Genomic DNA, 57,538 nt, shown 5'->3' with positions numbered 1-57,538 from the left:
CAGCTGGCGCGTCAGCTACAAGAACCTCAAAGACGGCAGCAAGACCGAAACCGACGCCAAGTTCGTGTTCATCGGCGCCGGCGGCGGTGCCCTGCACCTGCTGCAGAAGTCCGGCATTCCTGAAGCCCGTGAATACGCAGGCTTCCCGGTAGGCGGCTCGTTCCTGGTAACCGATAACCCGACCATCGCCGAACAACACTTGGCCAAGGCCTACGGCAAGGCTTCGGTGGGCGCACCGCCGATGTCGGTTCCACACCTGGACACCCGCGTGCTGGACGGCAAGCGCGTGATCCTGTTTGGCCCATTCGCGACCTTCAGCACCAAGTTCCTCAAGGAAGGTTCGTACCTGGACCTGCTGACCACCACGACCACGCACAACGTGTGGCCAATGACCAAGGTCGGCATCAAGGAATACCCGCTGGTCGAGTACCTGGCAGGCCAGTTGATGCTGTCTGACGAAGACCGCATGAACGCCCTGAAAGAATACTTCCCGAACGCCAAGGCCGAAGACTGGCGCCTGTGGCAAGCCGGCCAGCGCGTGCAGATCATCAAGCGTGACGAAGCCGCCGGTGGCGTGCTGAAACTGGGCACCGAAATCGTCGCTTCGCAAGACGGCAGCATCGCCGGCCTGCTGGGCGCTTCGCCAGGTGCTTCGACCGCCGCACCGATCATGCTGACCGTGCTGCAGAAAGTGTTCAAGGACAAGGTCGCGACCCCTGAGTGGCAGGCCAAACTGCACCAGATCGTACCGAGCTACGGCACCCAGCTGAACAACAGCCCTGAGAAAGTGGCTGAAGAGTGGGCCTACACCGCCAAGGTGTTGCAGCTGACTCCGCCACCAGCGGTGATCGCACCGGCTGTGAAGCCAGTGACTGTCGACACTGCTGTAAAAGCGCCGAAGGCGAATGCTGCGAGTGATATGGCTCTGTAATCAGAGACCGGATCAAAAAAAGCCCACTGAACCGGCGACGGTCAGTGGGCTTTTTTTGTATTTGGTGTCAGTGAAGAGTGTTTGCGAGAAGCTAGGCTAGCGCTTTGCTATGCGTCTTTAGCGGCTAACTAGGGTTGCACTTCACAACCCGCCTCGCTAACCTTCGCCCCGTCGCTGCCAATTCAGCGAACGGGTGTGGTAGCCCGGTTTCTTCATAGACCCAGAACGCCTCAGGGCGTTTTTTTGTGCTGGCTGCTTTGTGGCGGCTGTGCATGGGAGGCTTCGGCCTGCCGGGTTTCTATGACCGGTCTACCACCCTGTGTACAGCCGTCTCCCTATTTTGCGTGGTAGCGAATGGAGAGATGCTCACTTCATAGGAGCTTCACAATGATAAAACCAACTCCGAATCCTCCTGATACGGACGCGCAGATAGACGTCGATTCCGAGTCCACATCTCGCAAGCCCCAAATGGCCAAGCGCCGTCCCAACCCCATCTTCACCATCGCCCCCAACGTCAACAACGAAACCCTCCTGGCTCATGCCTGCGAAACCCTTGCCTCGGCCAGTGTCATGGCCAGTGAACTGGCGTTTATCCTCTCTGGCCCAAAATGCAATTTGGCGCTGGGGATTCAGCAGATGATTGCCTTGGCGGAGCTATCGGTGAACCGCGTGCTGGATCAGGTAGATCCGCAGTAGCAGGCGAGGGCGGTTTTGGCCTGATGTGACAAAGCCCACTGAGCCGGCGATGGTCAGTGGGCTTTTTGTAGGCGACAACAAAGACATCGTTTCGAACAAGGCCTCTCTATGCCGTAATGCTGTTCACTTATATGCGTGTCTTCAGTCTGAGAGAAACCCGTGGCGAGGGAGCTTGCTCCCGCTTGAGTGCGTAGCACTCACAAAAACGGCATTGTTGTCACATTTTTGGGGCCGCTACGCAGCCCAGCGGGAGCAAGCTCCCTCGCCACAAAAGCAGGTGTGCCTGAAGCACCGCGCTTAAGTGAACAGCATTATCTCTATGCCGCACGTTTCGGCAGCCCCTGTCATCAATTGCCAAGTCACTGTCGCTCAATGTGAAGCAACCCGCTTGCACGTGACGATACTGGTTTGCTTTCCGAAGTCGAACCGTATAGCGAAACCGCATTGGCACATGAAGTCCTGCCCCACTATTCTGAAGAGGGACTGTCAGTTGCATCTCAATAAAACAATCAGAGAGAGCGCAAAATGAAGTTCAGTTTTCTAGACACCAGCCAGCCGAGCCGCCGGCGGGTTTTACGCGATGCCTTCACTCTGGCTGTGGCGGCCTCGCCGTTGGCAAGCCTCGCCAGGGCGGCCGACGAAAACGCCGAAGAAGTGACCTTTGCCGCTGGCCCGCGACCGCTGGTGCAATTCCCGCAAAAACGCCCGTTGACTCTGGTGACCACGCGCCCGCCGCATCTGGAGACGCCGTTCTCGGTGTTCAACGAAGGGCCGATCACCCCCAATGACGCGTTTTTCGTGCGTTATCACCTGGCCGATTTCCCGACCAGCATCGATCCCGACAGCTACCGCCTGACGATCAAGGGCACGGTCGACACGCCGCTGTCGCTTTCCCTCGCCGAGCTCAAGGCCCTTGCCGCACCGGTAGAGGTGGTGGCCGTCAATCAGTGTTCGGGCAACAGCCGTGGTTTTTCGATGCCGCGGGTGTTCGGCGCCCAGTTGGGCAATGGCTCGATGGGCAATGCGCGCTGGGTGGGGGTGCCGCTCAAGGCGGTATTGGAAAAGGCCGGTGTGAAAGCGAGCGCCGCGCAAGTGACCTTCCGTGGGCTGGATAAACCGGTGTTGCCGAGCACGCCGGCGTTCATCAAGGCGCTGGACATCAGCCACGCCATGGACGGTGAGCCGATGATTGCCTGGTCGATGAATGGCACCGACCTGCCATTTCTCAACGGCTACCCGATTCGTCTGGTGGTGCCGGGCTATTTCGGCACGTATTGGGTCAAGCACCTGAGTGAGATCGAGGTCATCGACCATACCTACGACGGTTTCTTCATGGCCAAGGCGTACCGGGTTCCGGATAACGATTGCTCCTGCATTGCCCCCGGCACCACGGCGGCGAAAACCCGGCCGATTTCCAGGCTGGCGGTGCGCAGTTTCATCACCAGCGTTAAACACGGCGATGTATTGCCGCTGAACAAAAGCGTGGTGCTCAAGGGCATTGCGTTCGACGGTGGTGTTGGGGTCAACAAGGTGGAGGTGTCGATCGACGGCGGAAAAACCTGGCGCGAAGCTGCGCTTGGGCAGGACCTTGGCCGTTTCTCCTTCCGTGAGTGGACACTGCCGATCAGCTTTACCAGCAAGGGCGCCACGCCGTTGATGGTGCGTGCCAGCAACAGTGCGGGCGAGACGCAGCCGCCGCAGGCCGACTGGAACCCTGGTGGTTATCGCCGCCATGTCGTCGAAACCACCCACGTGACTGTCGCCTGAGGAGGACCGCATGAAACTTGTGAAACTCATGAGCGCCGTGCTGTGTGCGGTTCAGGTTGGTCTGGTCAGCATGGCTGGTGCAGCGCCACTGTCGATCACCTTGCCGCCCGAAACGGTGGCGCTCAAGCCCAGTACGCTGCCGGGCTACCCATTGGCGCAGCAGAAGTGTTCGATCTGCCATTCGGCCGATTACATCAACTTCCAGCCGCCTGGCATGAGCCTGGCGCAATGGACGGCTGAAGCCGGCAAGATGCAGCAGGTGTACGGTGCGCCGATCAGCGACCAGGAGGTGAAAGTGATCGGCGCCTATCTGGCGGTGACCTACGGCAGTGCCCAGGCGAGCGATGCCGATGTTCAGGCAGCCTCGAACCCGCTGGCGGGCCAGCCACCGACGGTGTCGGTAGCGAAAGTCGCCTCGGCCTTGCTCCAGGACAACGCCTGCCTGTCCTGTCACGCGGTCGACCGCAAGGTCGTCGGCCCGGCCTATCGCGATGTGGCGGTCAAGTATGCCAATGACCCGCAGGCACTGGCCCGGGTAATGTCGAGCATTCAGCACGGCGGTAGCGGCAAGTGGGGGGATGTGCCCATGCCACCGTTCGCGCAGTTGAGTTCGGACGACCTGAAGAGCCTGGCGACGTTCATCATGAAGCAGTGAATCAGCGTTAGCCTGATGCGAAAAAGCCCACTGAACCGGTAACGGTCAGTGGGCTTTTTTGGAAGCGCAGGATTGTCTAAGAGTTGGTTGCACTGAAGCGCTTGAGAATGTCCTGGTACATCTTGGTCCGCCGGTGATTCACGCCATATCCGCCTGCGGCAGCGACGGTGCCGGCCTGGACGTGGTCCAGGTACTTGAAGATTTTGCCGGGCGACAGAAACACGACCTTGTAGCCGAGCCCGATTACCCGGTCTTGCAGCTCATAACCGGGCACACGGTCGTCGATCTGAAAATGCAGACCCTGTTGCTTCATCAGCCTGCAATTCCATAGCGTGCAAAAGCTTTTCAAGTAAGTTTCTCTGTAGGGTTTCGGCTCTTTTGAGCGCAGGCCCAAAGACAGCTTCAAACGTCGGTAATGATGCTTGAGCAGGCGTGAAGTGAAGCGCCACAGGGTCCTTGGCAATCCGCGATTGAGTTGTTCCGTGCAGCCGACCGCGATGACTTCTCGATCTTTTGTGCAGTGGTCCATCATCATCGCGAAGACGTCTGCATCGAAGACGAACGTGTCGGTGTGCATCAGCAACAGAAAGTCGGTATCAACCCTGGCCAGTGCCATGTCCAGCGCCTTGCCATGGGCGATGTGGCCCGGCTCTTTGGTGGGCGCCTCCCGCTCGATCAGATTGATCCAGTCGAGTGTGCGCAAATACTCGATGCTGGCGTCCGCCGAACCGTTATCGACCACCCAGACCGGGATTGCGGCTTTGCGGGCAGGCTCGCGCAAAAGGTCCAGGCAGATCCTGGTCAAATCAAGGGTTTTGTAATTGACCAGAACGATGCTGAACGGTGGTTTGGCGTTTGTATCGACACTACCCATCTTCGAAATGCTCGACGACTTAAAAACGTCGAAGATTAACAGAGGCAACCTTAGCCCAAGCTTAATTTCACCAGGGCTATTGCTCGAATGTGCCTGTGCGCACCTCGCCACTGCGGATGTAACGGGCGATCAGCACCCCTCCGGGTGAGCTGACCGAGTTCAGCAAGGTGAAGGCCGACGCTTGTGCGGTGTCGTCGAACAAACGCTTGCCGCGCCCCAGCAGGACCGGATGAACCATCAGCCGCAACTCGTCCACCAGGCCGGCGGCAAGCAGTTGACGCACCAGTTCGCCGCTGCCTTGAGTCAGTAGCTGAGGACCGTCCTGGCGCTTGAGCGCGCTGATCGCGTCGACCAGGTTGCCCTGCAGCGCATGACTGTTCTGCCAGGCCAGCGAATCGGCGCGATGGGTGGCCACGTGCTTGGGTACGCCGTTGAACAGATCAGCAATAGTGTGGTGGGCAGAGTCGGCCTGAATGTGTGGCCAATAGGCGGCGAAGATGTCGTAGGTACGACGTCCCAGCAGCAACTCGAACGGCTGGGAGAACAAGTCCTGTACGGCCTGACCGGTGGTTTTGTCGGCGTAGGGGACGATCCAGCCACCGAAGCGGAATCCGCCACTGGTGTCCTCCTCAGGCCCGCCGGGCGCTTGCATGACGCCGTCCAGGCTCACGAACGCGGCAACGGTGAGAGTGCGCATGTTCTTCTCCTGATTCATCCGGGTGAAAGAGTTCGGGCAGGCAAGTCTGCAATCCCTTGAGACCATTGCCTGAAAGATAGTCGAACCGGACGCTGGGAAATCGACAACAGTGGGCGCGAATCTGACCGCGCAAGCCGTGTCGGGTACCCGCCGAAGAGGCGCGGGTTACCCGCTGCACACGCTCTGAGTGCCAGGTGTTCGTGTGTACCAGGGGCTCTGTAAGCGCAGCACCAACCCGTCGATCTGCGGCACCAGCAGATTGGCGGCCAGCACGGCGAAGCACAGACCATCGGCATAAAGCCCGAATTCGCGAATCAATTCAGTCACCGCTCCAATGGTCACGCCGAAGAGGATGCGACCGGCGCGTGTATCGGGACTGGTGACCGGATCGGTGGCGATGAAGAAGGCCGTGAAGAGATAGCCACCGAGACTGAGGTTGTACAGGCTTTCCTGCAGGTTATGACCGGCCGCCATGCACAGCAATACTGTGCTCGCGAGCATCGCCAGCGGAATCTCGATCCGGATTACCCGCAGGACTGCCAGCATCAAACCGCCGGCAATGTAGCCGTACCCCGACAGATTGGGGGTGATCAGTGTGAACTGGTTCTTGGCCAACTGGGTGGCGCCGGCGAACGCATCGAGGTTAAGGCGTGGCGCCAGTTGCAACTGTTGCAGAAGAACCGCCTTGGCATCCAGGGCGAGAGTCCAGGGGGCATAGTTCGAAGGTGCAGGGTACAGTTGCTGGTAGAAGCAGATAGCGATGATCCCCAGGCCAACCATGGCGGGGTTGAGGCGGTTGCGACCCAGGCCTCCACTGCCGTGTTTACACAGTGCGAGCGCGGCAAAACTGGCCAGGGCGATCATCCATAGCGGCACCAGCAGCGGCAATGCCCGAGCCAGTATCAGGCCCAGCACCAGCCAGCTCAGGTCGCTCAAGCCCTCGCGGACATTACGTCCGCGCAGGCGTAGCAGGCCGGCTTCGAAGCCCAGGGCGAGCAGCACGCACCAGAAGGTCTGCAACCAGACCACGATGCCAAATTGCCAGGCGTACAGGGCGGTGCCCGGCAGCAGACACAGGCTGACCAGCAGCATTATTGTGCGCAGTTGTCGGTGCGCGGTAGAACGGAATATCAGGCTCATGCACGTAGCTCCGTCTTGCTCTGGCGGAAACGTTCGCGCAGCGGCAGGTTGCTCGGGCAGGTGCTGCTGCAGCTGCCGCATTCGATACAGGCATCCAATCGCAGTTCCTGCAGGCTGGCCTTGTCATGGCGTTCGGCCGCAGCGTAGAGATCCAGCGGTCTGAGCGACATCGGGCAGACATCCACGCAGCGCGTACAGCGAATGCAGCTGCTTGCGGGCTGAGGTGCCGGCAAGTAGCGCTCGGCGCCGAATATCAGGCAACTACTGGTCTTGCTGATGACGGCAGTGGGGTCCGGTAACGGCTGTCCCATCATCGGCCCGCCGACCTGGGTCAACTGGCCTTCGGGGGCTGCGCCGGCAAGTGCGCGCAGTGCGCTGACCGGGTAACCCACCGGCACCAGGACATTCCCGGGGCGCTTGCAGTCCCCGGTCAGCGTCAGCACGCGTCTTACCAGTGGTTCGCCGTGGAAGACGGCCCGGCCCAGTGCGTAGAGCGTCGCGACATTCAGCGCCAGTACGCCGATATCGGCGGGCAGGGTCCCTGGCGCCAGATTGCGGCCACTAAGGGCCTTGATCATCAACGGCTGCCCTCCTGCCGGGTAACGCGCCGGTAGCGGCCATATATCGACCCGGGTGCGCGCCTGGCGAGCGGCGGCGCGCAACGCGGTAATCGCCTCAGGTTTGTTGGTTTCGATACCGAAGCGGGTCAGTGTTGTTCCCATCAGGGTGGCGACATAGTCGGCGTACTCGATCAGCGCCTCGGCACGTTCACGCATGAGACGGTCATCGCAGGTCAGGAAGGGCTCGCATTCGGCACCGTTGATCAGCAGAAGATCGGGCTGCCGGGCGCCGGCCAGCTTGAGGGCCGTCGGGAAACCCGCCCCGCCAAGACCGACGATGCCCATCTGCAATGCCCGTTCGACCAGCGCCTCGGGCGTTTGCGGTAGCCCCAACACCGGGCGTTCGATCCACTCATCCAGACCATCTGCGTTCAGAATGACGGCCATGACCGGCTCGGCCGAGTCGGCCGCGAAGGCGAGATCAATCCGTTCCACGATGCCGGAGGTGCTGGCATGCACCCAAGGGGTGTTGTCATCGCCAATACCGATCACCTCGCCCTTGCGCACATGCTGTCCCGGCTGCACGCAAGGCTGGACGGACCGGCGACCGCGCTCGAGCGGAATCGCCAGCTGTAGGTTTGCAATCGGGACCGAGGCAACCGGCGTGGCGTTGGATAATTCTTTGTAGCCCCTGAGCTCGATCCCTCCCTGCCAACTAAGCTGTGAGGGTGAGGCGATGGCCAGCAGGTTACGCCAGAAGGGTTTCTGTTGCGGCTGGCGCTGGGCGCGGACGCGGCTCTGCATGCGCTCGACGCTCTGCAACGAATGGTTAGACATTTTCTGTCCTCCAATTTTGGGGCAAAAAATACCCCTGTGCGCTAATGCACATAATGGTTTTTTTGCTTCCAGGACGTTGAGCGAAAAGGGAGGGGGACAATTGATCACCCCGCAACTCAGAGTGCCGTATGAAGGTTTTGTTCATTTATTGATCAGATTTGCTGATGAGCGGTAGGTCATCCCACGGGGGATCAGAGAGGTGTTGATTGATGCGCGTAAGCCTGCTGGTGATGCTGTTGACGTTGCTGTATGGCTGTGGCGAACGGATCGAGCGCATTTCCGGACCCACCATGGGGAGCACTTATTCGATCCAGTACGTACCCGCCGCGCAGACGCCCGACTCGCAGCGAGTAAAGGCCGAAGTCGAGACGATACTCGCGGCGCTCGACCAGCAGTTTTCCAACTGGCGCGGCGATTCGGTGGTTTCCCGCTTCAACGAACTACCGGCCGGCGCCTGTCAGGCGTTGCCGGAAGATATGCGTCGCTTGCTGGCGTACGGTGAGTATCTGTTCCGCGAGAGTGGCGGGGCTTTCGACCTGACGGTGCAGCCATTGATGAACCTCTGGGGATTCGGTCCGCAGTCACGGGGGGAGCGCATGCCGGATGCTGGCGCGCTGGCACGGGAGCGGGCACGGGTAGGGCATCAGCACTTGCACCTGGAGGGCGAAAAGCTGTGCAAGGATGTGGCGGCGCAACTGGATTTCGACAGCATTGTCGCCGGCTATGCAGTGGATCAGGTCGGCGATAGGCTTTCGGCCCTGGGCGTCCAGGCCTATCTGGTGGAGATCACCGGCGAACTCAAGGCGGTCGGCCGCAAGCCGGATGGCTCGCCCTGGCGCATCGCCCTGGAGGTGCCGAGCGGCGCAAGCGAGCGGCAAGTGGAGCGCACCATTGCACTGGATGGCTACAGCGTTTCCACCTCCGGCGATTATCGCAATTATTTCGAGGAAGGTGGCCAGCGCTATTCGCACACCTTCGATCCACGTGTCGGCACGCCGGTCAAGCACGCGCTGGCGGCAGTGACGGTGGTCGACCCTTTGGCGCTGCATGCCGATGGCTTGTCTACGCTGTTGATGGTGCTCGGCCCGGAGGAAGGCTATGCCTTCGCCGAGCGGCATGACCTCGCTGCCTATTTCATCATGCGCCAGGGGCAGGGTTTCGTTGCCCGGGCGACGCCGCGATTCGAGTCGTTGTTTCCCGAGCAGGGCAAGACGAAACAGTAGTTGAAGGAAGCCTTGCCTGGCGGTCGACCAGGCGCTAATGACAGCTCAATTGTGTTGCACACAAGTCAGCGTCCAATAAATGGAAGATTCTCTTCTCGAATGGCGCGAGCGGCATCGTCGTATAGAAACGGGAGAAACATATAGCGGCGACCGTGGGTTACAGTCGTGGCTTCGTGCAAAAGTGAACATGAAAACACCACGGCCCCTCCTGTTGGAGCGCTGTAAAGCATTTTTCCAAACTCTGGAAACTGCAGAAAACCACCTTCGTACTCTCCCGTATTAAGAAACAGGGAAACTGCAAAACGGCGATGCGCTGTACCCTTGGTGGTGTTGTCCCTATGGGGCCGGAAATGCCCGCCTTCGTCGCTGTTGTAGCAGGCCACCAGATAGCGCTCCATTCGAGTGGCATTGAACTGGAACGCTTTGTGTAGCTCTGGAAGCAAACGGTTGGCTATACGCAACGAGCATGCCTTGGACAGAGCCTTGTCTTCAATAACGCAGTCACGACGTTGCTTGTGGCCATGGTCGGTGACCTGGACGGTTTTGCCCGACTGCTCCGTCATGAATCCGGATTCCTCCCCGCCATGTTCGTCGTAATAACGGATGAGTGCTTTACACAGCCTGGGCTCAAATATACGGGGAAGCACCAGGACGGGGGCGTGAGGAGTGGCGGCATGTGGCGTGGCCAGTGCGGGTAATCTATCCAGAAAACGCATTAACGAGGGTATATGGTTATCGACCGGCTCCTCTATCGGGACGATGGCCAGGACACGCAGCGCGGGATCGAGCACATAGGTCATTTGCCTGATGCTGCCGTCTGGCTGCAATGTACCGTAGAGCTGACTGACTGAGCGATCGAAGTCCCAGATGAAGCGCATGCCGGGTATCGCACTTTCTACCCGTTTGAGCCTTTCGTCCTCGGGATCTACGGAAACGCCAAAGAAGCAGACGTGATCGTCATTGAACCGCTGGCGATGGGCCCGAACACCTTCCAGAACTTTGATTGATGCAGGATCAGCCGCGGAACCAAAAAAACAGAGCACGACATACCGACCGGCGATAGTGTCGAAACAAAAGCGCTCTCTTTGTTGAGTGCGGCAATGGAACCAAGGGGCAGGTCCACCGATTGAAAAGGCTGTGGCGCGCATCACAACTCCTTGCCGGCAGGCAGTGGATCGCTATTGTGGGCCTCTGTAGGAGCAGCCGGTCGACGCTCGATTGCTCGCGATGGTCGTTAACGATAACGCGTATTTACTGGCTATACGCGGCGCTCTTTAGTCCATCGCGAGCAAGCTCGCTCCTACAGTTTCCTCAACTGAACAGCGTTACGCGTACAAATGGGCTTACGCAGCGCTCACTGCGATGCCGATGCAGGAAAAACTTCAGGCACTCGAAGCCTGCAGGTAAAACTAGTTCAGTCTTGTTGAAGCTGCCCGGATTGCGATTGCTCGGCTGCCTGACCAAACGCTGGCAAATTTCATGTAGCAACGCAGACGTTAAAACCGCGCATGTGTTTTCACGCAGCCTGGACCTGAACAGGGAACTGGCCAGACCCTTTAAGCTGATATCATTCAGGCACTTGCAAAAGGAGCAGGAAAATATGAATCGTCGTAAAAAAATAAACCAGTTGTTAAAGGCTAACGCCAAAAAGGCCAGTGCCAAATTGGCACCGAAAAGCAAGTCAAAATACATCAGTAAAGCGGATCGACTGAAACTGGCCGCTGAGTCCAGTCAGGACTCCAGCACCTGCGCTGAGAGCTGATCCCTGTCGTCGTTCGCCACGAGAAGGGCGGGTATGGCGTTTGAGAGAACCCTGCACGGTTACTCAAGGCTATAGAGGCGCGGGGCGGGTGGCGGTCTTTCCGACAGGTTGGCGAAGGCAGTCCGTAAATTGGGGGCAGGTAACAGTGGGTTGGGCAGCGATGACACAAATTGCGCACCAGGTGATAAACGGCTGCACCTGATTGCGCCAATCGGATAATGTCTTGCGCTACACCAAGTGCTGATCGAGTGCTTTTGCAGCTTTGTCAGCCATGCCTTATCCGCTGGGTTGCCGATCACTATCCGTTAAGTGGGCACCGACGATTCATGGCGTGGAAATTGCTCCTTTCCAGACTGGTACGCGCCATCAGAGCGCGCCGAAAATATTGCCTGTGAGTGCACCCTGATGAGCAGCAAAGTCGATCCTCAGTTTCGCGACATTCGTGTCGACAGCGATGATCTGGAGGCCGCCAGAAGCTGGATGTCCGGTATCTGCGGGCCCCATCGACTGGTGAGCGCGACCCCCGAACGGATTCGCTTTCATCACAATGCCAACATGTTCAAATCGATGGCCACCACCCTGGGCACAATCGAATACGGCACCGATGTCACCATCGATATCGAAGACGCCGAGCACTTCAGCAGCTACAGCCTGAGTTTGCCGCTGGTCGGCCAACAGGAGCTGAGCAAGGATGGCAGCGTGGTCAGGTCCGACCGCGATCAAGGGGTCATCGTGTCGCCCAATGAAAACCAGCTGCTGGCGATCTCCGGTGACTGTCGCAAGGTTCAGGTGGTGATCACGCGTATCGCGATGAGCGAAGCGCTGGAGGGGATGTTGCAACGGCCTCTGGACGCGCCGCTGCGTTTCGAGCCGGTGATGGATGCAATCGATGGCGCATCGGCGTCCTGGTGGCGCATGGCGCGTTACTTCATCGACGAGCTTGCGCGCAGCAGCGAACTCTTCGAACAGGTGGCCTTCACCCGGGACATTGAAAGCTCGCTGATCAAAGGCTTGATCCTGGCGCAGCCCAACAACTATTCGCAGGCGCTGCGGGACGTGCTGGGGGTGAAGTTGCCGCACTACCTGATCAGGGCTCGACAGTACATCCACGACAACGCCCGCGAAGCGTTGCATCTGGAGGACATCGAGGCCGCTGCCGGCGTTTCGCGCTTCAAGTTGTTCGATGCGTTCAAGAAGTACTTCGCCATGTCGCCGATGGTCTACCTGAAAAAATACCGCTTGAACGCCGTGCGCCAGGAGATTCTTGAGCACGGTTCGGCACGCAATATCTCCGGGATCGCCATGGGCTGGGGCTTCATGCACCTGGGGCGGTTTTCCACCGAGTACCGCAAGCTGTTCGACGAAACCCCGAGCATGACCTTGCAGCGCAACGAAGCCCGGCGCCTGCACGGGCTTTGACGGTCGGGTCCTTACTTGCGCTGCACCAGATCCAGCAATTGCTCGCGCTCCTTGATTTTTTGCAGGACGATTTCCGAGCGGATATCGGTGACGCCGACGGTGCGGTTGAGGTGGTTGACGATGAAGTCGGAGAAGTGTTTGAGGTTGCGGGTCTGGACCCGCAACACATAGTTGCTCGCCCCGGTAACGACATACGCGGTGACCACCTCCGGCCACTGCTGAACCTTCTTGATAAAGGTTTCGTGCCAGTCCTCGACGTCCTGTCGCAGCGACACATGAACGATGGCTTCCAGCTCGATGCCCAGCCGTTCGGCATTCAAAACCGCGCGATAGCCGGTGATGATTCCTTCGCTTTCCAGCAGGCGCAAACGACGCAGGCAAGCGGAGGGTGACAAGGCGACTTTCTCCGCCAACTCCTGATTGCTGATACGGCCATCCTGTTGCAATTGATGCAGGATTCGCAGGTCTGTCGAGTCAAGATTCATGGTTTGAATAAATCCGCGTTTATTGGGCGTTTAATCGAATTTTCTGCGAAATAACTACTACATGGCTGGTTACTTTGCACGAAAATTCTTCAAATATTCGTTCATTATCTCTCCATCGAAAGGCAAGCGAATCACCTGGTTCCGGTCAGTCAGGTTTCTGAACACTGCAGTCCTTGTGGGAGCGAGCTTGCTCGCGATGGGGGCCGAATGTTCAACATCAATGTTGACTGACCTGTCGCAATCGCGAGCAAGCTCGCTCCCACAGGTTTCGAGTGTTAACTGATCAGTATCAGGTGAATTGCCTTTATTCAGGGCGCCGGAACCGGCTGATGCAAGCTGCCCGAAGGGCGCCGCATAACAAAAAACAGGACACCCAATGACGACAAGAAACGATTGTCTGGCGCTTGATGCCCAGGACGCTCTGGCGCCTCTGCGCCGGCAGTTTGCGCTCCCTGAGGGCGTTATCTATCTCGATGGCAACTCCCTGGGCGCGCGGCCGGTGGCTGCTTTGGCGCGGGCGCAAGCGGTGGTCGCCGAGGAGTGGGGCAATGGTTTGATTCGCAGTTGGAACAGCGCCGGCTGGCGCGAGCTGTCCGAGCGTTTGGGCAACCGTCTGGCGGGCTTGATCGGTGCGGGGGAGGGTGAAGTGGTGGTGACCGATACCACTTCGATCAACCTGTTCAAAGTGCTGAGCGCGGCCCTGCGCGTTCAGGCCACCAGGTCGCCGCAGCGGCGAGTGATCGTCAGCGAATCGAGCAATTTCCCCACCGACCTGTACATCGCCGAAGGCCTCGCGCAGATGCTGCAACAGGGTTACACCCTGCGTCTGGTCGACAGTCCTGAAGCGTTGCCGCAAGCGATTGACCAGGACACGGCGGTGGTCATGCTCACCCACGTCAATTACAAGACCGGCTACATGCACGACATGCAGGCCCTGACCGCGCTGACCCATGAATGTGGCGCGCTGGCCATCTGGGACCTGGCTCATTCCGCGGGCGCGGTACCGGTCGACCTGCATCAGGCGGGTGCCGATTACGCGATTGGCTGCACCTACAAGTACCTCAATGGCGGGCCGGGTTCGCAGGCCTTTGTCTGGGTTTCGCCACAGTTGTGCGATCTGGTGCCGCAGCCGTTGTCCGGCTGGTTCGGCCATTCGCGGCAGTTCGCCATGGAGCCGCATTACCAGCCGAGCAGCGGCATCGCGCGCTACCTGTGCGGTACCCAGCCGATTACCTCTCTGGCGATGGTCGAGTGTGGCCTGGATGTGTTCGCCCAGACCGACATGGCCAGCTTGCGCCGCAAATCCCTGGCCCTGACGGACCTGTTCATCGAACTGGTCGAGCAGCGTTGCGCGGCTCACGATCTGAAGCTGATCACGCCCCGTGAACACGCCAGGCGTGGCAGCCACGTCAGCTTCGAACACCCTGAAGGTTATGCCGTGATCCAGGCCCTGATCGAGCAGGGCGTGATTGGTGACTACCGCGAGCCGCGCATCATGCGTTTCGGCTTCACCCCGCTGTACACGACCTTCACTGAAGTCTGGGATGCGGTGCAGATCCTCGGCGAAATCCTCGACCGGAACACCTGGTCGCAAGCGCAATTCCAGGTTCGCCACAGCGTGACCTGACCCCCCCGATGTCCGTGTCCTGCTGCGGGATATTCCCCCGCGGCAGGGCTTCGGCCGCCGGCAATAACCAGTTCTGCAATCACAATAATAAGGAGCACGCAGAATGAAGCTGTCCCTCTGGCCTGCCTTGCCGCTCGCCATCTCCAGTTGCCTTGGCCAAATGGCCTGCGCCGCCTCTGACAACGGATTTGTCGAAGACGGTAGCCTGATCCTGACCAACCGTAACTTCTATTTCTACCGCAATAACCTCAACAACCCGGGCGGACAGAACTATCGGGACGAGTGGGCCCACGGGATCATGCTCGATTACCGCTCCGGCTACACCCAGGGAACGGTAGGGTTCGGGATCGATGCCTATGCGCAGTTGGGCCTCAAGCTCGACAGCGGCAAAGGTCGCACGGGCACGGGTCTGCTGCCGGTCGATGCCGATGGTCGTCCCGCGGATGAGTATTCCGAAGCGGGCGGTGCGGTGAAGGCGCGGATCTCGCAGACCGAGCTCAAGTACGGCAACCTCACTCCGCTCAACCCCGTGTTTGGCACCGGCAACGCGCGATTGTTCTCCAACAGTGCCACCGGCTTTCAACTGACCAGCAATGAACTCAAGGCATTGCAACTGGACATCGGTCACTTCACCGCCGGTAACGACAGTAATTCGACCAATGCCAATGGCGCGCTCAAAGCGCTGTATGCCGGCGTGGAAACCCGCAGCGTCGATTATCTGGGCGGCAGTTATGCCCTGAGCGATCAACTGAGTGTCAGCCTGTACGGTTCGCAGTTCACCGACATCTGGCGCCAGTACTACGGCAATGCCAACTACACCTATGCCTTTGGTGAAGGCCAGTCGCTGAACCTGGATTTCAATCTCTATCGCACCAACGACAGCGGCCAGAGCCTGGCCGGCAGGATCGACAACACCACCTGGTCGCTGTCCACCGCGTACAGGTTCGGCGCCCATCGGTTGACCCTGGCGTACCAGCGGGTCGATGGCGACGAGCCGTTCGATTACCTGGGCTTCGACCAGCAGCCAGGCACGTCGATCTTCCTCGCCAACTCGATTCAGGTCCTCGACTTCAACGCCCCCAACGAACGCTCCTGGCAACTGCGTTATGACCTGGACATGGCGCCTTTCGGCGTGCCGGGCCTGAGCTTCATGTCGCGTTACGTCAGTGGCGATCACATCGATGACAGCCATTACGACGGCGGACCCAATGGCGCCTATGGACGTTACGGCGATGATGGCAAGCGCTGGGAGCGCGACATCGAGGCACGCTATGTCGTGCAGTCGGGCAAGGCCAGGGATCTTTCAATACGCGTACGTCAGGCCAGTGTGCGCTCCACTGCGCAGGTCGCCCGTGCCGACACCACGGACAACAACGAAGTCCGGGTGATCATCGAGTATCCACTGAGTATTTTCTGATCCGTGTCCTGCTGTGCGTGGCTGATCCCCACCGTTAAATCCACGACGTGCTCTTCAAGAAAGACAAAATTCAGAGGACATAAAAATGACCGATAACTCCGGTTTCGAAACGATATCCAACCGTGAGCATGGCCTGCGGCGTCAGCTGACGTCGGGGCAGATGAGCATGATCGCCATTGGCGGTGCAATCGGCACCGGGCTGTTCATGGGCAGCGCCTATGCCATCGGGTATGCCGGGCCGAGCGTACTGCTCAGCTATGCCATTGGCGCAATCATCACCTTGCTGCTGATGGGTTGCCTGGCGGAAATGACCGTGGCCCATTCGACCTCGGGTTCATTCGGTGCCTACGCCGAATTTTATGTCAGCCCGTTGGCCGGGTTCCTGGTGCGTTATGCCTATTGGGCGGCGATCGTGCTCGCGGTCGGCACGGAAGTGACGGCGGTGGCGATGTACATGAAGTACTGGTTTGCCAACGTGCCGGAGTGGATCTGGATCGTCTCGTTCTCCAGTGTGTTGATCGTGCTCAACGCCATCAGCGTGAAGACCTTCGGCACCTTCGAGTACTGGTTCTCGACCATCAAGATCGGCGCGATTGTCGGCTTCATTATCCTGGCGGTGTATGTGGTGTTCGGGTCCGGCAATCCAGACTACGGCGTGCACAATTACACCGCTCACGGGGGCTTCTTCCCCAATGGTCTGCAAGGGATGTGGATTGCGGTGATCGTGTCGATCTTCAGCTACCTGAGCGTGGAGATGATCGCGGTGGCTGCCGGTGAGGCGAAAGACCCGGAGCAAGCGGTGAAGAAAGCCTTTCGCGGGACTATCGTGCGCCTGGTGGTGTTCTACCTGCTGACCCTGGCGTTGATGCTGGCGATCGTGCCTTGGGTCCAGGCCGGCCATGCCCAGAGTCCGTTCGTCACGGTCATGCAAGCCATCGGCATTCCCGGCGCCACCGGTGTGATGAACTTCGTGATCCTGATTGCGGCGTTGTCGGCGATGAACAGCCAGTTGTACATCACCACGCGCATGATGTTCAGCCTGTCCCGTGCCGGCTATGCGCCAAAATCCATGGGCGTGTTGAGCAAGACCGGGATTCCGTTGAACGCGCTGTTACTCTCAAGTTCGGGGATTGCCCTGGCAACGCTGCTCAACATCCTGTACCCGGAAAGTTCGTTCACCCTGATGATGGCGATCTCGATGTTCGGCGCGATCTTTACCTGGTTCATGATCTTCCTCACGCACTACTGTTTCCGTCGTTTTCACGAACGCAATGGCAACCGCAAACTGTCGTTCCGCATGCGTCTGTTTCCCTACAGCACATTGCTGGGGCTAGTCCTGATGGGGGCGGTGATGATCACCACCTACTTCACTGAGGCCTTCAAGATGACCCTGGTGTTCGGTGTGCCGTTTCTGCTGGTGCTGTCGATTGTCTACGGTATCTTCTTCAGGAAACCCAGGGCGGTCACGCCTCAAGAGCGAAAAATACTGGCCCCATAAAAAAATGCCCGTATCTCACGATACGGGCAGTCTTCAACCACGGCACTTTTGTGTAAGCGGGATTTCGGTTAAACAAGCAAAAGCAGCACCTTGGGTGCTGCTTTTGAGGGGAGGCTGCACATTTCTGCCAGCCCGGGGACGCGCTACACCGATCAGCTGTTGGTGCGATAGGCGGCCTTGGCCTTGCTTTGAGCGACAGCGGCTTCAGCCTTCTGTTTCTGGGCAACCTGGAAGGCTTTCATCGAGACTGTCCGGGCCGACTCCATGCGTGCGACGGTCCGGTCACCGCCACCTGTGGCCATCGCCAGAGAAGAAACGGACAGCGTGGCGACTACGAAGAGAACTTTCATGGATTTCATTTGGGTATCCTCAAGTGAGATTTTTTAACAGTTAAAGCGCAATTCATGGGCTGGCGCTGAACGTCCTTGTTCAACCCGGATTTACCAGCCAGCCAGGGCGGCGTTGCCTGGTGTCCCGGGGCCTTGCTCCAGGCGGGCTTCGGTGTCTTTGTCTTTTGCCCAGGCAGTGAGCAGTACCATCATCCCGAAACCGCCGACAATGAGCACCGGATAGGCTGCCAGCAACTCCAGCAGGGAGTACTTCCAGGCCAGTGGACGACCCACACCCAGCATGGCGGCATAGAACCAGGACACCCCAGAGAACGCCCCCGAGAACAGCGCCAGCATGCGCAGGCTGAAGGAGAGTTTCAGTAACGAGCCGGCTTTTTTCAGCGCCGGCAATACAGCGCGATGCAACACGAAGCCGTTAACGGTCAACAGCACAACGATGCCGATCTTGGCCTGTATTTTTGGATTGAGGAAATACTCCATTCCCTTGCCGGCATAATCGATCCCGACAATGGCAACGCCCGTAATCCAGAGCACGACAAGTGCAAGCGATACGGTTTTTTGAAGACTGTCCATGTGCGCGTCATCATGCTGACTCGACACATCGCCTTTCAGGAGTTGCTTGACCATTGCAATGTCACTGGTCAACACCAGCCCGATTGCCACGCAGCAGGCGATAAGATGGAAATATACAACGCCCAAGCGCAAATATTCCACGGTGGACGAAGAAAACATACTAAGTTCCATGGTTACCTCTTGGATTCAATAGTGAATCGACCTGGCTCTCGGCACGGCATAATTGTCGTTTACCGTTGCTGATTGCAGTTAAGACTCAGCCATGACGATTAGTTAATCTTGCGGCATTACGCTGCCAAGATAAAAGTGACGCTCGCGAATGAACTTTTAATCATTCGAATGTGTTCATTTTCAAGTAACAACAAACATCATCCGCACGGGGTGCCTATGAAGTTTGACTTCCGCTTGTGGGGCGCAGGCGAGGCCCGGAACCCTATCGGCGGGTGGATCAGGCAATGCTGGTGGGGTCGGCAGGGCTTCCACCCCATTCGAGGAAACGAAGCTTGTGAATCTCGCCCTCGCTGTCTTCGTAGACCAGGGTCACCGGCACCATGCCGGTCTTGTCGGATGTATCGGTGCGCTGCAGTACCCGTTTCACATCGATGTCCATCCCGTAGTGGTATTCAACGGCCGAGACATGCGCGCCGGGTTCCTGCAGGCTGTTCTGGTCGAAGACACTGGGTGCGAGACTGGAAATCACGGCACTGACAATTGTGGCGATGCTCATAAGGCTGTACCTCTTCTGTTGTAGTTGGCTTGACAAGGACCTGTTGTAGTTCGCTTGACAGGGACCTAATGTGACACATGGTGAGAGTGAAGTTCACCGCACCGCGACGAACGTGCCCGCCTGAAAAGCCTGTAGTGGCTGTAAACTCCCGGCAATTCCCCACGCTTGACGCCTCTCGACCGTTCGTCCTTTAACCCCCGTATTTGCTGGGCAAAGTCCGATTTTTAAGGAGGTCATGACATGTCATGACGGATTTTTCGCGCGGTGGTTGTGACAGTATCTGGACCGAAAATGCCAGCTGTCGAGCCAGGGGGAAAGGTCGGGCATTGGCCGTTTTCAGCCGGTCACGACCGGCTGAAAACGACCCGATATAGGTAGTCGACCCAGGGACATAATTTGGATGGTGTGTACCAGTGGACTGCGGAGTCGACATGAACGTGTTTTTGCTTTTGAGGCATGAAGGGCGTGTCGAGCGTGCCCAGTGCTATCGAAACCCAGTCGGCAAATTCGCCTTGAGCTCGTGACCAAAACAGCGTCGAGCCACAGTGCGCGCAGAACTCGCGTAACACCGTCCCTGAGGACGCATAGGTTTTGATGCTGGTGGCTCCGCCAAGTATCCGTAGCGCGTTGCGGGGAACGCTGCCGTACGAAGCGAATGCTGCCCCGTGACCTTTGCGACATCATCGATTTTTTGAAATCACACCACTCATGTATTGATTCAAATCGCGCAGATCTTGAATGCTCCATGAGTGCGGCGATAGCTTTACACCATTCTCTCGCAAAGTTTTTGGAATCAAGTCTCCATTTGGACGAAGTATTATCGATGAGACAATCACGCCCGGATAATCATTCAAGCGTTTTTTGAAATCGGATGTTGTTAGATCAGGTGCAGGAGGATTGCTTTTATTAGCCAATGGTCCCGTTGCTTTGAGATCTGTTCCGTGGCACATGGTGCATCGCTGTAAATAGAGATTTTTTCCATTAATATTATCCGCGAAGGATAGTGATGTTTGAGCTAGCGATAAAATTCCTAGCGAAGCGATGAATAATATATTCATTGTTTTTTATCTTCCTTGATGGATCGGCGTCGATTGGACGCTGATTGGTGCGCGGGAAAGATATCAGCCATCGTATCGGCACACACAGTCATTTCTGATGCCCATTGAAGCAACCCGTTTTCCAGGCGCATCCCGGTGACTGCTTCTGGCCACTCGATAACGGTCCCATCATGTTGTGTGATCCGCCGTCGGCCAATGCTGAGATTTTGCCGAAGGCCACACCGGGGGCGCCACTTTTTCAATAGAGTCGGCCAGAAGCAGCCAGTCGGAAATGTCCACGAAACCATGGGCGATTCACTCTGAGGCACACAGGCATTCAGCTTCCCTGCGCCCTCGGTTTCCGACTGGGGGCGCGGCGCCTACAAAGTTGCCATTATCATTTGTCGTCCATCTTTGTTGACGATTGTGGCCGGCGCTCAGTGCTCTCTTCGGCGTTGGGCGCTTCTGGAAAACTCCCTGGCGTGAACACATGGGTCTGCAAGTCGCTGGCATCGACGTCGGCGACACCATGAACCGAACGGGCCAGATCAATGGCCTGTTCACGCTGTCTGTGAGTGTTGACGCGGCCGCTTAACCCCACTATGCCCGCATGGGTTTTGACATTGATATGCAGGCTAAGGGTCGGATCGGAAAATGCCAGGGCCGACTTCACCTTGGTGGTAATCCATGCATCGTGAACGGCCATTTCCATTCCATGAGAGTAATGCCGGAAGGAGTGAATTTTCATGGCTGAACCCTCTCTCGCGTAATCAGACGTACTGTCCATCCCATTTGCTGCGCCGCCCTTTGTCTGTCAGGTGAACGCTATGGATACCTGATTCGTTTTGGAGCGCTCGTCACGCAAACATTGACAGATATTAATTATAGTACGGCCGTTGCCTGCGGTCAGCGCGCTGTCCCCGTGAACGTCCGCCCTGATCAACCCATGGATGCCGATCTCGACCGACAGAAAACGGCCGATTCTGTCTTCCACGACCGACTGAAATCGACCAGTAGCAGGCTTTTGGATTAAAAAATAAATCCATCCCAAAAGCTTGTTGCAAAGCTAGACTCAAAGTCCTGTCTTTGCTTCTGCGGAGAAGAACGATGCTGGCACTCCATCAACATGTCCGATTGCTCTCGTTTGGCCTGTTGATCGGCCTGTGTGCAGCGCCAATGCAGGCGGCAGAAAAACCCACCACTGCTCCTGCGCTTGCGGTTCAACTGGAACCCAAGGCACTGGCAGTTCTGCAGGCGATGAGCGCGAAGTTGGCTGGCGCACAGGGTATGAGCTTCACCGCCATCACGACCTACGAGAAGCCTAGTCGGCTTGGGCCGCCCTTGGCCTATAGCACGGTGGCGCAAGTCGACGTGCAACGGCCTGATCACCTGCGCGTAATGACTTCGGGTGATGGCCCGGCGACCGAGTTTTACTATGACGGCAAGCGTGCCTATGCCTTTGCTCCGACGGAAAACCTGCTGGCGCAAGCGGATGCGCCACCCACCATTGATGCGACCCTTGAGGCTGCGTACCAGCGTGCCGCAATCTACTTTCCTTTTACCGATGTGATCGTCGCCAATCCTTATCAGGATTTGACCAGGGATATGCGTTTGGCGTTTTTCATCGGACAGTCCACTGTGATCGGGGATACCACGACTGATGTAATCGCTTACGCTAATGACATCGTATTCGTCCAAGCCTGGATCGGCGCGCAAGACAAGCTTCCTCGCATGCTGCGCGCAGTGTTTCGCGATGATCCCACCCAATCCCGGCATCAGGTCGCGTTCAGCGATTGGAAGCTTGCCTCGGCGTTGTCAGCGGACAACTTCAAACCAGAACACATCGACAAGGCTCGGCAGATCGAGTTTGCCCCGCCACCAGACATGCGCGCCCCGGTTGGGGCTAAACCGCCGCAAGCAAAACCCTGAGTGAGGAGGATGAACCATGACCCGATCAACCTTGAGGCTTGCCGGTCTGTTGGTTGTGGCATTCACCTGTGATCAGGCTGCGGCCTGGTCGCACGCTTCCAGTTTTGGGCGTACATGGGGAGGCGGTGGCTCGTGGAGCCACTCCGGTGAATTCGGCTCGGCTTCAGGAGGGGGGGGCAGTTGGAGTGGCTCGGGCTATCGCGGCGGCTCGGCTTCCGGGGGGGATGGCAGTTGGAGCGCCAGAGACGAGAATGGCGGGACCGCATCCGGGGGCGAGGGCTCCTGGCATGGCACTGGGGCCGAAGGCGGAACGGCCTATGGCGGCGAAGGCTCATGGCACGCCCAAGGTGAAAGTGGGGGCAGTGCCAGTGGCTATCATGCGGACGGTTATGGCACGACGGTCTACCATCCATCGACCTACGGAACCACCTACTACCACCCGCCAACTGCTGTCTATGCCAGCAGTGGTTGTTATAACTGTGGCTACAACGACAGCGTAAGTCCTGCCGCCGCAGCAACTGCTGGCGTGGTTACCGGTGCCGCCATCGCTGATGCTGCCAATACGAATGCCAGCAACAATGCCTATGGTGCAGGCTACAACGCCGCAATGATGGCCGCGGCACCGCCTGCCATGCCCATGGGGTCGACATTTGTCAGCTTGCCAACGGGATGCGGGCTGAGGACTGTCTCCAGTCGCACGTACTATCAGTGCGGGAACTCCTGGGTGCAACCGGCCTACGGGGCCAATGGAGTTTATTACACGGTTGTACCAATGCCGGAATAAAACCTCGACGCGTCAATCTGCCGATATCGAGAAAGGCAGCTTTTGGCCGATTCTGTCTTTCACCATCTGTTGAATCCCCAGGCGAAAGCAGCCTGCCATTCAGGCAATAGTTGAAGGGTATTCGGGGTGATGGTGGTCGGTGGCTACGCCATTTTCGATAGCAGCGTTTGCAGGCATTTGGCGGTGATGCCAGATGTGGCACGGGTGATCCGGTTAATGCGTGTGAGGGCGTTCATAGGGGCGCTTTCAAAAAGCGCTGTTCATGATCAGGCTCCGGCAACAGGCACGTGTCGTATTTCCCGAAGAGTCGATAACGATTGAGCGCAATGCGGTCGTATGCCCAGTTTCGAAGTGTGCGAGGGATGATGCGCAACAGGTTCACGGGGCGCCAGAGTGCGGAAAACTGCGCGATGACTTCGAAAAATGCATCCGAACGGTCCCAGTAGTGTCGGTCGCGGATCACCGCCATGGTGTCGAATTGATCCATGGGCAAACCTGCCCACGCGAGCAGAGCCTGCCCCTCGGGTGACTGAACCGCCGCCAAGCGCACTCGCCGCTGGCGGTCATGGCGAATCAAGAACCTCACCCAGCCATTGCACAGCTTGCAGACGCCGTCGAACAGGACCACCGTCTCTCCTGGCTTGAGCAGTGGCGCGGCTGAGGGGCGGATTTTCGAGGCTGGCATGAGCGTGGGTCCAAGGGCGCCTGGTTATTCCGGATCATAACCGCGTGCCCGCGTTAAAGTCTGCATTTGGCTGTGGATCCAACCGGTCGATGCAACACAGCTGGACTCTGTGTCAGCAGAAGGCGTATTGCCGCAGTCCTTATTCGCCTGCGAAAAGCCCATGCTTGTGTGCGTAGGCGTACAGATCCACGCGGTTCGTAAGGCCCAGCTTACTGTAGATCGATGTCAAATGGTTGCGCAGCGTGTGCTCGCTGATGTGCAGTTTCTCGGCCACCAACTTGCCAGGGGCTGAAGGGTCGCTGGCCAGTGATGCAATGGTTTGCTGCTCGCGGCGCGTCAGCTTGGCGATTTTGTGGTGCTCCGGGTCTATATCGCGCTCGGCTTTCTTGCGCGCCAGTTCAAGGAAGATACGGCTGGTCGCATTGCGGTCAATCCAGAGTTCGCCGTCATGCACTTTTTCTATGGCTTTGAGCAATGTCGATGCAGAAGCCGACTCCCGCTTATCCACCACGCCACGTGCGCCCGCCAGCACCGCACTGTCATGCAGCGCCACGTCGCTCGACCCTGTCACTACCAGAATCCTGGCTTTGGTCTGGCTGTGCAAGTCGGCCAGTGACTCGATACAGTCCTCGCTGTCCAGGTCCAGTACCACCACATCAGGCGCGTATAGGTGCAGTGAAAGCAGGTACTCCGCCACCGACGACACCGAACCCACCAGCATCAATCTCGGTTGAGCGCTTTCCACCAGACGCTCAAGACCCCAGGCCACGAGCGGTAGTGCTACTAACAGGACTTGAATTGGCATGCAGGTCGCTGCCCCTTTAGACGGGTTGTGTTAGCTGATCATGATAGCAATCGTTGCAGCTTGTAGCTTTTTTCTATGGCGCTTCAGGCACCGCCTCCCATGACATTTGTCCTGTAAAGCCCTGTTTTCATGGCTGATTGACTCCCAGAAAAAAAGGGATAGCGCGCTCATGCAGGAAACAGCGGCCGTTTTTAGACTGCAGCCATGAAAGGCACATACCGAGTTGAGCCCCGTGAACAAGTCACCCTGTCGCTGAAACTGACCGGCGGGAGCCACGGTGTCACCCGTGACATCAGCGCCTCCGGTTTGTATTTCGAAACCGATAGCGAGCAGCAGGTGGGTAGTTTTATTGAATTCGAGATCGAACTCGACACTCCCGGCGGCCCCATGCAGTTCAAGGCGCAAGGACAAATCGTGCGCATTGAACCGCTGGGCGGCAGGACCGGGGCGGGCGTGAAGCTGCTGGCCAGCCGGCTGGTACCGGTGGAATGAGGTTTTCGTGGGTTGAGGAAGAAGCGGCTTGTGGCTGTTGGCGGCCCACGGCGGTTTTTTGCTCAGGGTGACATTCTTGGGAGAAAGACATGGCTAGCACTACAACTACAAGCGGCGGAACCATTACCTCGTTTTCCAACACGCCGCAGGGGAAGGATGACCTCTTCACCACCACTGAAAATCTGTTGGGGGTCGTGTATTGGGACGTCATGTCCAATGACCTCGGCGGCAACGCGAAGACACTCTGGTCACTGGACAACGCGGACAGTCTTTCTACTGTCACCAAGGTTTATGCTCCGGCCGACCTCCTGACCCAGGATACGGCGAGGGCCGAGGCGACGAGTGCCGACACCAGCGAGAATGGTGCAAAAATCTGGATCACCTCGGACGGCAAGGTCGGCTACGACGCCGCTACTTTTTCAGATGCTTTCAAGGCACAACTCCAGGCGCTGGCTACTGGCGAGCTCCTGACGGACAGCTTTACCTATGCGATTCGTCTCGGTAACGGAACGCTCAGTTGGGCCACTGCGACGGTGCAGTTTTCCGGCGTGAATGATGGTATGACGATCAGCATGGCCGCGCAGGCCGGCACGGTGACCGAAGACGCCGACACCACGGCGAGCATGACCGATTCGCTGACGGCCAGCGGCACGATTGTCTTTAACGACGTCGACCTGAGTGACACGCACATGGCGACGTTCGCGCCGGCGGCGGGCAACGCTACTCATCTTGGTACGTTCGTGCTCTCGCCGGTAAGCGAAGCTGCGAACGCGGCCAACGGTTCGGTGCAATGGACGTACAACCTGAGCAATGTGGCGGCGCAGTACCTGGCCCAGGGACAGACAGTCACCGAAACTTACCTGGTTACCGTCAGCGATGGTCATGGTTCGTCGGTAACGCAGAATGTGACTATCACCATTACCGGCACCAATGACGCGCCGACAGTGACGGCGGCCGAAATCGAAAGCGGAGCGCTGACCGAAGACGGTACTACGGTGGCCAGCGGCAGCTTCGCCTTCGGCGACGTGGACCTGGCCGATCACGCCCATGTGGCCAGCGTCAGCGCGCCGGCTGGTGCGCTGGGGACGCTGGTGGCCAGTGTCAGCGACGAGAGCACGGGCGACGCGGCGGGCAGCGTGGACTGGACCTATACGCTGAACAACAGCGCGACGCAGTACCTGGCTGAAGGTCAGACCAAGACCGAAGTGTTCACGGTGACGCTGACCGACGACTTCGGGGCGGCGGTGACCAAGAGTGTGACCATCACCCTGACCGGCAGCAACGACGCGCCAACGGTGACGGCGGCCGAGGTCGAAAGCGGGGCGCTGACCGAAGACGGCACTACGGTGGCCAGCGGCAGCTTCGCCTTTGGCGACGTGGACCTGGCCGATCACGCCCATGTGGCCAGCGTGAGCGCGCCGGCCGGTGCGCTGGGGACGCTGGTGGCCAGTGTCAGCGACGAGAGTGCCGGTGACGCGGCGGGCAGTGTGGGCTGGAGCTATACGCTGAACAACAGCGCGGCGCAGTACCTGGCCGAAGGTCAGACCAAGACCGAAGTGTTCACGGTGACGCTGACCGACGACTTCGGGGCGGCGGTGAGCAAGAGTGTGACCATCACCCTGACCGGCAGCAATGATGCGCCGACAGTGACGGTGGCCGAGGTCGAAAGCGGGGCGGTGAGCGAAGACGGCACTACGGTGGCCAGCGGCAGCTTCGCCTTCGGCGACGTGGACCTGGCCGATCACGCCCATGTGGCCAGCGTCAGTGCGCCGGCCGGTGCGCTGGGGACGCTGGTGGCCAGTGTCAGCGACGAGAGTGCCGGTGACGCGGCGGGCAGTGTGGGCTGGAGCTATACGCTGAACAACAGCGCGGCGCAGTACCTCGCCGCGGGCCAGACCAAGACTGAAGTGTTCACGGTGACGCTGACTGACGACGTCGGGGCGGCGGTGAGCAAGGACGTGACGATCACCCTGACCGGCAGCAACGACCGGCCAACACTGACCATCACCGACCCGACCGGGGCGATGAACGAAGGCAATGGTGCCGCCCCCCTGAGCGACAGCGGGGCGCTGAGCTTCGCCGACCTGGACGTCAACGACGTCGTGACGGTCAGCCAGACCGCCAACCACGACCTCGTCTGGAGCGGCGGCACCCTCGGGGCGGCGCAGGCCGCCGCGCTGGTGGCCGGTTTCGCGGTCGATCAGGCCGGCTGGACCTACAGCAGCAGCGAGAACCTCGACTTCCTGAGTGCCGGTGAAACCATCAGCTTCTCCTACACAGTGGTGGCCACCGACAACAGCGGCGCGGGCAACGCGGTCTCGGCGCCGCAGACGGTGGCGATCACCCTCACCGGCAGCAACGACGCGCCGGTGCTCAGTTTCGCGACGGGCAATGCGGCCGGCGCGGTGCAGGAAGACATCAAACTCAGCGTGAACGGTCAGTTCGGTTCGGCCGACATCGATCACGACGCCACGGCGACCTGGAGCATTGCGGGTACGAATACGGGCACCTACGGTTCGATCGCCGTCGACACCACCGGCCAATGGACCTACACCCTGGCCAACGGCAGCGACGGGGTTGCCAGTGCGGTGCAATCACTGAAGGCGGGCGAGAGTCACGATGACGTGTTTACGGTGCAGGTCAGCGACGGCCTGGGCGGCGTCGCCACCCAGCTGGTGACCGTCACCGTCACCGGCAGCAACGACGCGCCGGTGCTCAGCTTCGCGACGGGCAATGCGGCCGGCGCGGTGCAGGAAGACATCAAACTCAGCGTCAATGGCCAGTTCAGTTCGACCGACATCGATCACGACGCCACGGCGACCTGGAGCATTGCGGGTACGAATACGGGCACCTACGGTTCGATCGCCGTCGACACCACCGGCCAATGGACCTACACCCTGGCCAATGGCACCGACGGGGTTGCCAGTGCCGTGCAGGCGCTGAAGGCGGGCGAGAGCCACAATGACGTGTTCAGCGTGCAGGTCAGCGACGGCCTGGGTGGCGTCGCCACCCAGCTGGTGACGATCACCGTCACCGGCAGCAACGACGCACCGGTGCTCAGCTTCGCGACCGGCAACGCGGCGGGCGCGGTGCAGGAAGACACCACGCTCAGCGTCAGCGGCCAGTTCAGTTCGGCCGACATCGATCATGATGCCACCGCCAGTTGGACCATCAATGGTTCGCCAACTGGAACCTATGGCTCGATCGCCGTGGACAGTAGCGGCCAATGGACCTACACGCTGGCCAATGGCACCGACGGGGTCGCCAGTGCGGTGCAGTCTCTGCAGGCAGGCGAGAGTCACAACGACGTGTTCAGCGTGCAGGTCAGCGACGGTCTGGGCGGCGTCGCCACCCAGCTGGTGACCGTCACCGTCACCGGCAGCAACGACGCCGCCGTGCTGTCCTCGGCCAGCGTTACGCTGAGCGAAACCAATGCTCCGCTGACCACCGGCGGCACTCTCACCGTCAGCGACGTCGACAGCGCCGCAACCTTCGTCGCGCAAACCAACGCCGCCGGCAGCTACGGCCAGTTCTCCATCGGCACCGGCGGTGCCTGGACCTACGTCGCCGACTCCGCCCACAACGAGTTCGCTGCCGGTACCACCTACACCGACACCTTCGCGGTGAGCAGCGCCGACGGCACCCTCACTTCGGTCACCGTGCATATCCTCGGTAGCAACGATGCGGCCGTGCTGTCCGCCGACATCGCCAACCTCACCGAGACCAATGCCGCTACCGACATCTCCACCAGCGGCACCCTGAGCATCAGCGACGTCGACAGCGCGGCAACCTTCGTCGCGCAAACCAACGCCGCCGGCAGCTATGGCCAGTTCTCCATCGGCACCGACGGTGCCTGGACCTACGTCGCCAACTCCGCCCACAACGAGTTCGCCGCCGGCACCACCTACACCGACACCTTCGCGGTGAGCAGCGCCGACGGCACCCTCACTTCGGTCGCCGTGCATATCCTCGGCACCAACGATGCCGCGGTGCTGTCCGCCGACATCGCCAACCTCACCGAGACCAATGCCGCTACCGACATCTCCACCAGCGGCACCCTGAGCATCAGCGACGTCGACAGCGCCGCAACCTTCGTCGCGCAAACCAACGCCGCCGGCAGCTACGGCCAGTTCTCCATCGGCAACGACGGTGCCTGGACCTACGTCGCCGACTCCGCCCACAACGAGTTCGCCGCCGGCACCACCTACACCGACACCTTCGCGGTCAGCAGTGCCGATGGCACCCTCACTTCGGTCACCGTGCATATCGCCGGCAGCAACGACTCACCGACGATCACTTCCAACGGTGGCGGTGCGACGGCTTCGATCAATGTGGCGGAGAACACCACGGCGGTCACGACGGTGGCGGCGACCGATGTTGATCTGCCGGCACAAACGCTGAGCTACAACATCGTCGGCGGAGCGGATGCCGCGAAGTTCTCGATCGTTTCAGGCACCGGCGTGCTGAGCTTTATCTCTGCACCCAACTTTGAAGCACCGACTGATTCGGGAACGAACAACGTTTATGACGTGATTGTGCGGGCGTCGGACGGCACGCTGTTTGACGACCAGGCGATCGCGGTAACCGTGACGGGCGTCAACGACAACTCCCCGGTGATCACCTCCAACGGTGGCGGTGCGACGGCTTCGATCAATGTGGCGGAGAACACCACGGCGGTCACGACGGTGGCGGCGACCGATGCTGATCTGCCGGTGCAAACGCTGGGCTACAGCATCGTCGGCGGAGCGGATGCCGCGAAGTTCTCGATCGTTTCAGGCACCGGCGTGCTGAGCTTTATCTCTGCACCCAACTTTGAAGCACCGACTGATTCGGGAACGAACAACGTTTATGACGTGATTGTGCGGGCGTCGGACGGCACGCTGTTTGACGACCAGGCAATCGCGGTAACCGTGACGGGCGTCAACGACAACTCCCCGGTGATCACCTCCAACGGTGGCGGTGCAACGGCTTCGGTCAACATGGCGGAGAACACCACGGCGGTCACGACAGTGCTGGCGACCGATGCAGATCTACCAGCGCAGACGCTGAGCTACACGATCCTGAATACGGCCGGGACGGACTTCAGCAAGTTCTCGATCAGTTCGAGTGGGGTGCTGACGTTCAATTCGGCGCCCGATTACGAGAATCCCCAGGATGTCGGTGGTACCGACGGCGACAACGCCTATGTTGTGGACGTTCAGGTGGCCGACGGCAATGGCGGAACCGACACGCAGACCATTACGGTAAACGTGCAGAACGTCGTTGAGACGCCAGTTGATACCGTAGCGCCAACGGTGACTTCCATTACTGCGTCCCCAATGTTAGGGAACAATGGCAGCGGCAAAATAACCATCACGTTCAGTGAAGCTGTGATTAACTTCGATATCAGTGATTTCAGTGTCACCACAGGCCGCGGAACCCTCAGCAACTTCTCCGGTAGCGGCACTACTTATACAGTGGACTTCACCAGATTCGACAATAACAGTGGCAATGGATCTGTAAAAGCCATCGTTACAAACACCTACACGGACTTGGCTGGTAATACGGGTGTTGCGTTCACCTCTAGCGCAAATCTCCCGGCAGGTGTGGCTGGCGACCCCATCAATCTAGCCCTCAACATCCCGTCAGCCGATATCAGCGGCCCAATAACGGTGGCCATCAGCGGTGTTCCCTCGGGATGGACGTTCAATGCAGGTACCGACAACGGCGACGGCACATGGACCGTGCAAACCAGCGATCCCGCCGCATTGACTGTGACAACTCCAAGCGACTTCGCCGGTGCGTTGGTGCTCGGCGTCAGCATGACCTGGACCAACGCCGACGGCAGCATTGGCAATGCCTTTGTGTCCGACAACGTCGAAGCCTACGCCCCCGGCTCGCCGATCTTCGCCTTGTCGGCGGACGACAACCTGACCGGCTCCAGCGGCGCCGACCTGTTCGTGTTCGCCCAGCCAATCGGCAACAACGTCATTTACAGCTTCGACGCGGCGGCGGACAAAATCGACTTGATCGGCTTCACGGGCGTCAACGATTTTGCCGATGTGAGTATCGCCAACGACGCGAACGGCAATGCCGTGCTCAGCATCAGCGCCGACCAGACGATAACTGTCGACGGCGTGGATGCAGCGGCGTTGAGCGGGGCCAATCTGCTGTTCGATGTGGACCCGGTCACGACTAATAAGGGCACCATCACCATTGCCGACGGTGCGATCATGCCGTTCGGTGGCAGCATCGACAACAGCGGCACCATAGCGCTCGGCTCCACCGGCAGCGGGACCGATCTCGAGATTCTGTTCCGTGGCGCGACGTTGAGCGGTGGCGGGCAAGTGGTTCTGTCCGACAGCGCGCAGAACGTGATCTTTGGTGGCAGCGCGGACACGCTGCTCACCAATGCCGACAACACCATCTCGGGTGCCGGCCAGTTGGGAGCAGGGCAGATGATGCTGGTCAACTCGGGCCTGATCCTTGCCAGTGGCGTCAATGCGCTCGTGATCGATACCGGTAGCAGCGCCGTCACCAACACTGGCGTGCTGCAAGCCACCGGCAGCGGCGGATTGGTGATTGAAAGTGGGCTCGTCAACAGCGGTAGCCTGTGGGCGAACGATGGCAACATCACCGTCCACGCAGATGCCAGTGGCGCGGGAAGCGCGACTATCAGCGGTTCGGCGATCCTGCAATTCGCTGCTGCCTCCGATCAGCATGTGACGTTCGACAGCGGTGCGGCAGGCACGCTCAAGCTCGATGTGTCGGCGGCGTTCAGCGGCAGCGTCAGCGGTTTTGCCGCGGGTGACACGCTGGACTTTGGCGATGTTGCATTCGGCACCAATACACAGATCACCTATGCCGCGAATGACACAGGCACCGGCGGGATGCTGAGCGTGAACGACGGCACACATGTGGCGCAGGTCGCGCTGAATGGCCAATACGCGGCGGCGGGTTTGCAGGCGAACGCCGAGGGCAGCGGCAGTGAGCTGGCCTACGATGCCGCGGCGGCAAACCACAGGATGCTGGGCGGCCTGGCCAACGACATTCTGGTCGGCGGTGCGGGTGACGATCTGTTCTTCGGCGGGCTGGGCGACGACACGCTCAACGGCGGCCTCGGCAACGATACTTTCGCGTTTGCTGCCGCAGGCTTCGGCAACGACTCGATCCAGGGCTTCGACGTCAACCCGGCCGGAGGGCAGGACTTGCTCAATATCGCGGGGCTGGGGATCAGCAGCGAGACGTTCGCTGCCAGCGTGAGCATTGCGGCTGACGGGGCGGACACGGTGATCGGGATCGGAGTGGACTCTATTCGCCTTGTCGGTGTTAACAGTGCAGGCATCGACCAGACGGACTTTATCCTGACGACGTGATGCTTTTGCTGCTGGCCGTAGGTTGCTACGCGGTTGCAGTCCCCGTCGCGGGTAAATCCGCGGTGGGGACTGTGCGGGGTGTTTTCTCCTCACTCCACCCGGAGCGAGGGGGCACCCCCCCAGGAATCAACAAGAAACGGGTGGTGGACTTTATTACCACCTGACTGAATTTTCCTCCCGGGTATCTACGAAACATAAGCGCCCCGTTCATGGCTTGAAGGTCGCCTGTTGCTCATTCCCCCAGGGTCTGATCCGCGCTTTTTCGCCCCACCTGCCACTTTCGCCACAATCGGTGTGGATCTAAAGTCAGGGGCGCACCTTCAGGGGACTTCCAGTCATGTACAGCTCGCTTGCCATACCGAGCACCGCTCGCCAATTGCATGACCGGATCTATGCTGGCGAGATCATTCGCTTCACTGACCTGCAACCCATGACGGCGCTGGTGGAATATGCGCGTGCGTTCCTCGAAGACGCGCTGCATCCCTGGTCGCCGCAACAGATCCATCGCCATTTGAGCCACCCTGAGCAGATTGAGCGCTTTGCGAAAATCCAGAACGACTTCGCAGGCTCGGCTGAGGTCCGGCAACGCTGGCAGGACGTCGTGCAAAGCCTTGGCATCGCCCCCGATACCCTGGCGTGCGATCGCCTGCATTTGCGTTTTCAGCCGCATTGCGAGCCAGGGCAGTCGACGCCGCGTGCCCGCACGACGGCCACCATCGCGTTTCACCGCGATACCTGGGGGTCGAATATCTATGCACAAACCAATTGGTGGGCGCCCATCTATCCCATCGCGGCAGGGCGTACCGTCGCCTTGTATCCAGGCCTCTGGCAGCGACCGCTAGGTAATTCGAGCGCAGATTTCGATATGCGCGCCATTTTGCAGCGATCCCATCGAGAAGGCCGCAATGCCGTGGATGCCGACGAAGCCATTCCGCATCTGCTGGAAGCGATCGGCCCGCAGGACGGGATTGCCGTCGATATCGCTCCGGGGAGCCTGATCGCCTTTTCCGGGGCTCATGCCCATGCCGGCGTCGGCAATAGCACCGGGCTGACACGCATCTCTTTCGAGACCCGATCAATACTGATCGCCGACCTGTTGGCCGGATTGGGAGCGCCCAATGTCGATGGTCACGCGCCGTGGAAGACGATTGGACTGTTTCGCCGAATGAACGATGCGCAACGCCTGAACGAGATCCTTGGCTGCGGCTTTATCGAGCCCTATCTGCGGCCAGCAGAGCCCTGACGCTGGCATTGGTAGTCGCTTGGGGAAAGACCGGTGTGCTTGCGAAATACATGGGCGAAGTGACTGGGGTTGGAGTAGCCCCATGGCCCCCCGTTAATTATGTGGGGCGCACAACATCAAAGGTGAATCGGCGCCGCGGTCCGGAAAAGAAACCGCGGCAACCGATCGATCAGGCGGCGGGGAGCAAGCCTTTCTGTTTGGCGACATGGGTCGCCAATGCGTCCATCAAGTCCGGGGACAGGCAGTCATAGGGTTCCAGGCCGAGCGAGCGCAAGCGCTCGCGGATAGCCTTCATTTGCGCTGGCGGAGTGCCGGTTTCGATGATGGAGGACACGAACGCCGCGAATCCCGGCGCAGACCATCCGCTCTGTGGCGAAAGCTCGGTGTGGACGAAGTCCAGGCCATAAAACGCATGGTCCTTGTTCTCGATGCGCCCAAAGAGATGGGCGTGACACTGCTTGCAGGCGTGGCGCTGGATGGTGGCGGATTCGTCGACAATCGCCAGTTTTTCGCCGTGGGCAATGACGCTGACCTTATCTCGAGGCACCACGGCGATGACGGCGAATATCGCGTTTTGTGGTTTCCAGCATTTGCTGCAGCCGCACGCGTGGTTATGCAGCGTTTGTGCGTCGATCCTGACCTCGACCTTGTCGGTCGCACACAGGCATTGCAGGGTGCCACCTTTGAAATTCGGGGCGGCGGGTTGTATGCCATTGTCCAATGCAGGGTGAAGTTGCAAGGTGCTCATGCTGGCGTCTCCGTTTCAGGGTGTCAGACAAAAGTGCCTGGGGCGCGCCCCAGACCGGTAGTTCATCGGAACTCCATGACCGCGCGGATCGATTTGCCTTCATGCATCAACGAGTGACCTCCTTCGGTGCGACCGGGCGGTTACCCAGATCAAGAATAGTCTGCGATGACGTATCGAGCTCGGCCAGGCCAGCGTACGGGCGAGTGTGCTGAATTCAGATGGCATCCACACACGCTCAAGGTTTTCAGGTCTGCTTCTGCCCGGTGTCAAGTGCAGCAACAGATCATGCTTAACAGCGCTCTGGTCTGTTTTCTGTAGGAGCTGGCTTGCCAGCGAAGAGGCCCGAAAGATCGATGCACAATTCCAGGCCGCCTTTGCTGGCATGCCAGCGTCCGCCCCTGATGCCAACCAAGCGTTTTCTGCCGGGCCTCATCGATATCGGGTTCCCTCAGGGGCCTATCGTGAAAATTTCAATCTCGGACGCGTAGTTTTCCGATGCGCAAACCATGGCCGACTGTTTCAACAGAATCGGCCGGAAGCTGCCGACCATCAAGGGCTGCTACCGACCTGGAGCAGTCGGCGAACAAAATAATGGCAAATTAGCGGCTATGCTTGATCTGCTGACGAAACTGATCAGGCAGTCCGGCAGGCTGCGCGGAAATGACCCGCAACGTGCCCTATGTCACCCATAGTTGGTTGGCGTGACACTTAAGACGTATAGCTTCGGTAGCCATTGCTTGTCTCGGGAGCTTCGCTCACGAAAACCAGCGTGAATCCAGATCAGAGAAAAAATTGGCTAGTGCTACGTGCGGTGTGTTCTCAGGTTCAGGTGTCGGCTCAAAAGGTTGATTGGTTTCGGAATCCCGCTTCTGTTGGTCAATTTAGAAGGATTATGTTTGGAGATTGTGAAATGGATTTTTTCAGGAGCAAAAGCGCCGCAAAGCAAGCCACACCCACCAGTTCAAAAAAGCCGCGCTCGACCAAATGGCACCGCATGTACTTTTTTCTTGCGGGATTCGACGTGCTGGTTGTTGTGCTGAGCGTGCTGTTGAATCACCTGATCGTCGATACCTATCACCGCTCCATCACGGCAAACCAGTCGTGGGTCCAACAGCTGTCGAGCTATTCAACGCTGGGCAGCCTGGCTTCCAAAGTCAATGCGCCGGGCAATAATGTGTTCGATACACATAATGTTGAAGCCGAATCGCGGAACATGAATGAAGCCTTGCGCGCCTTCAGCGAGCATTTGGCAATGGCCAAAAAACAGTTGGAAGTACGGATCGCCAGTGAGGCTGAACACAGTGCAGATATACAAGCCTTTACCCTTGCATTGAAGGATGAGGTGGGTGCAATTGATGCCGCGATGGTCGAAATGGTGAACGAGGCCTTGCTGATTTTTTCCTACTTCAGGGAGGGGCAGTCGGATAATGCCGGCAAACGCATGGCAACGATGGACAGGAAGTATGCCCAGTTGCTCGCCTCACTCAGTACCGTGCGGGATCGCGTTGGCCTGATTCAAAGCAAGCTCCTGGCGGAGGAGCTTGAGTCGGTCGAAGAACTGCGCCGGGTCGAATACGCGATCATGTTGTTCGTGCTAATGATGGTCAGTGCGGCCGTTATCTACGGGGGCAAGATAAGGCGCGAAATGGAGTCGCAAGCAGCCGAAAGGGAAGGTTATCTGGCAGTGCTGCGCGAAAGCGAGAAGCAGGCCCGCCAGCAGGCATCGCTGCTGGACAAGGCCCAGGACGCCATTGTCGTGCACGGGATGGATAACCGCATCCTGTACTGGAACAAAAGTGCCGAGCGTCTCTACGGTCTGTCTAAGGAAGAGGCACTCGGCAAATCGGCACAGGAGTTGATCTACCAGGGTAGCGCCGCTTTCAATGCGGCCACTAACAGCCTGATAGAAACGGGTGACCGGGCGGACGAAGTTACACTTCGACGCCGGGATGGCTGCACCATCACGCTCGAAAGTCATCGAACCCTGGTGCGAGACGATGATGGCCAGCCGCAATCCGTTCTGTCGATCAATACTGACATCACCCACCGCAAGACCGCTGAGCAAGAGGTCCAGCGTTTGGCCTTCTACGATCAGTTGACCGGGCTGGCCAACAGGCGGCTCATGCTGGACCGGTTACAGCATCTGCTGGCGGGCAGCTCCCGTAGCCTGCATACGAGCGGGATAATTCTCATTGACCTGGATAACTTCAAGGCACTGAACGACACGCTGGGGCATGACAGAGGCGACATGTTGCTGCAGCAAGTTGCTCTGCGCCTTTGCGGCTGCATACGCGAGAGCGACACCGTGGCTCGCCTGGGTGGAGACGAATTCGTCGTCCTGCTGGATGGCCTTAATGAGAATCCTCCAGAAGCAGCTATCCAGGCCAAGGCTATTGGCGAAAAGATTCTCGACTCTCTGAATATTTCCTACCAGTTGGATGGATATGAGCACCACAGCACCCCCAGCCTCGGCATTGCGCTGTTCCAGGGGCAACTGAGCACCGTGGACGATATTATGAAGCGCGCTGACCTGGCGATGTATCGCGCCAAGGCGGCGGGCCGCAATACCATGCGCTTCTTCGATCCGGACATGCAGGCGGTTGCCACGGCACGCGCCAGACTGGAAGTAGACTTGCGCCAAGGCTTGCAGGACAACCAATTCCTTCTTCATTACCAGCCGCAGGTGAATAGTGAGGGCCGTATCATTGGCGCAGAGGCACTGATGAGATGGCAGAATCCTGAACGCGGAGTCGTGTTTCCAGGCGAGTTCATTCCATTGGCAGAGGAAACGGGGTTGATTCTGCCGTTAGGCCGTTGGGCGCTGCAGGCAGCCTGCACTCAGCTGGTTGCCTGGGCAAGGCATTCGGAAACCGCCCGACTGGGTATGGCTGTGAATGTCAGCGCCCGCCAGTTTCACCATCCGGACTTCGTCGAGGAGGTACTGCAAGTACTGAGATACACGGGGGCCGATCCGAAGAAACTGAAACTGGAACTGACCGAAGGCCTGCTGGTAGAGGATATGGAAGGTACTGTCGCCAAAATGATCGAGTTGAAAGAGATCGGCATAGGCCTTTCGCTGGATGATTTCGGAACCGGCTACTCGTCACTGTCATACCTCAAGAGCCTTCCACTGGATCAACTCAAGATCGACCAGTCCTTCATCAGAGATGTGCTGGTTGATCCCAACGACGCCGCCATCGCCTGCGCGATTGTGAGCCTGAGCCAGATATTGGGGCTTTCGGTGATTGCAGAAGGTGTGGAGACCGAAGCTCAGCGCACCTTTCTGGTCAAGCATGGCTGCCAGACCTACCAGGGCTTCCTGTTTTCCCCGCCACTGCCAGCCGAACAATTTGAGAAGTATGTTCAAGAAAGATTAATGGCGAGCACTGATTTCCCACGGACCACGACTAAATCGCCATAATTTCACGGGTGCCTGGGAACGTCCGCGTTCGGCTGTGGATTCAACCCGATGCGGACGATGAGAGGTCGACTCAAATGTGGCTCGCACCCGCAACTGCCGGAGGTAGCCTCGAACAGCTGTAGGAGCGAGCTTGCTCCGGGCGGCGTTCCGACGAAGGTCGTGAACGATAACGCGCAAAGCCAGATGCCCAGCAGCGCCCTCAGGTTTTTCGCGAGCAAGCTCGCTCCTACAGAGGAGCGAGCCTTCTTGCCCTCCTGAGGATTTGCAGAACCACACATCCACCTGTACTTCATAACCATCGCGCACCAGGCTCAGTGCCGGAGAGACCGTGCAGACGTCATTGGTGACCCCGGCCAGGTCCGGCGGCATGATGGATCAGCCCGTAAAGAAGTACTTGCCTTTGATTTTCCTGGGATTGACGAAGACGAAGTCTGGAAAGATTTTCCCTCGGACGTACCAAACAAAAGCCAGGATAACGATACTTATAGCTAATGCGATAGTGGTTGTTGCCGGACTCGATGTAAACCCCGCAAGCGATCTTGGGAATTGGGGAAGCGCAAGGAGTATGTACGCGTTGTAGGCGCCAACGCGATGGTTGTAGAAGCCCCATACCAAAAGCAAAGGAATCAAGGTCATTGAAACACCAATAACCCATTTGGCCGTTGGCCCCATCCTGGCGCCTATATCCAATCCCAGAAAGAGTGCAATCAAAGCCTGGACGAACATTATCGTGATGAGAATGTTCACCTTGCGATCGTGCTCGTCACAACGAATTGGATCTGCATACGAGGCTATACAGTAGGCAAGATGACTGTCTTTTACACCCCGCCCGGAGAGCTGTGAAAACACTTCCGACTTTGCAGTGCCAGAGGCGAGTAGCTCGCGAACTTTTTCCTGAACTTCTTTCTTGCTCAAAGTTGAATGTGAAATGCTTTCTCTTTGCGTCAACTTGACAGATTTTTTAGCAGGAAACACCAGGACAGCTACGGCCCCGATAAGGGCTAGCGTGCCCAGGAAAACGCCCAAGTAAAACCCCCCACCCAGTGAGTAAGTACCTGGCTTCACTCTACCCGGCTTTGCAGGGTCGACAAGAATTTCGATCACTTTTCCTTCCCTGAATGTTGCAATTGATCTTTCGACCGACTCCAGGCTGGTCCTACAAGGCCGCTGCGATATTTCGAGCGGAAAAGTGTATTGCTGTCCGTTCCATTCAAAGGTCACGTTAACCAGAGGGCAATAGGTCAAACCCTTACTGCGCATCTCCTCAGAAATGGAGACAGTGGCGACAGTGGCATGCAACTTCTGCCAAGTCTTCGTCTCGTCCACCTCCTTGTACGTGGAAAGAGACACGAGAAGGCAGAGCAAGGCAAAGATAAATAAAACAACGAACAGGGCCGTCCTTAGCAAGAAGGTCTTCATAAGGCTCCTTGGCCAACGTGAAACGGAGGTCAGTTGGGAAATGACACCTTGGCGCGGTGTAGTGATGCACTGAGGTTAGTCCGTCGATACTCAAATGCAATGCAACTTCCCGTGCTTCAGCTTCTGGCCGGTTTCTGCCTCTCGCGACGGGCAGAAAACGGGCGATTTCGGTCAGTCGCGACAGGCAGAAAGCAACCCATAGCTGCCCGTCAGACATCTTCCTATGTCTAGGGAGACAGGGGCAATTAACTTTCTGGTGACCTGACTTTAAGGCTTGGAGGTGTCTACAAAACCAAGCAGATAAACGTCATGGAAGCGATAGCTCTCCAAGCCACGTGCAACTTTTCCCTATGTTACTGTCCGGCCTCGAACCAAAAATCCAGATCGCTCCATTCTTTCTTTGCACCGGAAAGAGCGCAGCCGGCCGGCCTTCATGGCATTCGGGCAATGGCACGGACATGACTGTCACGTCACCATTTTTTGCGTCGAGCCGGAAAACCAGAATCTGCGCTTCGATAGAACACACGACCAGAAGGTCGCCATTTTCCAAAACCATCTGCCCTTGATAGCAGGATGTCCATGTCCCATTCGCCTGCTGCAATACGGAACGAGGAAGCTCCTTGCGCCAAGAGATAGCGCCGTCGAGGGAGAGTTTTGTGATTTCCAGCGGCTTCGCGCTCTGCAGATCGTACCAACTCGATAGTACATAAAACGCAGTTCGTGACTTTACCATCGCAAGCCGTCCCCCGTGCAGCGCAGAACGGTTGTTCATGTTTGTTCTAATGGTTTGCCAACCGACCACGCGTCCTGTCCGGTTAACAGTCCGGACATCCACATCGTCCTGATATGTTTTGTAGTCATCTTCATGCCTACCTTCAATGGTGGCCGCTACGATTTGGTCACCTACTGCTGAAACCGCCACCCCTTTTCCGAGCCCCAGCCTTCGTTGCCACAAGAGCCTGCCCTGAGTCGATACGGCCGCCAGCCAATTTTCAGCGCCGTCACGGCCGGCGACGACCAATTCGCCTGAATCAAGCATGGTCACACTCTGAATATAACGGAACCGGAACGAGTGAAAAGAGTATTCCGCAACGATTCGTCCCTGTGGGTCGAGCTTTCCGAGATAGGCATCTGCCATCGTTCCGCCGGGGACGTACATTCGCCTGTTTGTTAAACCGGCAAGCCAAAGAGTCTCAGCGGGGCCCTGCACAATTGTCGAGGCCTTCCCTTGAGTTGCTAGTTCAATGATAGGTCCAGGGCCTGTTTCGCTCGGCCGCAAGAGAATCGATTGCGATACCCCTTTATTCCCTAACGCGACTATTGAACCGCCGGCGTCGAGCGAGATCCCTCGAATAGCGAGAGCGTCTTGCGAGGTTCTCCCACCAGGAATGGTTTCTGACCAGAATATTCTCAGCGCTGCACTTCCGGCAGCGGCTTGTTCGAGAGGAATCCCGATCAATAGAAACGCTGTGAAGGCTATTAGCTTCGCCATGAAATGACAGAGCTCCTGCAAGGCTTGGTTCCGAAGTCGCAAGGAATATCCGCGCGTCTTCTAAATCCCTTAATGTGCGGTACCGTGCAATATTCGACACCTCATGCGAGGTGATAACGCCCTCACAGAACGGAAGCCCATTCGGCTCAATCAATTCCGGCAGCAAACCAAGCATAGCTCCTCTTTTCCATCGCTCCGTCCACCGACAGCTTCTGGCTGATCTCTACATGTCACGACTGACGGAAATTGACCCACGTGGACGAATTCAAGCGCCGTTGTCGATTGATAGGTGATAAGGATTGAGCCTGCTAGCATTGAGTGTCAGAGAGCCTAGTAAGAGCACTGATGATGCAGATGATTAAAGTAGGGGCGAGCGGTTTGAATCAGCTCCGTGCGTCCTTGAGTCAAGCTGGATTGCCCTACGATGATGTGAGCGATCCGGGACGGCAGTTCTACCGATTCGACGTGGATGGGAAATTGGTTGCTTATGGAGGGTTGGAGGGTACTGGTCCCGATCTCCTACTGCGCTCTTTGGTCGTTTCCGAAGAGCATCGTGGAGCGGGACTGGGTAAAGCGGTGTTGTCGGAACTGGAACAATACGCGGTCTCCCAAGGCGCAGTCCGACTGCATTTGTTGACCCAAAGCGCTGTTAATTTTTTCGCAGCCAGCGGGTACGAACTGCTTGATAGGGATAAGGCGCCTGTCGCAATTACCCAGACAGCTCAGTTCAAGCATTTGTGTCCTTCATCAGCGAGCTACCTGCGGAAAACTTTAAGCGCTCCCCTCCGTGCTGAATGAGCCATCGAAACGTTTCTGGACCATTGCTAGTGTTGGTAGCCAATGCCTGCTTCTGGCCGATTTCTGCTTGTCGTGACAGGCCGGAGTCGACCGATTCTGTTGAAAAAGTCGCACTGCCCAAACTGCCTGATCATTGACTGGTTAAAACGCCTTTTTTGCTCGCTGCTACGTGAAGTCCGAGTCCGGATGCTTCTGCCAAATGTGAAACTTTCAATCTCGGACGCGTACTTTTCCGATGCGCAAACCATCATCGACTTTTTCAACAGAGTCGACCCAAAGCGGTCATTCGTAGAGTCTCTCTTGCAAGGTTGCTCGCTTATTTGCGATGCGAACTCTCGATCCATCCAGTGGTGCAACTCATGACCCTTACAATTTTGCCAGCAACAGTTCTTCGTCCCACATGAGTGATAGCATTTTGATCTAAGCGTTTTTAACTTGCCGGAATTTTCTTGTCTACGCTCGCATTAGCACCTGATATCTCGATCACAACACACAGGTACCAACTGAGGTTAGGTTATGTCCGATGACAGCTATGGGCACAGCAGGGCAAGTATTTTTTTTCCAGTTTTCAGTATATGGCAGACGAAGCTGGTGATTGTGTTGCTTATCCTTTTACTGGTAGCAGTCAGCGCCATTGTGCCCGATACAGCTGAGGGAAGAGTGTGGTTGCTGGTCCAGCAGATGATCTTGGTTGGATACAAGGATATGGGAAGTTTTAGTGAAGGATCAAGTTATAGATTCGTAGTAATGGTTAGTTTTTCTATGGCGGTTATTTTGTCTTGGGTTGCTGCCATTGTCACGTCGTTGACTCGTCTTCATATGCATGCTTTTCAGGCTATTGAGAGAAAAAGCTATTTATCAAGAGTTTTGACTGTTGGGTTCATACTGGTATTCTTGTTACTGCCTATTTTTCAAGAGTTGCCAAATAATGATTTGCACTTCTCATATCATGTGTTTAAGGCGATATGGAAAAGTAGACTATTGATAATCGGGACGAGCGTTGGGTATTTTTTGATCTCTATGGTGCTTTGGGTGCTGGTTTTATTTGAGGTTTCTAATGTTCTGGGTCGGAGGTCGTCAACACGTAGCTGAACTCTGCCATGGCCAAGCAGCGAGTTGCTGACCGTTTGCAGTCGATCGCAACTGGCTGCTTTTGGCCGATTTCTGCCGGTTCCCACCGGCAGCTTTGGGTCCGATAGCGACCGCCAGCCATCAGCCTTGGAACAAGGGAAAGCTTGTCGGGCAGAAAGCCCCCGCTCCGAGACAGAGATATCCGGGCCATTCGAGTAAGACTTCAGCTTGCTGAGAAGACGCGTGATTTGGCGCTCTTCAACTTGGCCATCGACAGCAAGCTGCGTGCCTGTGACTTAATCAAGTTTCGAGTCCGAGACATCGCCCATGGGGAGCATGTGTCGTCACGGGCCATCGTGATGCAGCAGAAAACCCGGCACCCAGTGCAATTTGAAATCACTGAGCAAACCCGAACGGTTCTGGAGGATACCTGGGAATCGAGGTCGATGATGCTCTGGAAATGGCGAAACAGACGGAGGTCTGATCATCCATAGTGACGGTCGATGCTAGACCGTCGCTATCCGACCCGATATAGATAGTCGAAGGGGCAGCTAATAATGAAGTAGTTCACCCATCACGTAATCAAGCCGATAGACAGACTTGTTGAAGTCAACGGCCTCGATATAGCCCGGTAATAAGCAAAAGCCTTCAGAGAATATGTCTGCGCCAGAGGCTTTCCAGATTATGACACCATCCATGGAGAGGCGAGTGATCTCAAGCTCGCCATGTGAAAGGAGAGCACCTTGCTGATTTTCCCAATGGCTGTTTTTGGCCGATGGCTATTCGTGAGAGCCCGTTTTCGACCAGAATCGTCACTCGAAAAAATCATCCGAGCGGCTCCGAAAAAAAACGGCCAATTCCTGCCAGATCAGTTGGCCGTTTTTGACGTAGTCAGTTGAAGAGGAAGTTACTGGTGGTCAGTCAGGTTGAGCGTGTCCTTCCAGAATTTCAAATCCATCATCAAGGGGGGCGTACCCCACGACTTTTCTGGTCCTCTCGATAGAAAGTCGCTTATATCTGTTATCTGAGACCCCGTGGATAACATGAAATCCGCTCAGCTCGGCCTCGACGCAATTTCCAAGTAGTGCGACAACATCCCTGATACTGATAAAAGCAGCTACATCCCTGTGACTGTGGTTTTCCCCTTGGTGAAATATAGCTACGTTTGCAATACGGACTGCGATTGTTGTCATTTGACCATCGTTTGCATACATCGAAGCCAGAGCTTCCCCGAACGCTTTGCTGACCCCGTATAGATTGCCTGGCTTAGGTGCCATACATTCATGTATCTGGACATCCTCTGGATAACCTTCGATAGCCTGGGCGCTGCTCGCAAATATAAAGCGCTTGCAGCCTTGAGCCTTTGCGGCGAATAGCATGTTGTAGGTGCCCACAATATTCACAGGGAGCAGGGAGGTCATGAAGTCGGCGTCTGGGCGAGGGTCAGCAGCTAGATGAATCACTGTGTGTATGCCTTCGCAAGCTTCAAGGCAACTGGCTTGAACGCTGATGTCGAGTGCGAAACGTTGTGCCGATTGCGGAAGTGTTGATACATCTATGTCGGCTAAACGCAAATCTGATTTATCGTAATGCGCTTTCCAAAAAGCGCTGCCGATTCGGCCCGCGGCACCTGTGATTAAAATTTTTCGCGCGTTCATTTCAGCATGTCCTTATGGCGAGCGTCACTGTAGCTTCCCAGCGTCGTGGTCGGGTGACAACCTCCAATGAGAGTAACGAGCGACAACACATCCGCTTCTGGCCGGTTTCTGCCTTCCGCGACCGGCTGAAGCCGACGCAAAGCAGTCCTTGATGTATGTTTGTTGTCGCCATACGTTACTGGCATTCATGGAGGATTCTGACTGATGGCACGCGTGGGATTGATACTGACACCCGGTTTTGCGGACTGGGAATATGCTTTCATTGCTGGAACTGCGTCCCCGTTTTACGGGATCGACGTCAGGTTTTTCGCTTCTGCTACGGGGCAGTTCCGCTCGCAGGGTGGATTGGCTGTAACTGTCGATAGCAGTTTGCAACAATGTCTGGACTGGAAACCGGACGTTGTCGTCGTCATTGGAGGAGTGTTCTGGGAACGTGCAGATGCACCGGATATTCGAGAGTTTCTTCATGCCAGTCGTTCAAGTGGAGCGACAATTGCCGGTATCTGTGGGGGAACGCTGGCACTTGCGAGGGCCGGGCTTCTCGACACGGTTGCTCATACCTCGAACAGCGCTGACTTCTTACGACAAAACGTCGTAGGTTATGAAGGGCACACGCTTTATCGAAACAGTCCAGTAGCTGTGGTTGCAGACCGCATCATAACCGCTCCAGGCCCTGCACCCGTTAGCTTCACCTGCGCAGTGTTCGAAGGTGCCGGGCTATCTTCAGAGATCATTTCTCAGTTCAGGTCAATGTTGGCAGCGGAACATCGGTGACCGCCACGTCCTGCAAAACAGCCGATCAGGAGATGTGTTCGGGTGGCTACTTTTGGCCGATTCTGTTGAAAAATCAGCTCCCCTGTCTGGCCTGCGGCAAAATCTCTGCATTGGCCAGCGGGGAAGCACGCCTGGCTAAAGGCGAAGGCTTTGCCGTGGACGCCAGCAGCATCAAAGCGGATGCGAGCCGGCTACAGAACCTGCGACGGCTGGCCAAATTGATCTCTCAAGGACCGCCTGCCCTGGGATAGGTGCGCCTGCACTCAGCCAAAAACCTCAAACTGACCCATTAACCGAGCAGCAAAGGTCAACGAAGGGCCAGGAAACCACTCAATGTGGTGAGTAGGTTCTCCGGTGGTGGTCCTGCCTGAGTTCATGCGAGCTGAAAATCCGGCTTTTTCAACACAATCGGCCGGTTTCTGCCCTGCGTGAAGTGCAGCAACAGATCATGCCTGGATGTCGGGGGCGGTAAAAAATGATACTGGTTGCAACGGCCATTGCAGCAGGAACTTCAGGGGGTTGGCCAGGTCAATAGCGGCCCTGTATCGCAAATGCCGAACAGCGCTGTGGTCTGTTTTACTGTAGGAGCTGGCTTGCCAGCGAAGAGGCCCGAAAGATCGATGCACAATTCAAGGCCGCCTTTGCTGGCATGCCAGCGTCCGCCCCTGATGCCAACCAAGCGTTTTCTGCCGGGCCTCATCCTGGTGTTCTGCGCCGTCGCGTCGTGTTGTTCCGTCGCTGCGGAGCGAAGAGCGCCCGCGCAAAGCAACAGCGCATCAACCACCCTGATCGAAACAGCCTCGCGGCAGTATGAAAATGGCCAACTGGACCAGGCCGCCGCCACGTTGGAGCGTGCTCTGCATATCCAGCCGAACAATCCCGCGACGCTGCATTACCTCGGTGTGTTGCGTCTTCAGCAGGGGCAGTACCAGCAGGCTGAAACCTTGGCGGCTCGCTCGAACATGCGGGTTGGTCGCAACGTCGAGTTGCGCAACCGCAACTTCCAATTGATCCAGGCGGCGCAGCAGGCCCAATCTTCGGGTGCCCCACCCAATGCCAAAGAGGATCTGGTCGCGGTACAGAAGGGGCTGGAAGAGGAGACCCAAAGGCGCCGCGAAGCAGAAAAGGCCGTTGCTGAACAATCCACTCCGGTCACTGGGCAGGACGCTGGCAACTTCGCTGGCGCAGAGACAGATCGGGTTGCGCAAGCACCGACGGCTGGCAGAGCCGGGCCCGAAGGACAAATGCAAATGGCCAATGTCGAGCCAGGGCGAGCGTACGCTGAGGTTGAGATTCCTCGCGGGCATATGCCGCCTCCGGGCAAATGCCGGATTTGGTTTCCTGATCGTTCGCCGGGGCATCAACCTGCACCCGGCAAATGCAAGAAGCTGCGAGATCGGGTTCCCTCAGGGGCCTATCTGGTGCGCGGTTGAGTTTCCGAGTGTCCACTTCTGGCCGATTACTGCCCTGACGAAAGACGGTAATCGACCTCATGCCACTCTAATTCGGTTCCCGCTGTGGATCGACGCGTAGTAGCGTCGGGGCTCAAGGAACTAAACGGTTTTGACTGCCAAAGCTTTTTGCCGACGATACAGAATCGTCGTCGCCGTGAACCCGCACACCGCCGCGAACATCAGCCAGTAGGCAGGTGATGCCTTGTCGCCCGTGGCCTGGACAAGCAGCGTCGAGATTGCCGGGGTAAAACCGCCAAACACCGCGGTGGCCAAACTGAAGGCCAGTGAAAACCCGACTACCCGCACGTTCTGTGGCATGACTTCGGTCAGTGCCGCGACCATGGCCCCGTTGTAAATCCCAAAGAAGAATGAGAAGTACAGCAGAACAGCGAGCAGTCGTTCGAAACTCGCCGCCTCTGCCAGCCAGTGCATGGCGGGATAGGCGGTGAAGATGCACAGCAACGATATCGCCAGCAACAGTGGCCGACGGCCAATGCGGTCGGAGACGGCGCCGCCGATAGGCAGCCAGATAAAGTTGCTGATGCCGACCAGCAGTGTGACCACCAGGCTGTCGGTGGTACTCAGGTTCAGTACTGTCCTGCCAAACGTCGGTGTGTAGACCGTAATCAGGTAGAACGTGGTGGTGGTCATGGATGCCAGCAAGCCGCCCGCCAGTACGGTGCGCCAGTTGTCACGCATCGAGCGAAAAACTTCGCGAGTTGTTGGGCGATGGCTGCGAGCTGTGAAGGCAGTGGTTTCTTCCAGTGAGCGGCGAATAATGAAAATGAACGGGATGATCACGCAGCCAATGAAGAACGGAATACGCCAGCCCCAATCGGCAATTTCAGCAGCTTGCATCGTGGCATTGATGGTGTAGCCCAACGCGGCCGCGACGACGATCGCCACCTGTTGGCTGGCCGATTGCCAACTGGTGTAGAAACCGGTGTGACCGGGGGTGGAAATTTCCGCCAGGTACACCGAAACACCGCCCATTTCCGCGCCGGCGGAGAAGCCCTGTAGCAGCCTGCCCAACAACACCAGAATCGGTGCCGCCACGCCGATGGCGGCATAGCCCGGCACCAGGGCGATCAATACGGTACCGGCGGCCATGATCGACAGCGTCACGATCAGCCCCTTGCGACGGCCCACCTTGTCGATGTACGCCCCCAACACAATGGCGCCTAACGGACGCATCAGGAATCCGGAACCGAATACCGCGAAGGTCATCATCAGCGAGGCAAACTCGCTGGTGGCTGGAAAGAAAGTCCGGGAGATGTAGGTCGCGTAGAACCCGAACAGAAAGAAGTCGAACTGCTCGAGAAAGTTACCACTGGTGACCCGCAAAATGGCGCCCAATTTGGACCCCTTGGCTCGGGTTGTTGCCGTTGTCGTTTTCATCATGGCTACCGTTATGCTCACTATTGTTTTTGGAATGAGTGCTTTAACCGTCAGTCGCCGCTGGCGTTGATCGGGTTGGGTTGACGCTTCTCGATGGCGTGTTTGAGCAGCGCTGCGCTGCGGAATATTCCATGGGCGAATTTGCTGTAGGGCATGGTCAAGAAGAACGCCATGACCAGGCCGAGATGGATAGCCAACATCAAGCCCAAGACGCTGGTTTCACGCAAAGCCAGTAGCGCCAGGCCGCTTGCGCTGACCAGAAACAGCAGCGCGATGAAGCCGCGATCCATGGGTTTTTGGTTCTCATCGCCGTGCGCAGGGTTGCGACGCAGGTTCAGCCAAAGAAGACCCGCCGGGCCGATCAGCAGGCCGATGCCACCGGTAATACCCAGCATCACCGGCAAGCTGAAGACCGGATAAGGCGCCGACCACTTCAGCAGGTAGTGAAAGAGCGTGGCGACACCGGTGGCGGCGAAGCACAGCATGAAGCCGTAGAAGGTGACGTGGTGGAATCGGCGTCGCCACAAGGTGAATTGATCGTCAGCGTTGTTGCAGCCTTCGCCATGGCCGCCGTCCAGGTATTCGAGTTTCGCGACGTTGGCCGTAGCCTCCAATGCAGCGGACGTTTTCAACGGCAGTGGTGCTGCGACCGGTGAAACGTTGCGCCAGAAGCGCCGTACGCCCATGGTCAGGGCAAGTACCGCAAAGCCAAACACTGAGCCGAACATCAGCGCCAGGGTGTTATGCGGGAAAATCCTGTAGAAGTTGCCCCCGGGAATGGTCGTGAACAGGTTGCCCATAAGCATCAGGGTCAGGCATAAAAACAAGGCCAGTCCCCCACCGGAAGCCAGCGCCAGGGTCAGGCCGTTGCGCTGATACAACTTGCCCATCACTCGCGGCCAGGCGTATTCGGCGTAAGTATCCAGGCGCACTTTGGCCATGGCTTTGGGTATGTTGACGTCGAATTCGTGTGGGGCGGCGTACTGACAGGCGTGCAGGCACGCGCCGCAGTTATGGCACAAGTTCGCCAGGTAATGGATGTCGGCCTGAGTGAATTCCAGGCGCCGGGTCATCGCCGGAAATACCGCGCAAAAGCCTTCGCAATAACGGCAGGCATTGCAGATGGTCATCTGCCGCTGGACTTCACTTTCGTCAAGATTCAACACCGGGATCAACCCGCCCGACGCTTGGGGATCAAACAGTTGCATGTCGAGACTCCGTGTTTGCAGATGAAACGCCATAGCCCACCGAAGCGGCCGCCTGCACACCGGCGATGCGGCCAAACGCGGTACCGATGGCCATGCCGATGCCGGCGGTGTAGCCCTTGCCCAGAACATTGCCGGCCATCATTTCTCCCGCGACGAACAGGTTGGGGCTCGCTTTGCCGTTGAAATGCACGGCAGCGGTTTCGTCGGTGGCGAGGCCGAGGTAGGTGAACGTGACGCCCGGTTTAAGCGGGTAGGCGTAGAAGGGTGGTTTCACCAATGGCCGCGCCCAATGGGTTTTGGCGGGCATCAGTCCTTGGGTGTGGCAGTCGTCCAGCGCCGTGTGATCGAAAGTGCCAACGCGGCAGGCGCTGTTGTACTCCTCGACAGTCTTGACGAATTGTTCCTGAGGCAGCTTCAACTGGCGGGCAAGGTCTTGCAGAGTATTGGCGCTGGTTCCGGGAAAGACCGGCGGCATGAAGCGGCCGATGGCTTGTTGATCGATGATCGAATACGCCTGCTGACCGGGTTGCCCGGCCACCAGACGCCCCCAGATCGCATAACGTTTTGGCCAGAAATCCTCACCTTCGTCGTAGAAGCGTTCGCCATCACGATTGACCACCACACCCAGCGATACGCAGTCGATTCGGGTGCAGATGCCGCCGTCGTAGAGTGGCGCACGGGCATCAATCGCGACCATGTGTGCTTGCGTCGGATCGCCGATCACATCTGCGCCAAGGTCGAGCATGCGCCGTAGCAAAATACCGGTGTTGAATCGGGTGCCCCGGATCAGGAAATTGTCCGATGGCCATTCACCGCGTTCATTCTGACCCCAGGCTTCGCGCAGCCATTCACGATTGGATTCGAAGCCGCCAGCCGCCAACACGCAGGCCCGGGCTTCAATGCGTTCTGCGGCGAAACGCTGACCATCGACCTCATGTTCGCCCACATGGGCGGCGACGAATTTCCCCTCATCCAGCTCGATGTCGGTCACTTGCGCGTTGTAGCGAACTTTTACACCCAGGCGCTCGGCGCTGCGGAAATACGCATTGACCAGCGCTTTGCCGCCGCCCATAAAAAATGCATTGGTCCGCGCCACGTGCAGCGCGCCGGACAGCGGTGGCTGAAAATGCACGCCGTGTGAACGCATCCAGTCGCGGCAAGAAGACGATGCCCGAATTGCAATGCGTGCAAGCTTTTCATCCGTGAGACCACCGGTGACCTTCAACAGGTCTTGCCAGTATTCTTCTTCCGGATAGGCATCGATCAGCACGTCCTGCGGTTCGTCGTGCATGCACCGCAGGTTACGGGTGTGTTGGGAGTTGCCACCGCGCCAGATTTTCGCAGAGGCTTCCAGCAGCATCACGCTGGCGCCTGCTTCGCGCGCCATCAGCGCGGCGCACAAGGCAGCGTTGCCACCCCCTATGATTAAGACATCGATCATTATCGCTCCTCGATTTGCAAGGAAGCGGGAACGAAGTGCTCCTTGCGAGTGGGGAGAACGATAGGGTGGGGAAGGAGGGGCCGAAAGGCTGCTTTTGACGCGGGGTGTTTAGTTTTTCTAAAGGCTTTGCCTTCAGGAGAGACTTATGTGTCCGGGGTAGAAGGAGGATTACGCGTCTATCTCTTCTATCCATGTAGCTCCAGGCCACTGTTTGTCGACGACCAACTGTCGTGCCACATCGACGATGACCAACCGCGTTGCCAGCGCCGCCGGAGAGAGTTCGTCGTCAGCCAGCGTCGCCAGAAGATTACGCCGGCCCACATGGGGATCGGCAATCCTGATCAGTGAAAGTCCGGACCCGTCTTTCAATGCAGCGGCCGCCCCCGGTTGTATCGTTGCCGCATGACCGGCCCGAACGGCGTTCATCAAAACAGCGAGACCGTCGACTTCCATAATGACGTTGGGTGTCAGCCCGACCCGCTCGAACGCGCTCATCAATGCCGAGCGCAATCCATGTTGCGCGCTGGGCATCACCAGCGGCAGGCCGCCAAGGTCGGCTAACTGCACGCTGTCACCAGAAGGCGCTTGAGGCAGGCTGGGCGAGGCAATGACAAACAGCTGTTCATCCAGCAGCGCCGTCACGCTCCAGCGTTTACCCCCTTCGAGCTGGAACAGGATGGCCAGGTCAATTTGCCGTGCGTTGAGCTGCGCCGCCAAGTGGCCGGAAAGCATTTCCACCAAATGCAGTTGTATGTCCGGATAACGCGCACGCATTGCGTTGATCAACGGTAACGCGAGCACCGTCGCGGTAGTCGGTGGTAAGCCGACGCTGACATAACCGCTCATTCGCCCGCGATGGGCGGCCATGATTGCGTTTTCCGCCTGGCGTAGCGTCAATTGGGCATGGTGTAAAAACGCAAGTCCGGCGCTAGTGGGCGTCACGCCGGTAGAGGTTCGATTCAGGAGGCGGGTGCACAGTTCGCTTTCCAGCTTGGAGATTTGCTGACTGAGGGCTGACACACCAACGTCCAGTTCAAGTGCCGCGCGCCCCAGGCTGCCAAGCTCGATGATTTTTACGAAATAGCGCAGTTGTCTCAATTCCAATGTGGCTGCTCCCCGCGAATTTGTTATTCAAATACCTGAACGATTGCCACGCAAGTTACGAAGCCCGAAGAGGCAGCATTGTCGCAGATTTGGGTTGATCGTTGACCGTTGAGCGCTTTGTCGAGGACTGGTAGCGGTTGACCCGAAGCTGTCATCGAGACTGTGGATCACTGATCCTGTACTTCATACCAGGGCGCGTTGGACGTCACTTCTACATGTTGCTGCTTGTCGGTAGTAAAGGTTGTGTCTAGCGAACCCAGCGCTATAGGTATCCAGTCTGCGTATCCACCCCGGCTTTGCGACCAGAACAGCGATGACCCGCACTGGCCGCAGAACTGACTAAGCACAGATTCTGACGAGCGGTAAGTCGTGATGCACTCCGCGCCCTGGATGATATGCAGGTCAGTTCGCAGCACGCTGCTACGTGGAATCCAAGTCCGGAAGCCTCTGCCAAAAGTAAAGATTTCAACCTAGGACGCGTACTTTTCTGATATGCAAACCATGGCTGACTTTTTCAACAGAATCGGCCGATGGCTGCCTGTCGCGCAAGGCAGCTACACAACTGAAAGCAGGCGCTCGCTGAAAATCCGCTGGTTGTAAAAGCTGACTTTCACCACAAGCTGCTCAATCGCAGGATTTTACGAATACGTTCACAGTCGACCTTTCATTCGATTCTGAAGCAACAAAGGCTGCCTGCTTAACCCCGACTGCTTACACCACTCCAGTGCAGTCACACCAAACCAGCGATGAAACGCACGCGAGAACGTGCTGACATCGGCGTAACCCAGCAGCTGTGCCACTTGCGTCAGGCTGATCGTCGGGACTTGCAGGTAATTGCGTACCAATTGCTGGCGTGTGTCATCCAGCAACCGCTGAAAAGACGTACCTTCTTGAGCCAAGTGGCGTTGCAAGGTCCGCGGGTTGACGGCCATGCAGTCAGCCACTCTTTCGATCGTCGCACGACCGCCAGGCAACAGATTGCGCAGCAATTGCATGACATAGCCCGGCGTCTCGTCTGCTGACAAACGCTCCATGCCCGACAGATGTTGAGCGATGAGTTGATGCAGGGTTTCGCTGGCGCAATCCAGCGGCTGCGCGAGCACGCAAGCGTCGAACAGCAGTCCGGTGTACGCTGCAGAGAAGGTCGGCGTGATGCCCAGCACCTGCCGATAGACGAACTCGCCGGCAAGGGGCGCATGACGGAGCATTACCGCCTCGGGCTGCCATTGGTCCCCGACCAAGGTCCGCATCAGTTGCATACCGACACCACACGCCAACTCTTCTGCCTGTGGCAGTCCGGCCATTGTCGTTTCATCTGTCTGGTAACTGAGCACGGCAACGCCGTCGACAACCTCGAGGTCAATTTGCGCTGATCCGTTGTACAACGAGAAATTGGCGCGCAGCTCAAACAACGCATCGCCGATGGTTCGAGTGTTGTGAATCAGGAAAAAAATATCACCGAAAACGTCTACCCCTTGATAGAGCCCGAATTCCAGGCCGAACAACGGGTTATTCGAAACCTGTTGGCACAGCTCCAGCAAGCCGCAATAGTGCTGGAAGGACAGGATATCTTCCGGAGGATGCAGCGAAGCCACGGGCAATGAGGCCTGGCGCAGCATCCGGTTCGGGTCCAAGCCCTGACTGCGGGCGAATTGATCGAATCCTGCAAGGCTGAGGGCACGAATAAAAGGATTGGATGCCATTTCTATCACCGAGGGATTTGATACTTATGCTGCTTCCACTTTTGCGGACTGATGCCGTTCCAGCGAGTGAAAGCCCGGGAGAATGTACTCAGATCGGCGTAACCCAACAGACTTGCCAGTTGCGTCAGGCTGATAGATGAGTCGCTGAGGTAACGCGCGGCCATTGCCTGACGCGTGTCGTCCAACAGTTTCTGAAATCCTGTGCCTTGCGCCATAAGATAGCGTTGCAGGGTGCGCGGGCTGATCATCATGTGCTCGGCAATCTGACCAATCGCGACCTGGCCATTGGCAAGCTTGCTGCGCAACAGCTTTTGCACGTAAGAGGGCAGCTCTTGCAGAGTCACGCGGGCCAGCTCATCGATGTGTTGCTGGGCCAATTGCTGACACCTGACGTCCGTCGCTTCCAGAGGTATCGCTAGCAATGATTCATCGAACACCCACGCATTGACGGGGCAATCGAAGCGCGGCAACACACCCAGTAGTGCACGGTAGGCGCTGCGATTTGCCACGCAACAATGGCGCAACATCAGGCCTCGCGGTTGCCAGGCGTGCCCCAGCAGTTCGCGGAGCAAGCACGCTGCTATCCCCATCGCCAACTCCACCGTCTGACGCACCGAGGCCAACGCTCCATCGGTGATTTCATACAGGAGCAGCGCGTTGCCAGCCTGACGTTCAAGGCGCACTTGCGCGCCGTCGCTATGAACATGGAAATAGCGGGTCAGTAGATTCAGCGCCTCGCCAACGTTGTCGGTGCAGCGCATGGCGTAGAGCAGGGTGCCGAGACTATGCGTGCCCTGGCGTAAGCCGAACTGCAAGCCGAACAAGGGATTGTTCGAATGCACCGCACACAACTCGATCAAGGCATTGAACTGGGCGCCGGAAAGTTGCGCGTCCAGCAGGTCTACAGGCAGATGAACCTCAGCCAGCGCCGAATCCGGATCGATGCCCTGACTGACAGCGAACTCCTTGAACCCTAGCAGAGCAGTACCGCGGACAGTGGACATCATCTCGATCCCCCGAATGAAGCACAGCCTGTGGCCAAGGGAGCACTGGCACGATTTGCAAAATCTCTGGCGCGATCTGCAAAGCGTTCACCCTGGTCCCGAGACCAGACTTGAACCACCAATAACAAAAGACCTGCGTTTGGCCCAAGGCTGGACGATGGAGGTATTCGATGCGTCGGTTCCTGTTCGCTTTCCTGGTGGTCGCGCTGATTTCGGGTGCGCTTTATTTTCAACCTCGGCCCGCTGGCCACACTGTTTTTCATCATTCCAATCACCCACCGGTTGCCAGCATCAGCGATGCCTTTACGCATTTCTGAGGACTAAAGCGTTCTCTCCTGCGCAGAGGAGTGCTGGCGGAACTCACTGCCAGACAACGCTCCATGCAGGAACATCTGCTCCAGTGTTCGTGCTGAATCAGCATTGGCGGCACGTCCGCGCTGTTCGGCATCCACCAGGCCATAGACCAGTGTGATGAAAAGCTCGGTAAAAATCGCCGCAGTGATGTCGATGCGAAACATCCCTTTTTTCTGGCCTCTCAAGAAAAACCCATCCAACGCCTCCAGGTAAAACTGCCAGCGTGTGTCACCCCGTTCGAAGTCGAGGAAGTCAGGGCGGTATTGCGCCATCAAAAAGGCAAGTAATTCACGATGGACCAGGTGCTCCCGGATCAATCGGCGTAGCGCGTCCAACGGTTCCAGGTGCTGCAAACCGGCGCTGCGGATAATCAGATTGAGCGTGCCCTCGGCGTATTTCTCCAGTCGCTGTCCCAGGTTTTCCCGTGTTCCACAGTAACGGTGCAGGGTCGCCTTGCTCACACCTGCCAATTGCGCCAGCTCCTTCATCGTCGCCCGCGGCCGGTTGACGACCGCCACGGTCAGCGACTTGAGCAGATGTTCATCATGGGAAGTCGGGTTCATCACCAAGCCTCAAGCGATGCTCATATAAGGTTCGTATATTTCTCATATGAGACAATATTGACTCATTAGAGTTTCGAAAGTAGCATTCGCGCCAAATTCAATCAAGCTTTGGGTGAGTTATGGACAGTTTGCGTGCAGTAGGGATGGCGGGCTCGCTGGCAGCAGCCATTGCGCTGGCGGGATGTGGGCCGGCGAATGATCAAGCAGGTGTGGCCGAAGTGGCGCGCCCGGTACCAGTATTGGCGGTGAAGACTGAGCCTCTGGCGCTGACTTCGGAGCTACCGGGCAGGGTGGAACCCATGCGGGTTGCGGAGGTGCGTGCACGGGTGCCTGGCATCGTGATGCAAAAGCGTTTTGAAGAGGGCGCTGACGTCAAAGCCGGAGACCTGCTGTTCCAGATAGACCCGGCACCGCTCAAAGCGGCTTTATCGCGCGCCGAGGGTGAGTTAGCCCGAACTCAGTCCGTCGTGCTTGAAGCGCAGGCGCGGGTCAAACGCTATGAACCGTTAGTGAAGATCGAGGCGGTCAGCCAACAGGATTTCGACAGTGCCATGGCCGATCTGCGCAGCGCTCAGGCGGCCACCCGTTCGGCCCAGGCCGACCTGCAAAGCGCCCGCTTGAACCTCGGTTATGCTTCGGTGACCGCACCGATTTCGGGTCGCGTCGGCCGCGCGCTGGTGACCGAAGGTGCCTTGGTTGGCCAGGGCGACGCGACATTGATGGCGCGAATTCAGCAACTTGATCCGGTCTATGTCGATTTCACCCAGTCGGCCGCTGATGCACTGCGTCTGCGCGAGTCGCTCAAGGACGGGAAACTCTCCGCCACCGACAACAAGGCGCTGTCGATTCGCGTCGACGGCACCGCATACGAGCGCCAGGGCGCACTGATGTTTACCGACGTCGCGGTGGATCGCGGCACGGGGCAGGTGTCGTTGCGCGGCAAGTTCGCCAATACCGACGGCGTCCTGTTGCCGGGCATGTTTGTACGCGTGCGCACGCCACAAGGCACTGACAACCAGGCCATTCTTGTGCCGCAACGTTCAGTGCAACGCGGCAGCGATGGCGTTGCACAGGTGATGGTGGTCGGCGTAGACGACCGGGTCGAGTCACGCAATGTGGTCACCGGTGCCATGCAGGGTTCGCGCTGGCAGATCAATGAGGGATTGAAGGCGGGCGACCAGGTGATTGTCGGCGGACTTGCCGGTCTGCAACCGGGTGCCAAGGTCGCACCTGTTCAGCCCCACGCCCAGGCTCAGTCGCCTGAGTCGAAACAGTAAGGGCGCAGTCGCCGCGAGGATATTCCGATGTCTCAGTTTTTCATCAAACGCCCGAATTTTGCCTGGGTGGTGGCGTTGTTCATCTCTCTGGCCGGTCTGCTGGTCATCCCGATGCTGCCGGTGGCGCAGTATCCCAACGTTGCGCCGCCGCAGATCAAGGTGACGGCGACCTATCCCGGTGCCTCGGCTAAAGTGCTGGTGGACTCGGTCACCAGCGTGATCGAGGAGTCGCTCAATGGTGCCAAGGACCTTCTCTATTTCGAGTCGACCAACAACTCCAACGGCATCGCCGAGATTGCGATTACGTTCCAGCCCGGCACTGATCCGCAGCTCGCCCAGGTTGACGTGCAAAACCGCCTGAAAAAGGCTGAAGCACGCATGCCGCGAGCTGTGCTCACCCAAGGGCTGGAGGTGGAGCAGACCAGTGCCGGTTTCCTGCTGATCTATGCGCTCAACTACAAGGAAGGCACCCAGCACAGTGATACGACCGCTCTGGGTGACTATGCCGCGCGCAACATCAACAACGAACTGCGCCGGGTGCCGGGTGTCGGCAAGCTGCAATTCTTCTCCTCTGAAGCAGCCATGCGCGTCTGGATCGACCCGCAGAAACTGGTGGGTTACGGGCTGTCCATCGACGACGTGAGCACAGCCATCCGCGGGCAGAACGTGCAGGTGCCGGCCGGCAGCTTCGGCAGTACACCGACCAGCAGCCAGCAGGAACTGACTGCCACGCTGGCGGTGAAAGGTACTCTGGATAATCCGGAGGAATTCGCACGCATCGTTCTGCGCGCCAACGAGGACGGCTCGACGGTCAAACTGGCGGATATCGCCCGCGTGGAAGTCGGCCAGGAGAGTTACAACTTCAACTCGCGTCTGAACGGCAGACCGGCGGTGGCCGCGGCGATCCAGTTATCTCCCGGCGCCAACGCGATCCAGACCGCGACGGCAGTCAAGGAACGCCTGGCCGAACTGTCGGCCTACTTTCCGGACGATGTGGAATATTCCGTGCCCTATGACACTTCGCGTTTCGTCGATGTCGCTATCGAGAAGGTGATCCACACCTTGATCGAGGCAATGGTGCTG

The 57,538-nt window shown here is 57.9% G+C and carries 50 protein-coding genes and 3 pseudogenes (2 of these 53 cut by a window edge); 25 read left to right on the top strand and 28 right to left on the bottom strand.

The features are described 5' to 3' along the window. From mqo to KGA81_RS15815, 4 genes are all read left to right on the top strand, one after another. A protein-coding gene (gene mqo / locus KGA81_RS15830) for a malate dehydrogenase (quinone) (RefSeq protein WP_223547126.1) crosses the window boundary here: on the top strand, positions 1–931 show its 3' portion. It extends 716 nt beyond the left edge of the window; the window shows 931 of its 1,647 coding nt (coding positions 717–1,647); the start codon falls outside the window, past its left edge; the stop codon is at positions 929–931. A gap of 387 nt (positions 932–1,318) precedes the next feature. After that, positions 1,319–1,627: a DUF6124 family protein gene (locus KGA81_RS15825; protein WP_223547125.1), complete on the top strand. Its 309-nt coding sequence runs from the start codon at positions 1,319–1,321 to the stop codon at positions 1,625–1,627. A gap of 525 nt (positions 1,628–2,152) precedes the next feature. Next, positions 2,153–3,394, top strand: a complete 1,242-nt coding sequence (locus tag KGA81_RS15820; protein ID WP_223547124.1) for a molybdopterin-dependent oxidoreductase — start codon at positions 2,153–2,155, stop codon at positions 3,392–3,394. Positions 3,395–3,404: 10 nt separating this feature from the next. After that, positions 3,405–4,049: a c-type cytochrome gene (locus KGA81_RS15815; protein WP_223547123.1), complete on the top strand. Its 645-nt coding sequence runs from the start codon at positions 3,405–3,407 to the stop codon at positions 4,047–4,049. Positions 4,050–4,125: 76 nt separating this feature from the next. On the opposite strand, the gene KGA81_RS15810 is transcribed toward KGA81_RS15815, so the two are convergent. From KGA81_RS15810 to rsxC, 4 genes are all read right to left on the bottom strand, one after another. Next, complete coding sequence (locus KGA81_RS15810; RefSeq protein WP_223547122.1) at positions 4,126–4,923, bottom strand: glycosyltransferase family 2 protein; 798 nt, start codon at positions 4,921–4,923, stop codon at positions 4,126–4,128. A gap of 76 nt (positions 4,924–4,999) precedes the next feature. After that, the gene (locus KGA81_RS15805) at positions 5,000–5,620 is read right to left on the bottom strand and encodes a dihydrofolate reductase family protein (RefSeq protein ID WP_223547121.1); all 621 of its coding nucleotides are present in this window, start codon (positions 5,618–5,620) and stop codon (positions 5,000–5,002) included. 165 nt (positions 5,621–5,785) lie between these two features. Beyond that, complete coding sequence (locus KGA81_RS15800) at positions 5,786–6,760, bottom strand: RnfABCDGE type electron transport complex subunit D (RefSeq protein ID WP_223547120.1); 975 nt, start codon at positions 6,758–6,760, stop codon at positions 5,786–5,788. Continuing rightward, positions 6,757–8,157: an electron transport complex subunit RsxC gene (gene rsxC / locus KGA81_RS15795; RefSeq protein ID WP_223547119.1), complete on the bottom strand. Its 1,401-nt coding sequence runs from the start codon at positions 8,155–8,157 to the stop codon at positions 6,757–6,759. Before rsxC ends, KGA81_RS15800 begins: the two co-directional genes overlap by 4 nt. A gap of 209 nt (positions 8,158–8,366) precedes the next feature. Between rsxC and KGA81_RS15790 the strand changes: the two genes are divergently transcribed. Further along, the gene (locus KGA81_RS15790) at positions 8,367–9,380 is read left to right on the top strand and encodes an FAD:protein FMN transferase (RefSeq protein WP_223547118.1); all 1,014 of its coding nucleotides are present in this window, start codon (positions 8,367–8,369) and stop codon (positions 9,378–9,380) included. A gap of 65 nt (positions 9,381–9,445) precedes the next feature. Here KGA81_RS15790 and KGA81_RS15785 read toward each other — a convergent pair whose 3' ends face one another. Then, complete coding sequence (locus tag KGA81_RS15785; protein ID WP_223547117.1) at positions 9,446–10,528, bottom strand: 2OG-Fe(II) oxygenase; 1,083 nt, start codon at positions 10,526–10,528, stop codon at positions 9,446–9,448. Between the two features lie 452 nt (positions 10,529–10,980). Here KGA81_RS15785 and KGA81_RS15780 point away from each other — a divergent pair, with 452 nt between their 5' ends. Together KGA81_RS15780 and KGA81_RS15775 are read left to right on the top strand one after the other, a co-directional pair. Next, positions 10,981–11,142 carry a DUF2986 domain-containing protein gene (locus tag KGA81_RS15780; RefSeq protein WP_223547116.1) on the top strand — a complete coding sequence of 54 codons (162 nt, stop codon included), beginning with the start codon at positions 10,981–10,983 and terminating at the stop codon, positions 11,140–11,142. Between the two features lie 405 nt (positions 11,143–11,547). After that, entirely contained in the window at positions 11,548–12,561 is a 1,014-nt protein-coding gene (locus KGA81_RS15775) for an AraC family transcriptional regulator (protein ID WP_223547115.1), read from the top strand. An 11-nt stretch (positions 12,562–12,572) separates the two neighbouring features. On the opposite strand, the gene KGA81_RS15770 is transcribed toward KGA81_RS15775, so the two are convergent. Further along, positions 12,573–13,046, bottom strand: a complete 474-nt coding sequence (locus KGA81_RS15770; RefSeq protein WP_223547114.1) for an Lrp/AsnC family transcriptional regulator — start codon at positions 13,044–13,046, stop codon at positions 12,573–12,575. Positions 13,047–13,422: 376 nt separating this feature from the next. On the opposite strand from KGA81_RS15770, the gene kynU reads away from it, so the two are divergent. The 3 genes from kynU to KGA81_RS15755 all read left to right on the top strand — a co-directional run bounded on the left by kynU (position 13,423) and on the right by KGA81_RS15755 (position 17,588). Continuing rightward, complete coding sequence (gene kynU / locus KGA81_RS15765) at positions 13,423–14,673, top strand: kynureninase (RefSeq protein ID WP_223547113.1); 1,251 nt, start codon at positions 13,423–13,425, stop codon at positions 14,671–14,673. Positions 14,674–14,776: 103 nt separating this feature from the next. Next, a complete protein-coding gene (locus KGA81_RS15760) occupies positions 14,777–16,090 on the top strand; it encodes an OprD family porin (RefSeq protein WP_223547112.1) in 1,314 nt (437 codons plus the stop codon). 85 nt (positions 16,091–16,175) lie between these two features. Further along, positions 16,176–17,588 (top strand): amino acid permease, encoded by a 1,413-nt coding sequence (locus KGA81_RS15755; protein WP_223547111.1) that lies wholly within the window; start codon positions 16,176–16,178, stop codon positions 17,586–17,588. A 152-nt stretch (positions 17,589–17,740) separates the two neighbouring features. On the opposite strand, the gene KGA81_RS15750 is transcribed toward KGA81_RS15755, so the two are convergent. The 6 genes and pseudogenes from KGA81_RS15750 to KGA81_RS15725 all read right to left on the bottom strand — a co-directional run bounded on the left by KGA81_RS15750 (position 17,741) and on the right by KGA81_RS15725 (position 21,023). Continuing rightward, on the bottom strand, positions 17,741–17,947 hold the full coding sequence (locus tag KGA81_RS15750) for a co-regulatory protein PtrA N-terminal domain-containing protein (protein WP_223547009.1): 207 nt from the start codon (positions 17,945–17,947) through the stop codon (positions 17,741–17,743). Positions 17,948–18,028: 81 nt separating this feature from the next. After that, positions 18,029–18,682, bottom strand: a complete 654-nt coding sequence (locus KGA81_RS15745) for a hypothetical protein (RefSeq protein ID WP_223547110.1) — start codon at positions 18,680–18,682, stop codon at positions 18,029–18,031. 277 nt (positions 18,683–18,959) lie between these two features. Further along, positions 18,960–19,238, bottom strand: coding sequence for a DUF2790 domain-containing protein (locus KGA81_RS15740; RefSeq protein WP_223547109.1), 279 nt, complete (start codon positions 19,236–19,238; stop codon positions 18,960–18,962). A 344-nt stretch (positions 19,239–19,582) separates the two neighbouring features. After that, positions 19,583–19,918 (bottom strand): annotated as a pseudogene (locus KGA81_RS15735) (GFA family protein); the annotation flags it as partial. After that, positions 19,919–20,296: a cytochrome c gene (locus tag KGA81_RS15730; RefSeq protein ID WP_223547108.1), complete on the bottom strand. Its 378-nt coding sequence runs from the start codon at positions 20,294–20,296 to the stop codon at positions 19,919–19,921. It abuts the pseudogene before it with no gap. Positions 20,297–20,672: 376 nt separating this feature from the next. After that, positions 20,673–21,023 (bottom strand): BON domain-containing protein, encoded by a 351-nt coding sequence (locus KGA81_RS15725; protein WP_223547107.1) that lies wholly within the window; start codon positions 21,021–21,023, stop codon positions 20,673–20,675. 359 nt (positions 21,024–21,382) lie between these two features. Here KGA81_RS15725 and KGA81_RS15720 point away from each other — a divergent pair, with 359 nt between their 5' ends. Together KGA81_RS15720 and KGA81_RS15715 are read left to right on the top strand one after the other, a co-directional pair. Further along, entirely contained in the window at positions 21,383–22,204 is an 822-nt protein-coding gene (locus KGA81_RS15720; protein ID WP_223547106.1) for a DUF2092 domain-containing protein, read from the top strand. Positions 22,205–22,220: 16 nt separating this feature from the next. Further along, positions 22,221–22,988 (top strand): hypothetical protein, encoded by a 768-nt coding sequence (locus tag KGA81_RS15715; protein WP_223547105.1) that lies wholly within the window; start codon positions 22,221–22,223, stop codon positions 22,986–22,988. Positions 22,989–23,220: 232 nt separating this feature from the next. On the opposite strand, the gene KGA81_RS15710 is transcribed toward KGA81_RS15715, so the two are convergent. Continuing rightward, positions 23,221–23,673, bottom strand: a complete 453-nt coding sequence (locus KGA81_RS15710) for a thiol-disulfide oxidoreductase DCC family protein (protein ID WP_223547104.1) — start codon at positions 23,671–23,673, stop codon at positions 23,221–23,223. Positions 23,674–23,812: 139 nt separating this feature from the next. Beyond that, positions 23,813–24,478, bottom strand: coding sequence for a LuxR C-terminal-related transcriptional regulator (locus KGA81_RS15705; protein ID WP_223547103.1), 666 nt, complete (start codon positions 24,476–24,478; stop codon positions 23,813–23,815). Between the two features lie 204 nt (positions 24,479–24,682). On the opposite strand from KGA81_RS15705, the gene KGA81_RS15700 reads away from it, so the two are divergent. The 3 genes from KGA81_RS15700 (at position 24,683) to KGA81_RS15690 (ending at position 33,568) form a co-directional block, all read left to right on the top strand. Further along, positions 24,683–24,970: a PilZ domain-containing protein gene (locus KGA81_RS15700; protein ID WP_223547102.1), complete on the top strand. Its 288-nt coding sequence runs from the start codon at positions 24,683–24,685 to the stop codon at positions 24,968–24,970. 89 nt (positions 24,971–25,059) lie between these two features. Beyond that, on the top strand, positions 25,060–32,325 hold the full coding sequence (locus KGA81_RS15695; RefSeq protein WP_223547101.1) for a VCBS domain-containing protein: 7,266 nt from the start codon (positions 25,060–25,062) through the stop codon (positions 32,323–32,325). A gap of 337 nt (positions 32,326–32,662) precedes the next feature. Continuing rightward, a complete protein-coding gene (locus KGA81_RS15690; RefSeq protein ID WP_223547100.1) occupies positions 32,663–33,568 on the top strand; it encodes a hypothetical protein in 906 nt (301 codons plus the stop codon). Here the strand turns inward: KGA81_RS15690 and KGA81_RS15685 are convergent. Together KGA81_RS15685 and gfa are read right to left on the bottom strand one after the other, a co-directional pair. Then, positions 33,544–33,666 (bottom strand): helix-turn-helix domain-containing protein, encoded by a 123-nt coding sequence (locus KGA81_RS15685; RefSeq protein ID WP_223547145.1) that lies wholly within the window; start codon positions 33,664–33,666, stop codon positions 33,544–33,546. The two genes, KGA81_RS15690 and KGA81_RS15685, sit on opposite strands and share 25 nt — an antisense overlap. A gap of 71 nt (positions 33,667–33,737) precedes the next feature. Further along, entirely contained in the window at positions 33,738–34,316 is a 579-nt protein-coding gene (gene gfa, locus KGA81_RS15680; protein WP_223547099.1) for an S-(hydroxymethyl)glutathione synthase, read from the bottom strand. Between the two features lie 910 nt (positions 34,317–35,226). On the opposite strand from gfa, the gene KGA81_RS15675 reads away from it, so the two are divergent. Continuing rightward, the gene (locus KGA81_RS15675; RefSeq protein ID WP_223547098.1) at positions 35,227–37,737 is read left to right on the top strand and encodes a putative bifunctional diguanylate cyclase/phosphodiesterase; all 2,511 of its coding nucleotides are present in this window, start codon (positions 35,227–35,229) and stop codon (positions 37,735–37,737) included. Positions 37,738–38,016: 279 nt separating this feature from the next. Here the strand turns inward: KGA81_RS15675 and KGA81_RS15670 are convergent. The 3 genes and pseudogenes from KGA81_RS15670 to KGA81_RS15660 form a co-directional block, all read right to left on the bottom strand. After that, positions 38,017–38,094: pseudogene (locus KGA81_RS15670) on the bottom strand (isochorismatase); the annotation flags it as partial. 18 nt (positions 38,095–38,112) lie between these two features. Beyond that, positions 38,113–39,156 carry a DUF3592 domain-containing protein gene (locus KGA81_RS15665; protein ID WP_223547097.1) on the bottom strand — a complete coding sequence of 348 codons (1,044 nt, stop codon included), beginning with the start codon at positions 39,154–39,156 and terminating at the stop codon, positions 38,113–38,115. Between the two features lie 307 nt (positions 39,157–39,463). After that, complete coding sequence (locus KGA81_RS15660) at positions 39,464–40,648, bottom strand: hypothetical protein (protein ID WP_223547096.1); 1,185 nt, start codon at positions 40,646–40,648, stop codon at positions 39,464–39,466. 345 nt (positions 40,649–40,993) lie between these two features. Here KGA81_RS15660 and arsN2 point away from each other — a divergent pair, with 345 nt between their 5' ends. The 3 genes and pseudogenes from arsN2 to KGA81_RS15645 all read left to right on the top strand — a co-directional run. Then, entirely contained in the window at positions 40,994–41,446 is a 453-nt protein-coding gene (gene arsN2 / locus KGA81_RS15655) for an arsenic resistance N-acetyltransferase ArsN2 (protein WP_223547095.1), read from the top strand. A 516-nt stretch (positions 41,447–41,962) separates the two neighbouring features. Next, the gene (locus tag KGA81_RS15650; protein WP_223547094.1) at positions 41,963–42,538 is read left to right on the top strand and encodes a hypothetical protein; all 576 of its coding nucleotides are present in this window, start codon (positions 41,963–41,965) and stop codon (positions 42,536–42,538) included. 94 nt (positions 42,539–42,632) lie between these two features. Continuing rightward, positions 42,633–42,942 (top strand): annotated as a pseudogene (locus tag KGA81_RS15645) (integrase); the annotation flags it as partial. Positions 42,943–43,434: 492 nt separating this feature from the next. On the opposite strand, the gene KGA81_RS15640 reads toward KGA81_RS15645, so the two are convergent. Beyond that, a complete protein-coding gene (locus KGA81_RS15640; RefSeq protein WP_223547093.1) occupies positions 43,435–44,175 on the bottom strand; it encodes an NAD-dependent epimerase/dehydratase family protein in 741 nt (246 codons plus the stop codon). A gap of 204 nt (positions 44,176–44,379) precedes the next feature. On the opposite strand from KGA81_RS15640, the gene KGA81_RS15635 reads away from it, so the two are divergent. The 3 genes from KGA81_RS15635 to KGA81_RS15625 all read left to right on the top strand — a co-directional run bounded on the left by KGA81_RS15635 (position 44,380) and on the right by KGA81_RS15625 (position 46,382). Beyond that, positions 44,380–44,949, top strand: a complete 570-nt coding sequence (locus KGA81_RS15635; protein ID WP_223547092.1) for a DJ-1/PfpI family protein — start codon at positions 44,380–44,382, stop codon at positions 44,947–44,949. After that, positions 44,946–45,200 (top strand): hypothetical protein, encoded by a 255-nt coding sequence (locus KGA81_RS15630; RefSeq protein ID WP_223547091.1) that lies wholly within the window; start codon positions 44,946–44,948, stop codon positions 45,198–45,200. Before KGA81_RS15635 ends, KGA81_RS15630 begins: the two co-directional genes overlap by 4 nt. Before the next feature lie 417 nt (positions 45,201–45,617). Then, complete coding sequence (locus KGA81_RS15625) at positions 45,618–46,382, top strand: tetratricopeptide repeat protein (RefSeq protein WP_223547090.1); 765 nt, start codon at positions 45,618–45,620, stop codon at positions 46,380–46,382. Between the two features lie 120 nt (positions 46,383–46,502). On the opposite strand, the gene KGA81_RS15620 is transcribed toward KGA81_RS15625, so the two are convergent. From KGA81_RS15620 to KGA81_RS15590, 7 genes are all read right to left on the bottom strand, one after another. Further along, positions 46,503–47,804 (bottom strand): MFS transporter, encoded by a 1,302-nt coding sequence (locus KGA81_RS15620; protein WP_223547089.1) that lies wholly within the window; start codon positions 47,802–47,804, stop codon positions 46,503–46,505. 47 nt (positions 47,805–47,851) lie between these two features. Then, positions 47,852–49,009 carry a tricarballylate utilization 4Fe-4S protein TcuB gene (gene tcuB / locus KGA81_RS15615; RefSeq protein ID WP_223547088.1) on the bottom strand — a complete coding sequence of 386 codons (1,158 nt, stop codon included), beginning with the start codon at positions 49,007–49,009 and terminating at the stop codon, positions 47,852–47,854. Beyond that, the gene (gene tcuA, locus KGA81_RS15610; protein WP_223547087.1) at positions 48,996–50,450 is read right to left on the bottom strand and encodes an FAD-dependent tricarballylate dehydrogenase TcuA; all 1,455 of its coding nucleotides are present in this window, start codon (positions 50,448–50,450) and stop codon (positions 48,996–48,998) included. The genes tcuB and tcuA overlap by 14 nt, the downstream gene beginning before the upstream one ends. A 168-nt stretch (positions 50,451–50,618) precedes the next feature. Then, a complete protein-coding gene (locus tag KGA81_RS15605; RefSeq protein WP_223547086.1) occupies positions 50,619–51,554 on the bottom strand; it encodes a LysR substrate-binding domain-containing protein in 936 nt (311 codons plus the stop codon). Positions 51,555–51,721: 167 nt separating this feature from the next. Further along, on the bottom strand, positions 51,722–51,970 hold the full coding sequence (locus KGA81_RS15600) for a GFA family protein (RefSeq protein WP_223547085.1): 249 nt from the start codon (positions 51,968–51,970) through the stop codon (positions 51,722–51,724). A gap of 234 nt (positions 51,971–52,204) precedes the next feature. After that, positions 52,205–53,257, bottom strand: coding sequence for an AraC family transcriptional regulator (locus KGA81_RS15595; RefSeq protein WP_223547084.1), 1,053 nt, complete (start codon positions 53,255–53,257; stop codon positions 52,205–52,207). Between the two features lie 5 nt (positions 53,258–53,262). Next, positions 53,263–54,264, bottom strand: coding sequence for an AraC family transcriptional regulator (locus KGA81_RS15590; protein WP_223547083.1), 1,002 nt, complete (start codon positions 54,262–54,264; stop codon positions 53,263–53,265). 167 nt (positions 54,265–54,431) lie between these two features. Between KGA81_RS15590 and KGA81_RS15585 the strand changes: the two genes are divergently transcribed. Next, entirely contained in the window at positions 54,432–54,578 is a 147-nt protein-coding gene (locus tag KGA81_RS15585) for a hypothetical protein (protein ID WP_223547082.1), read from the top strand. A gap of 3 nt (positions 54,579–54,581) precedes the next feature. Here KGA81_RS15585 and KGA81_RS15580 read toward each other — a convergent pair whose 3' ends face one another. Then, positions 54,582–55,178: a TetR/AcrR family transcriptional regulator gene (locus KGA81_RS15580; RefSeq protein ID WP_223547081.1), complete on the bottom strand. Its 597-nt coding sequence runs from the start codon at positions 55,176–55,178 to the stop codon at positions 54,582–54,584. A gap of 119 nt (positions 55,179–55,297) precedes the next feature. On the opposite strand from KGA81_RS15580, the gene KGA81_RS15575 reads away from it, so the two are divergent. Both KGA81_RS15575 and KGA81_RS15570 read left to right on the top strand, forming a co-directional pair. Further along, positions 55,298–56,455, top strand: a complete 1,158-nt coding sequence (locus KGA81_RS15575) for a MexC family multidrug efflux RND transporter periplasmic adaptor subunit (protein WP_223547080.1) — start codon at positions 55,298–55,300, stop codon at positions 56,453–56,455. Positions 56,456–56,482: 27 nt separating this feature from the next. After that, positions 56,483–57,538, top strand: partial view of an efflux RND transporter permease subunit gene (locus tag KGA81_RS15570; RefSeq protein WP_223547079.1) — the beginning only. 2,076 nt of this gene lie beyond the right edge of the window; 1,056 of the gene's 3,132 nt are visible here — the first part of the coding sequence; it begins with the start codon at positions 56,483–56,485; its stop codon lies off the right edge, out of view.

The organism is Pseudomonas sp. A-B-19 (genome assembly GCF_019947515.1).
Classification (GTDB): Bacteria; Pseudomonadota; Gammaproteobacteria; order Pseudomonadales; family Pseudomonadaceae; genus Aquipseudomonas.
The sequence above is the reverse complement of the archived record's forward strand: the minus strand, read 5'-3'. Positions and strand labels throughout refer to the sequence as shown.

Bases quoted from the DNA above. Each gene is read 5' to 3' on its own strand.
- KGA81_RS15640 (WP_223547093.1), bottom strand. From the start codon at position 44,175: ATGAACGCGCGAAAAATTTTAATCACAGGTGCCGCGGGCCGAATCGGC.
- KGA81_RS15690 (WP_223547100.1), top strand. From the start codon at position 32,663: ATGTACAGCTCGCTTGCCATACCGAGCACCGCTCGCCAATTGCATGAC.
- KGA81_RS15635 (WP_223547092.1), top strand. From the start codon at position 44,380: ATGGCACGCGTGGGATTGATACTGACACCCGGTTTTGCGGACTGGGAA.
- KGA81_RS15820 (WP_223547124.1), top strand. From the start codon at position 2,153: ATGAAGTTCAGTTTTCTAGACACCAGCCAGCCGAGCCGCCGGCGGGTT.
- KGA81_RS15660 (WP_223547096.1), bottom strand. From the start codon at position 40,648: ATGGCGAAGCTAATAGCCTTCACAGCGTTTCTATTGATCGGGATTCCT.
- rsxC (WP_223547119.1), bottom strand. From the start codon at position 8,157: ATGTCTAACCATTCGTTGCAGAGCGTCGAGCGCATGCAGAGCCGCGTC.
- KGA81_RS15720 (WP_223547106.1), top strand. From the start codon at position 21,383: ATGCTGGCACTCCATCAACATGTCCGATTGCTCTCGTTTGGCCTGTTG.
- KGA81_RS15620 (WP_223547089.1), bottom strand. From the start codon at position 47,804: ATGATGAAAACGACAACGGCAACAACCCGAGCCAAGGGGTCCAAATTG.
- KGA81_RS15750 (WP_223547009.1), bottom strand. From the start codon at position 17,947: ATGAAATCCATGAAAGTTCTCTTCGTAGTCGCCACGCTGTCCGTTTCT.
- KGA81_RS15800 (WP_223547120.1), bottom strand. From the start codon at position 6,760: ATGAGCCTGATATTCCGTTCTACCGCGCACCGACAACTGCGCACAATA.
- KGA81_RS15790 (WP_223547118.1), top strand. From the start codon at position 8,367: ATGCGCGTAAGCCTGCTGGTGATGCTGTTGACGTTGCTGTATGGCTGT.
- KGA81_RS15580 (WP_223547081.1), bottom strand. From the start codon at position 55,178: ATGAACCCGACTTCCCATGATGAACATCTGCTCAAGTCGCTGACCGTG.
- KGA81_RS15825 (WP_223547125.1), top strand. From the start codon at position 1,319: ATGATAAAACCAACTCCGAATCCTCCTGATACGGACGCGCAGATAGAC.
- KGA81_RS15695 (WP_223547101.1), top strand. From the start codon at position 25,060: ATGGCTAGCACTACAACTACAAGCGGCGGAACCATTACCTCGTTTTCC.
- KGA81_RS15595 (WP_223547084.1), bottom strand. From the start codon at position 53,257: ATGGCATCCAATCCTTTTATTCGTGCCCTCAGCCTTGCAGGATTCGAT.
- KGA81_RS15705 (WP_223547103.1), bottom strand. From the start codon at position 24,478: ATGCCAATTCAAGTCCTGTTAGTAGCACTACCGCTCGTGGCCTGGGGT.
- KGA81_RS15815 (WP_223547123.1), top strand. From the start codon at position 3,405: ATGAAACTTGTGAAACTCATGAGCGCCGTGCTGTGTGCGGTTCAGGTT.
- KGA81_RS15755 (WP_223547111.1), top strand. From the start codon at position 16,176: ATGACCGATAACTCCGGTTTCGAAACGATATCCAACCGTGAGCATGGC.
- KGA81_RS15585 (WP_223547082.1), top strand. From the start codon at position 54,432: ATGCGTCGGTTCCTGTTCGCTTTCCTGGTGGTCGCGCTGATTTCGGGT.
- KGA81_RS15590 (WP_223547083.1), bottom strand. From the start codon at position 54,264: ATGATGTCCACTGTCCGCGGTACTGCTCTGCTAGGGTTCAAGGAGTTC.
- gfa (WP_223547099.1), bottom strand. From the start codon at position 34,316: ATGAGCACCTTGCAACTTCACCCTGCATTGGACAATGGCATACAACCC.
- KGA81_RS15675 (WP_223547098.1), top strand. From the start codon at position 35,227: ATGGATTTTTTCAGGAGCAAAAGCGCCGCAAAGCAAGCCACACCCACC.
- KGA81_RS15785 (WP_223547117.1), bottom strand. From the start codon at position 10,528: ATGCGCGCCACAGCCTTTTCAATCGGTGGACCTGCCCCTTGGTTCCAT.
- KGA81_RS15665 (WP_223547097.1), bottom strand. From the start codon at position 39,156: ATGAAGACCTTCTTGCTAAGGACGGCCCTGTTCGTTGTTTTATTTATC.
- KGA81_RS15575 (WP_223547080.1), top strand. From the start codon at position 55,298: ATGGACAGTTTGCGTGCAGTAGGGATGGCGGGCTCGCTGGCAGCAGCC.
- kynU (WP_223547113.1), top strand. From the start codon at position 13,423: ATGACGACAAGAAACGATTGTCTGGCGCTTGATGCCCAGGACGCTCTG.
- KGA81_RS15770 (WP_223547114.1), bottom strand. From the start codon at position 13,046: ATGAATCTTGACTCGACAGACCTGCGAATCCTGCATCAATTGCAACAG.
- KGA81_RS15810 (WP_223547122.1), bottom strand. From the start codon at position 4,923: ATGGGTAGTGTCGATACAAACGCCAAACCACCGTTCAGCATCGTTCTG.
- KGA81_RS15780 (WP_223547116.1), top strand. From the start codon at position 10,981: ATGAATCGTCGTAAAAAAATAAACCAGTTGTTAAAGGCTAACGCCAAA.
- KGA81_RS15745 (WP_223547110.1), bottom strand. From the start codon at position 18,682: ATGGAACTTAGTATGTTTTCTTCGTCCACCGTGGAATATTTGCGCTTG.
- KGA81_RS15725 (WP_223547107.1), bottom strand. From the start codon at position 21,023: ATGAAAATTCACTCCTTCCGGCATTACTCTCATGGAATGGAAATGGCC.
- KGA81_RS15625 (WP_223547090.1), top strand. From the start codon at position 45,618: ATGCCAACCAAGCGTTTTCTGCCGGGCCTCATCCTGGTGTTCTGCGCC.
- KGA81_RS15710 (WP_223547104.1), bottom strand. From the start codon at position 23,673: ATGCCAGCCTCGAAAATCCGCCCCTCAGCCGCGCCACTGCTCAAGCCA.
- KGA81_RS15650 (WP_223547094.1), top strand. From the start codon at position 41,963: ATGTCCGATGACAGCTATGGGCACAGCAGGGCAAGTATTTTTTTTCCA.
- KGA81_RS15805 (WP_223547121.1), bottom strand. From the start codon at position 5,620: ATGCGCACTCTCACCGTTGCCGCGTTCGTGAGCCTGGACGGCGTCATG.
- KGA81_RS15700 (WP_223547102.1), top strand. From the start codon at position 24,683: ATGAAAGGCACATACCGAGTTGAGCCCCGTGAACAAGTCACCCTGTCG.
- arsN2 (WP_223547095.1), top strand. From the start codon at position 40,994: ATGATGCAGATGATTAAAGTAGGGGCGAGCGGTTTGAATCAGCTCCGT.
- KGA81_RS15740 (WP_223547109.1), bottom strand. From the start codon at position 19,238: ATGAGCATCGCCACAATTGTCAGTGCCGTGATTTCCAGTCTCGCACCC.
- KGA81_RS15730 (WP_223547108.1), bottom strand. From the start codon at position 20,296: ATGAATATATTATTCATCGCTTCGCTAGGAATTTTATCGCTAGCTCAA.
- KGA81_RS15760 (WP_223547112.1), top strand. From the start codon at position 14,777: ATGAAGCTGTCCCTCTGGCCTGCCTTGCCGCTCGCCATCTCCAGTTGC.
- KGA81_RS15715 (WP_223547105.1), top strand. From the start codon at position 22,221: ATGACCCGATCAACCTTGAGGCTTGCCGGTCTGTTGGTTGTGGCATTC.
- KGA81_RS15775 (WP_223547115.1), top strand. From the start codon at position 11,548: ATGAGCAGCAAAGTCGATCCTCAGTTTCGCGACATTCGTGTCGACAGC.
- tcuA (WP_223547087.1), bottom strand. From the start codon at position 50,450: ATGATCGATGTCTTAATCATAGGGGGTGGCAACGCTGCCTTGTGCGCC.
- tcuB (WP_223547088.1), bottom strand. From the start codon at position 49,009: ATGCAACTGTTTGATCCCCAAGCGTCGGGCGGGTTGATCCCGGTGTTG.